43 protein-coding genes (1 of these 43 running past the window's edge) are annotated in these 57,671 nt (G+C 29.4%); 28 read left to right on the top strand and 15 right to left on the bottom strand.

Annotated elements, in window-relative coordinates:
• The 5 genes from EGM88_RS01070 to EGM88_RS01050 form a co-directional block, all read left to right on the top strand.
• Positions 1–334: the end of a Cof-type HAD-IIB family hydrolase gene (locus EGM88_RS01070; protein ID WP_123896032.1), read on the top strand. The gene continues 470 nt to the left of window position 1, outside the view; 334 of the gene's 804 nt are visible here — the last part of the coding sequence; its start codon lies beyond the left edge, outside the window; its stop codon occupies positions 332–334.
• Positions 335–444: 110 nt separating this feature from the next.
• A complete protein-coding gene (locus tag EGM88_RS01065) occupies positions 445–1,743 on the top strand; it encodes a DEAD/DEAH box helicase (RefSeq protein ID WP_123896031.1) in 1,299 nt (432 codons plus the stop codon).
• Between the two features lie 17 nt (positions 1,744–1,760).
• Positions 1,761–2,243: a CIA30 family protein gene (locus tag EGM88_RS01060; RefSeq protein WP_123896030.1), complete on the top strand. Its 483-nt coding sequence runs from the start codon at positions 1,761–1,763 to the stop codon at positions 2,241–2,243.
• Between the two features lie 44 nt (positions 2,244–2,287).
• Positions 2,288–2,971, top strand: coding sequence for an SGNH/GDSL hydrolase family protein (locus tag EGM88_RS01055; RefSeq protein WP_123896029.1), 684 nt, complete (start codon positions 2,288–2,290; stop codon positions 2,969–2,971).
• 225 nt (positions 2,972–3,196) lie between these two features.
• Complete coding sequence (locus EGM88_RS01050; protein WP_123896028.1) at positions 3,197–4,795, top strand: beta-N-acetylhexosaminidase; 1,599 nt, start codon at positions 3,197–3,199, stop codon at positions 4,793–4,795.
• Positions 4,796–4,905: 110 nt separating this feature from the next.
• Here the strand turns inward: EGM88_RS01050 and EGM88_RS01045 are convergent, their stop codons facing one another.
• A complete protein-coding gene (locus tag EGM88_RS01045; protein ID WP_123896027.1) occupies positions 4,906–5,694 on the bottom strand; it encodes an XRE family transcriptional regulator in 789 nt (262 codons plus the stop codon).
• 268 nt (positions 5,695–5,962) lie between these two features.
• Here EGM88_RS01045 and EGM88_RS01040 point away from each other — a divergent pair, with 268 nt between their 5' ends.
• From EGM88_RS01040 to EGM88_RS01020, 5 genes are all read left to right on the top strand, one after another.
• The gene (locus tag EGM88_RS01040; protein ID WP_123896026.1) at positions 5,963–8,935 is read left to right on the top strand and encodes a DNA polymerase III subunit alpha; all 2,973 of its coding nucleotides are present in this window, start codon (positions 5,963–5,965) and stop codon (positions 8,933–8,935) included.
• Positions 8,935–10,152, top strand: a complete 1,218-nt coding sequence (gene dinB / locus EGM88_RS01035) for a DNA polymerase IV (RefSeq protein ID WP_123896025.1) — start codon at positions 8,935–8,937, stop codon at positions 10,150–10,152. The genes EGM88_RS01040 and dinB overlap by 1 nt, the downstream gene beginning before the upstream one ends.
• Positions 10,153–10,228: 76 nt before the next feature.
• Positions 10,229–12,034 (top strand): TonB-dependent receptor, encoded by a 1,806-nt coding sequence (locus EGM88_RS01030; protein WP_123896024.1) that lies wholly within the window; start codon positions 10,229–10,231, stop codon positions 12,032–12,034.
• 104 nt (positions 12,035–12,138) lie between these two features.
• Positions 12,139–13,251 carry a serine hydrolase gene (locus EGM88_RS01025; RefSeq protein WP_123896023.1) on the top strand — a complete coding sequence of 371 codons (1,113 nt, stop codon included), beginning with the start codon at positions 12,139–12,141 and terminating at the stop codon, positions 13,249–13,251.
• A gap of 60 nt (positions 13,252–13,311) precedes the next feature.
• Positions 13,312–13,890 (top strand): peroxiredoxin-like family protein, encoded by a 579-nt coding sequence (locus tag EGM88_RS01020; protein WP_123896022.1) that lies wholly within the window; start codon positions 13,312–13,314, stop codon positions 13,888–13,890.
• A gap of 73 nt (positions 13,891–13,963) precedes the next feature.
• On the opposite strand, the gene rlmD is transcribed toward EGM88_RS01020, so the two are convergent.
• Both rlmD and EGM88_RS01010 read right to left on the bottom strand, forming a co-directional pair.
• Entirely contained in the window at positions 13,964–15,376 is a 1,413-nt protein-coding gene (gene rlmD / locus EGM88_RS01015) for a 23S rRNA (uracil(1939)-C(5))-methyltransferase RlmD (protein ID WP_123896021.1), read from the bottom strand.
• Between the two features lie 82 nt (positions 15,377–15,458).
• Positions 15,459–15,902, bottom strand: a complete 444-nt coding sequence (locus EGM88_RS01010) for a c-type cytochrome (protein ID WP_123896020.1) — start codon at positions 15,900–15,902, stop codon at positions 15,459–15,461.
• 184 nt (positions 15,903–16,086) lie between these two features.
• Between EGM88_RS01010 and prfA the strand changes: the two genes are divergently transcribed.
• The 16 genes from prfA to EGM88_RS00930 all read left to right on the top strand — a co-directional run bounded on the left by prfA (position 16,087) and on the right by EGM88_RS00930 (position 34,138).
• Positions 16,087–17,163: a peptide chain release factor 1 gene (prfA, locus tag EGM88_RS01005; protein ID WP_123896019.1), complete on the top strand. Its 1,077-nt coding sequence runs from the start codon at positions 16,087–16,089 to the stop codon at positions 17,161–17,163.
• Positions 17,164–17,404: 241 nt separating this feature from the next.
• Positions 17,405–17,935 (top strand): DUF6913 domain-containing protein, encoded by a 531-nt coding sequence (locus tag EGM88_RS01000; RefSeq protein ID WP_123896018.1) that lies wholly within the window; start codon positions 17,405–17,407, stop codon positions 17,933–17,935.
• The gene (dapA, locus tag EGM88_RS00995; RefSeq protein WP_123896017.1) at positions 17,932–18,807 is read left to right on the top strand and encodes a 4-hydroxy-tetrahydrodipicolinate synthase; all 876 of its coding nucleotides are present in this window, start codon (positions 17,932–17,934) and stop codon (positions 18,805–18,807) included. Before EGM88_RS01000 ends, dapA begins: the two co-directional genes overlap by 4 nt.
• 18 nt (positions 18,808–18,825) lie before the next feature.
• On the top strand, positions 18,826–19,344 hold the full coding sequence (locus tag EGM88_RS00990; RefSeq protein WP_123896481.1) for a ferritin: 519 nt from the start codon (positions 18,826–18,828) through the stop codon (positions 19,342–19,344).
• A gap of 153 nt (positions 19,345–19,497) precedes the next feature.
• The gene (locus tag EGM88_RS00985; RefSeq protein WP_123896016.1) at positions 19,498–20,331 is read left to right on the top strand and encodes an outer membrane protein assembly factor BamD; all 834 of its coding nucleotides are present in this window, start codon (positions 19,498–19,500) and stop codon (positions 20,329–20,331) included.
• Positions 20,321–20,653, top strand: a complete 333-nt coding sequence (locus EGM88_RS00980; RefSeq protein ID WP_123896015.1) for a DNA-directed RNA polymerase subunit omega — start codon at positions 20,321–20,323, stop codon at positions 20,651–20,653. The genes EGM88_RS00985 and EGM88_RS00980 overlap by 11 nt, the downstream gene beginning before the upstream one ends.
• Positions 20,653–21,870, top strand: coding sequence for a bifunctional phosphopantothenoylcysteine decarboxylase/phosphopantothenate--cysteine ligase CoaBC (gene coaBC / locus EGM88_RS00975; RefSeq protein WP_123896014.1), 1,218 nt, complete (start codon positions 20,653–20,655; stop codon positions 21,868–21,870). The genes EGM88_RS00980 and coaBC overlap by 1 nt, the downstream gene beginning before the upstream one ends.
• Positions 21,842–22,753: a type IX secretion system protein PorD gene (porD, locus tag EGM88_RS00970; protein WP_123896013.1), complete on the top strand. Its 912-nt coding sequence runs from the start codon at positions 21,842–21,844 to the stop codon at positions 22,751–22,753. The genes coaBC and porD overlap by 29 nt, the downstream gene beginning before the upstream one ends.
• A gap of 213 nt (positions 22,754–22,966) precedes the next feature.
• The gene (locus tag EGM88_RS00965) at positions 22,967–24,202 is read left to right on the top strand and encodes an ATP-binding cassette domain-containing protein (protein WP_238988334.1); all 1,236 of its coding nucleotides are present in this window, start codon (positions 22,967–22,969) and stop codon (positions 24,200–24,202) included.
• A 166-nt stretch (positions 24,203–24,368) separates the two neighbouring features.
• Positions 24,369–26,024, top strand: coding sequence for a DNA repair protein RecN (recN, locus tag EGM88_RS00960; RefSeq protein WP_123896012.1), 1,656 nt, complete (start codon positions 24,369–24,371; stop codon positions 26,022–26,024).
• Positions 26,025–26,094: 70 nt separating this feature from the next.
• Positions 26,095–26,910 carry an enoyl-ACP reductase FabI gene (locus tag EGM88_RS00955; protein WP_203229415.1) on the top strand — a complete coding sequence of 272 codons (816 nt, stop codon included), beginning with the start codon at positions 26,095–26,097 and terminating at the stop codon, positions 26,908–26,910.
• A gap of 118 nt (positions 26,911–27,028) precedes the next feature.
• Positions 27,029–28,222, top strand: coding sequence for a T9SS type A sorting domain-containing protein (locus EGM88_RS00950; protein WP_123896010.1), 1,194 nt, complete (start codon positions 27,029–27,031; stop codon positions 28,220–28,222).
• Between the two features lie 104 nt (positions 28,223–28,326).
• The gene (locus EGM88_RS00945) at positions 28,327–29,322 is read left to right on the top strand and encodes a glycosyltransferase (RefSeq protein ID WP_123896009.1); all 996 of its coding nucleotides are present in this window, start codon (positions 28,327–28,329) and stop codon (positions 29,320–29,322) included.
• Between the two features lie 173 nt (positions 29,323–29,495).
• Entirely contained in the window at positions 29,496–30,857 is a 1,362-nt protein-coding gene (locus EGM88_RS00940; protein WP_123896008.1) for a pyridoxal-phosphate dependent enzyme, read from the top strand.
• Between the two features lie 195 nt (positions 30,858–31,052).
• Positions 31,053–32,345 carry a DUF2851 family protein gene (locus EGM88_RS00935; RefSeq protein ID WP_317126529.1) on the top strand — a complete coding sequence of 431 codons (1,293 nt, stop codon included), beginning with the start codon at positions 31,053–31,055 and terminating at the stop codon, positions 32,343–32,345.
• A 92-nt stretch (positions 32,346–32,437) separates the two neighbouring features.
• On the top strand, positions 32,438–34,138 hold the full coding sequence (locus EGM88_RS00930) for a L,D-transpeptidase family protein (protein WP_123896007.1): 1,701 nt from the start codon (positions 32,438–32,440) through the stop codon (positions 34,136–34,138).
• A gap of 58 nt (positions 34,139–34,196) precedes the next feature.
• Here the strand turns inward: EGM88_RS00930 and EGM88_RS00925 are convergent, their stop codons facing one another.
• The 12 genes from EGM88_RS00925 to uvrA form a co-directional block, all read right to left on the bottom strand.
• The gene (locus EGM88_RS00925) at positions 34,197–34,934 is read right to left on the bottom strand and encodes a murein L,D-transpeptidase catalytic domain family protein (protein WP_123896006.1); all 738 of its coding nucleotides are present in this window, start codon (positions 34,932–34,934) and stop codon (positions 34,197–34,199) included.
• A 217-nt stretch (positions 34,935–35,151) separates the two neighbouring features.
• Positions 35,152–35,772, bottom strand: a complete 621-nt coding sequence (locus tag EGM88_RS00920; protein ID WP_123896005.1) for a tRNA (guanine-N1)-methyltransferase — start codon at positions 35,770–35,772, stop codon at positions 35,152–35,154.
• 90 nt (positions 35,773–35,862) lie between these two features.
• On the bottom strand, positions 35,863–38,277 hold the full coding sequence (locus EGM88_RS00915) for an alpha-ketoacid dehydrogenase subunit alpha/beta (protein WP_123896004.1): 2,415 nt from the start codon (positions 38,275–38,277) through the stop codon (positions 35,863–35,865).
• 168 nt (positions 38,278–38,445) lie between these two features.
• Complete coding sequence (locus EGM88_RS00910; RefSeq protein WP_123896003.1) at positions 38,446–41,025, bottom strand: zinc-dependent metalloprotease; 2,580 nt, start codon at positions 41,023–41,025, stop codon at positions 38,446–38,448.
• 13 nt (positions 41,026–41,038) lie between these two features.
• On the bottom strand, positions 41,039–42,376 hold the full coding sequence (locus EGM88_RS00905; RefSeq protein WP_123896002.1) for a RagB/SusD family nutrient uptake outer membrane protein: 1,338 nt from the start codon (positions 42,374–42,376) through the stop codon (positions 41,039–41,041).
• Between the two features lie 32 nt (positions 42,377–42,408).
• Positions 42,409–45,987 carry a SusC/RagA family TonB-linked outer membrane protein gene (locus EGM88_RS00900; RefSeq protein ID WP_123896001.1) on the bottom strand — a complete coding sequence of 1,193 codons (3,579 nt, stop codon included), beginning with the start codon at positions 45,985–45,987 and terminating at the stop codon, positions 42,409–42,411.
• Positions 45,988–46,075: 88 nt separating this feature from the next.
• Positions 46,076–47,227 carry a FecR family protein gene (locus EGM88_RS00895; RefSeq protein ID WP_123896000.1) on the bottom strand — a complete coding sequence of 384 codons (1,152 nt, stop codon included), beginning with the start codon at positions 47,225–47,227 and terminating at the stop codon, positions 46,076–46,078.
• Between the two features lie 74 nt (positions 47,228–47,301).
• Positions 47,302–47,847 carry an RNA polymerase sigma-70 factor gene (locus EGM88_RS00890; protein ID WP_123895999.1) on the bottom strand — a complete coding sequence of 182 codons (546 nt, stop codon included), beginning with the start codon at positions 47,845–47,847 and terminating at the stop codon, positions 47,302–47,304.
• Between the two features lie 241 nt (positions 47,848–48,088).
• The gene (locus tag EGM88_RS00885; RefSeq protein ID WP_123895998.1) at positions 48,089–50,893 is read right to left on the bottom strand and encodes a gluzincin family metallopeptidase; all 2,805 of its coding nucleotides are present in this window, start codon (positions 50,891–50,893) and stop codon (positions 48,089–48,091) included.
• 1 nt (position 50,894) lies between these two features.
• Positions 50,895–52,133 carry a hypothetical protein gene (locus EGM88_RS00880; RefSeq protein ID WP_123895997.1) on the bottom strand — a complete coding sequence of 413 codons (1,239 nt, stop codon included), beginning with the start codon at positions 52,131–52,133 and terminating at the stop codon, positions 50,895–50,897.
• 38 nt (positions 52,134–52,171) lie between these two features.
• Positions 52,172–52,897: an LOG family protein gene (locus tag EGM88_RS00875; RefSeq protein WP_123895996.1), complete on the bottom strand. Its 726-nt coding sequence runs from the start codon at positions 52,895–52,897 to the stop codon at positions 52,172–52,174.
• Positions 52,898–53,010: 113 nt separating this feature from the next.
• On the bottom strand, positions 53,011–55,830 hold the full coding sequence (uvrA, locus tag EGM88_RS00870; RefSeq protein ID WP_123895995.1) for an excinuclease ABC subunit UvrA: 2,820 nt from the start codon (positions 55,828–55,830) through the stop codon (positions 53,011–53,013).
• A gap of 254 nt (positions 55,831–56,084) precedes the next feature.
• Between uvrA and EGM88_RS15965 the strand changes: the two genes are divergently transcribed.
• Both EGM88_RS15965 and rfbD read left to right on the top strand, forming a co-directional pair.
• A complete protein-coding gene (locus EGM88_RS15965) occupies positions 56,085–56,312 on the top strand; it encodes a PspC domain-containing protein (RefSeq protein WP_238988333.1) in 228 nt (75 codons plus the stop codon).
• Between the two features lie 98 nt (positions 56,313–56,410).
• A complete protein-coding gene (gene rfbD, locus EGM88_RS00860) occupies positions 56,411–57,319 on the top strand; it encodes a dTDP-4-dehydrorhamnose reductase (protein WP_123895994.1) in 909 nt (302 codons plus the stop codon).
• The last annotated feature ends 352 nt before the right edge of the window (positions 57,320–57,671 follow it).

The raw sequence follows: 57,671 nt of genomic DNA, 5'->3' as shown, positions 1-57,671 counted from the left end.
AGAAGAGCTAGATTCTGTTGTTGAGTTTATACATAGGTATTTTGACTCAGACATAATAGGATACAGATCTAAAGATACCTATTTAGAAATTGCTCCAAAATCTGTTTCTAAAAAAACAGCTCTTGAATTTTTATTAAATAGTCATTACACTGAGTTAACCTTAAAAAATGTAGTGGCTTTTGGTGATAATTATAATGATGTAGAAATGCTTAATGCAGTTGGTGTAAGTGTTGCTGTCTCTAACGCCATAGAAGAGGTTTTAGTTGTAAGTAATACAATAACAGATACTAATAAAAATGATGGTGTGGCTAAATTTCTTCGAGATTTTTTGTAGTTAGTTTTAACAAACTTCATATAAAGCTATTTGTAAATTGTTAATTAACAATAATAGCTTCATATTTCATCTATTTTAGAAACCTTACCTTTGTGCACTTATAAAAATATATGACATTTAAAGACTTAGGCATTGTTGAGCCAATTTTAAAAGCCTTAAACAAGAAAGGCTATTTACATCCAACACCTATACAAGAACAAGCAATTCCAATTTTACTAAAGGGAAAAGACCTCATGGGCTGTGCTCAAACAGGCACAGGGAAAACCGCAGCATTTGCTATTCCTATTATACAACATATTTATAATAGTAAGCAAAACGATAGACGCTCTAATAAAATTAAAGCACTTATTGTGACACCAACACGTGAACTGGCTATTCAAATTTTTGATAATTTTAAAATTTATGGAGAAAACACAAATATAAAATGCAATGTGATTTTTGGTGGTGTAAAGCAACATGCTCAAACAGCTTCACTTAAACAAGGTGTAGATGTTTTGGTTGCTACTCCAGGCAGATTGTTAGATTTGATGAATCAAGGTTTTATCAGTTTAAGAGACATTGAATATTTTGTGTTAGATGAGGCCGATCAAATGTTAGATATGGGGTTTATACATGATATAAAAAAGATACTAGCCAAATTGCCTCAAAAAAGACAATCACTTTTCTTTTCAGCTACTATGCCAAAAAGTATTGTAGAATTATCAAGAAAAATTTTAGGAGATTTTGATACGGTTACCATAAAACCAGAACAAGCAACAGCTGAAAAAGTAGAACAAGCAATTTATTTTATTCACAAAAAAGCTAAAATTAAATTACTGATACATTTATTAGAAACACAATCAGTAGATTCTACTTTAGTGTTTTCTAGAACGAAACATGGTGCTAATAAAATTGTAAAATTACTAGTTAAAGCAGGAATTTCTTCGGCAGCTATTCATGGTAATAAATCGCAAACAGCAAGAGTAAAAGCGTTGGAAGGTTTTAAAGAAGGTAAAATAAAAGTATTAGTAGCAACTGATATTGCTGCTAGAGGTATAGATATTGATGAGTTAGCATTAGTTGTTAACTACGATTTGCCTAATGTTTCAGAAACATACGTGCATAGAATTGGAAGAACAGGTCGTGCAAAAGCTAGTGGAGTTGCAGTTTCTTTTTGTGATCAAGAAGAAAGAGCATACCTTCGAGATATTGAAAAACTTATTAAACAGAAAATTCAAGTAATTGCAGACCATCCTTTTGTAGATTTTAAAGATGATAGTCTGCAAAGTAATGAAAAGTTAGGTCAATATTCTAAACCAAAAAAATCTTTTAATAAAAATAGAAACAGTAGGAATAGAAATAATAATAACAAAAGCAATAGTAACAATAATCATAAAAAACGTAGTCATTCCAATTCTCGGAATAGATAAGGCTATTTTAATTAGATATGTTAATTTTTGATTTTAACAAGAATAGTAACTTATCTCATTGGTTAATAACCAACGATGTAGTTATGGGAGGGCAATCTAACGGTCAATTTACTTTAGATAATCAAGGAAATGGTGTTTTTAAAGGAGAAGTATCTTTAGAAAATAATGGAGGATTTTCTTCCGTAAAGTATACATTTAAACAAAAATGTATTGAAGGATACACTGCTGTTGTTTTAAAAGTAAAAGGAGATGGAAAAGAATATCAAGTTCGAGTAAAATCTAATTCAAATCAAAGACATTCATACACTTATAAATTTGAAACTACTGGTAGTTGGCAAACTTTAAAAATTCCTTTGTTAGAATTTTATCCTGTTTTTAGAGGTAAAAAATTGTCGTTGCCTAACTTTTACGATACCAAGTTGGCTGAAATCACTTTTCTTATTGCAAATAAAAAAAAGGAATCTTTTGGGTTAAAAATCTCAAGTTTTAGTTTAGAATAGGTATTTATTTTCTAATTTAGATAAATTATTATTTTTAATAAATTATGAAAAAATCTATACTTTTATTGCTCATGTTTTCTATTTTTTCAAACACAAATATAAAGGCTCAAGATTGGCCAAATTTAAATAAATTTAAAAAAGCTAATGCTCTTTTGACGGCTCCCAATCAAGATGAAGATAGGGTTGTGTTTATGGGAAATTCAATAACAGAAGGTTGGCTATTACATGATAGTACTTTCTTCGATAATAAAAACTATATCAATAGAGGAATTAGTGGTCAAACAACCCCCCAAATGCTTCTTAGATTTAGAGCTGATGTTATTAATTTAAAACCTAAAGTGGTTGTTATTCTTGCTGGTACTAATGACATTGCTGGTAATACCGGACCTATGAGTTTTGAAATGATTATGGACAATATCATTTCTATGTGTGAGTTGGCAAAATCTAATGCAATTAAAGTTGTATTGTCATCAGTGCTACCCGCTTATGATTATCCATGGAGAAAAGGTTTAAAACCTAATGAAAAAATTCCTGAATTAAATAAACTTATTAAAAAATATGCTGATAAAAATAATATCGTGTATTTAGATTATTTTTCAGTTATGGTTGATCATAAAAACGGATTGCAATCAAAATTTACCTATGATGGTGTACACCCTAATAAGAAAGGGTATCAATTTATGGCTCCATTGGCAGAAGCTGCTATAAAAAAAGCTTTAAAAAATTAATTTGGAGCTGTAAAACTCTTTTTTTATTAGCTTCACAAAACACTAAATTATTTTTAGGATAAATGTGAGTTTTTTCTAATGTGATGATAATTAGAGGTAAAGAGATGCTAATTTAATCTCTATTTACTTTAAGTAATGTTATTCATTTTTTATAAATAGTTATTGAGTTAATAAGTGTTGTAATTTACATTTTTTAATTATTTTTAAGGCTTAAATCAATCCATTATGAAAACAAAAAATATATTCTTTCGTCTTTTTATTACTTGCATTGGGCTTATCTGTTTAACTTCTTGTGAGTTTAAAAAAAATGCTATTCCTAAAGATTTAGCAAAACAGCAAATTATACCCAAACCTGTTTCAGTGACGGCAACAGGGAGTTCGTTTGAAATTAACAGTAATACAACCATTCATTATCAAGATGAAGAACTGCAACCCATAGCTAATTATTTGGCAGAAATTTTACGTCCTGCCACGGGTTTTAAAATTCCAGTAAAAGTACTAAGTTCAAAACCATCATCAGATCACATTTTCTTATCATTATCGGATAGTATTGCTACTGACGAAGGTTACAAATTAGAAACAAAAGAAGATGGTGTTTTAATTAAAGCAAAGAAACCTGCAGGTGTGTTTTATGGAGTACAAACCTTACGCCAATTACTACCGGCAGCTATTGAAAAAGGAACAAAAATGACAGATACATTATTGGTTGCCACAGGAACTGTAATTGATAACCCTTCATACGGATATAGAGGAGCTATGTTAGATGTTTCTCGTCATTTTTTTGGTGTTGATGATGTAAAAAGAGTAATAGATTTACTTTCAATATATAAAATGAATAGATTGCATTTGCATCTTTCTGATGATCAAGGATGGCGAATAGAAATAAAATCATGGCCAAAACTTACAGAGATAGGTGGTAGTAGTGAAGTAGGTGGGGGTGAAGGTGGTTTTTATACACAAGAACAGTATAAAGATATTGTTAAATATGCTCAAGATCGTTTTATTACTATTGTTCCGGAAATTGATATGCCTGGTCATACCAATGCAGCTTTAGCTTCTTATCCTGAACTAAATTGTGATGGAAAAGCTCCAGAATTATACCATGGAACCAAAGTTGGTTTTAGTACCTTATGTATAGAAAAAGAGATTACTTATAAGTTTGTAGATGACGTTATTAGAGAGTTGGCAGCAATTACACCTGGTGAGTATATACATATTGGTGGTGACGAATCTCATGTAACTCCAATAAAAGATTACATTTATTTTATTAATAAAGCTCAGAAAATTGTAGAGAAACATGGGAAAAAAGTTCTTGGGTGGGATGAAATTGCTCATTCAGAGTTGTTACCAAATACCGTTGTACAATATTGGGCTAAAGGCGAAAATGCCTTGAAAGGTATTGAGAAAGGAGCCAAAGTATTAATGTCTCCATCAAAAAAGGCTTATTTAGATATGAAATATGATTCTATTACTAGAATAGGTCTTCATTGGGCTGCATATATTGAGGTTGACGATGCTTATGATTGGAATTTGGAGACTTACGAAGAAGGGATATCAAAAGAAAATATAATTGGTGTAGAAGGACCATTATGGACAGAAACTGTAGAAAATATGGATGACATAGAATATTTGATTTTTCCAAGAGTATTAGGTCTAGCAGAAATTGGATGGACACCAACTAATCAAAGAAATTGGGAAGAGTATAAAGTTAGACTTGGAAACCATAAGGATAGATTAGAAGCTTTAGATATAAATTATTACCCTTCTAAACTTGTGCCTTGGAAATCTATGGCTAATCAAAAAATAGATAGTATTTCTAAATAAAATAAATAATATATTACGAAGTATTGAAAACCAAGATAGTGATTACTATCTTGGTTTTTTAGTTAAAAAAACATGTACAATACTTTTTTAGAAAAACTATTTGTAGCTTGTTAAGGAGCTAAATCATTAAAATTTGAAATAGATTTTAATTCTACTTTTAACTCTTGAAACATGTTTATAATACTGCTTAACTTTAGCTCTTCTTTGCTGTATTCTTGAGTATTAATACAACAAGTAAATTGCCATAATTCTAATACATCTTCTATTTTAACTTCATAGGGTGCATATTTTTTATTATCAGAATATAAAAGTAAACTTTTACGGTCTTTAATTCTATTATATACCCTTTTATAAACCAGTCCGTCTTCTTTTGTTAATACAACATAAGTGCGACCATCTTTTACATCGTTAATATCTTCAATAAATTTAGCAACAATAAAAGAACCGTCTTTTACAGGTAGCATAGAGTCTCCTTTTATAGGAAAAGCCCTGTGTGTGCCTGTAGGTAGAAAAGGCAATTTAATTTTTTGTAACTGTTCTATATATTCAGGGTCTGCATAACCGTTTAAATATCCTGCTGTTGTTTCGGTAGGAATAATTTCTATTAAATCTTCATTTTTCTCATTAACGGTAATAGGAAATAATACACGTTTATTACCAACCTCAATAAATGAAGTTTCTTTAGCTAAACTTAAATTGTTTTTAATTAAAATATCTATAGGTATTTCAAAATAGGCAGAGAGTTCAATTAACTTATCAATAGGAGGTTCAGATCTGCCTTCTTCATAAGAGCCCACCATAGATCTTGTCCATTTTAACTCTTCTGCAAAATGCTCTTGAGAAAATCCTTTTAATTTTCTTAAATGCCGAATGTTAGTTTGGATGTATTTGTTAGACATAGAATTTTAAAAATGTAAATGTTATTGTTTTATAATCAGTTGTTTAAGTTGTGAAAATATTTTTTTAAACATGAGTAATTTGTCCAGTTTTTGTCACTTATTCGCTTGTTTTTATAGTAAAAACAGTAAAATACTGCGTGTATCGGTATTGTTCTTTTTTGCCCTCTAATCTCTTATCGTATTTATAGTGTTAATTTAACTTTTGCTACAAATATAAGCAATAAAAACTTCTAATTGTAGTTAAATTTGTCAAAAATAATTTCTGATTGTGTATATTAATTGTCATACATATTATAGCCTTAGATATGGTACTATTAGTCCTAAAGATTTACTTGCTTTAGCTAATGCAAATAATTTACAGACAATTGCTTTAACGGATATTAATACTACCTCTGCTTGCTTAAGTTTTGTTCGTTTGTCATCAGAATATAATATTAAACCTGTACTTGGAGTAGATTTTAGAAATGGAGCACAGCAAGAATTTATAATGTTAGCAAAAAATAATAAAGGCTATCAACAGATTAATACTTACCTCTCTACTTTTTTACATGATAAAGCTCTTAAAATTCCCAAATACGCTAAGTTTATTAAAGATAGCTTTGTTATTTATCCTTTTGAAAAAGCTAAAAATTATAAGTTGAAAAAGAATGAATATTTAGGTGTTAAGCCTAAAGATTTAAATTCTTTAAAATTTTTAGAGAGGACACATAAACGTGAAAAATTAGTAATATTACATACAGTTTCTTTTCAAAATAAAAAGGCATTTAATACTCATCGTTTATTAAGGGCTATAGATAATAATACTTTGTTAAGTAAGCTCCCTTTAAGTGAGCAAGGTTGTGAAACAGATCAAATTTTATCTGCAGATACATTAAAAACAATCTATGCTGATTATCCAGAATTAATTGAAAATACCCAGAAACTCTTAGGTAATTGTACTATTGATTTTGATTTTTCTCACAAAGTTCCTAATAATCAAAGAACGTATACTAATAATGAAAATTTAGATTATCGTTTGTTAGAAAAACTCACTTATCAAGGATTAGAGTATCGTTATAAAAATCCAAATAAAGCGGTTTATAAAAGAATTGAAAAGGAATTGAATATAATTAAACAAAAAGGATTTGTTTCTTATTTTTTAATCAATTGGAAAATTTTAAAATATGCTCGAAGTAAAGGTTATTTTTATGTAGGTCGTGGCAGTGGAGCCAATAGTATTGTAGCTTATCTTTTAAGAATTACGGATGTTGATCCTGTAGAATTGGATTTGTATTTTGAACGATTTATTAATCTTTATCGTAAAAATCCACCTGATTTTGATATTGATTTTTCTTGGACAGACCGAGATGATATTACGGAGTTTATTTTTAAACGATTTAAAAATACAGCTCTTATTGCTGTTTATAATACTTTTAAATTCAAGGCTTCTGTCCGAGAGCTGGGAAAAGTTTTTGGTCTGCCAAAATCGGAAATAGATGTGTTAACTATAGGTGAATTTAATTTCAATAGGTTAGATAGGCTTTCGCAATTGGTAATTACCTACAGTAAATACATTCAAGGATTTCCTAATTATTTAGGTATACATGCAGGTGGTATTTTAATTTCTGAAAAACCAATTCATTATTATGGGGCTACTTTTTTTCCTCCTAAAGGATTTGCCACTACACAGTTTGATATGGTAGTTGCCGAAGATATCGGCTTGTATAAATTTGATATTTTAAGCCAGCGAGGATTAGGTAAAATTAAGGATGCCGTCGAAATTGTAAAGCACAATCATCCCGAAAAAGAAGCTATTGATATTCACGATATAAAACGCTTTAAAGAAGATCAACGTATAAAATACTTACTTAAAAATGCAAAAGCTATTGGTTGTTTTTATGTAGAGTCTCCTGCAATGAGGATGTTATTGAAAAAGTTACAGGTAGATAATTATTTAGGATTGGTTGCTGCAAGTTCTGTAATACGACCAGGAGTGGCAAAATCAGGGATGATGCGAGAATATATTTTGCGATATAGAAATCCAGAACGAAGAAAAGATGCACACCCTGTTTTATTAGATATTATGCCAGAAACCTATGGAGTTATGGTTTATCAGGAAGATGTCATTAAAGTAGCTCATTATTTTGGGAAGTTAAGTTTAGGTGAATCAGATATGTTAAGAAGAGGAATGTCAGGTAAATTCCGTTCTAGAGACGAATTTTTAAAAGTAAAGCAACAATTTTTTAACAATTGTAAAGCTAGTGGTAAACCAGCCACTTTGGTAGCTGAAATCTGGCGACAAATAGAAAGTTTTGCGGGGTATGCTTTTGCTAAAGGACATTCTGCTTCATATGCTGTAGAAAGCTATCAAAGCTTGTTTTTAAAAGCCTATTATCCTATTGAATATATGGTAGCTACCTTAAATAATGGTGGTGGTTTTTATAGTGTAGAATTGTATATCCATGAAGCCAGAATGCACGGTGCCATTGTTGAAGCTCCGTGTATTAATACCAGTAAAAATAAAACAATTGTAATAGGTAAAACAATTTATTTAGGTTTTGGGTTTTTACGAGATTTGGAATCTAATACAATAAAAAAAATTCTTGTAGAGCGAGAAAAAAATGGGATATTTAAAAGTTTAGACAATTTTATAGACCGTGTGTTTATCTCCATAGATCAAATTTCTATTTTAATAAAAATTAATGCTTTTCGATTTACAAAAATTAATAAACGTGAATTACTATGGCAGGCTCATTTAAAAATAAAGAAAGAGTCATTGCAAGAAAAGATTATTACTTTATTTAAAACGGAGTATATTTCTTATAAAACTCCAGAATTAAAAAGTACAGAGTTAGAAAATGCTTTTGATCAACTTGAATTATTAGGATTTCCACTATGTAATCCTTTTAAATTATTGATAAAACCTCAATATAATAATTCAAGAGCTAAACATTTACCATTTTATAAAAATAAAATAGTAGCTATTGAAGGGTATTTAATTACAGTAAAAAAGACAAGAACTTCTAATGGAAAAGCTATGTATTTTGGTACATTTTTAGATAGGGATGGAGATTTTATTGATACGGTTCATTTTCCTCCTATAGCAGCAAAATATCCTTTCAGAGGAAAGGGTATTTATGCTATAACAGGAAAAGTATTAGAAGAATTTGACTGTATTAATATTGAAGTTATTTCTATGCATAGATTGGCTATTATTGAAGATCCTAGATACTCAGATAAACCAAAATTAATTAAAATGTGATGCAAAAAAATAGAGCTATTGTGCATATGGATTTAGATACTTTTTTTGTGTCTTGTGAACGTTTATTAGATAGTAGACTAGAGGGAAAACCTGTATTAATAGGAGGTACTTCAGATAGAGGTGTTGTAGCGTCTTGTAGTTATGAAGCAAGAAAATTTGGTGTCCACTCAGCAATGCCTATGCGTATGGCAAAAAAAATATGTCCCGAAGCAATAATACTAAGAGGGAATTCAGGAATTTACACTAAGTTTTCCCAAAATGTAACAGAGGTTATTAAAGAAACTGTACCACTTTATGAAAAAAGTTCTATTGACGAATTTTATATTGACCTTACCGGAATGGATAAATTTTTTGGATGCCATCAATTGGCTAGTGAATTAAGGCAACGTATTATTAAAGAAACCGGTTTGCCTATTTCCTTTGGAATGTCAATAAATAAAACAGTATCAAAAGTAGCTACTGGAGAAGCAAAACCTAATAATCAAATTCAGGTTTCAAAAGGAAATGAAAAGTCTTTTTTAGCCCCATTATCCGTTCGAAAAATACCAATGGTGGGAGAAGTAACTTACAAATCTTTATGTGATTTAGGAATTAAGCGTATTGTAAATGTTCAAGAAATGCCCATGCAACTTATGTATAAGGTTTTGGGTAAGAATGGATTAAGTATTTGGAAAAAAGCGAATGGAATTGATAACAGTCCAGTAGTGCAATACCAAGAGCGAAAATCTATATCTACAGAACGTACCTTTGATAGAGATACAACAGATATTCAAAAACTAAGAAGTATTATTGTTGCCATGACCGAAAATTTAGCATATCAATTGAGACGCGGTCATAAATTAACGGCTTGTGTAACCTTTAAAATTCGGTATTCAGATTTTCAAACGTATACACAACAGAAAAGGATTCCATATAGTTCTTTAGATAGTTCTATTTTACCTGTAGTTTTAGATTTGTTTAAAAAGTTGTACAACAGAAGGTTGTTAGTACGATTAATAGGGGTTAAATTTAGCCATTTGGTTGAAGGAGGACATCAAATTAATTTGTTTGAAGATGATGAGAAATTGATAAATTTAAGTGTTGCTATAGATAAAATGCGAGAACGTTATGGAGAGCGTGCTGTTATTAGTGCAAGTGGTATGGAAGCTAAAAGTATTAGTAGGTGGAATCCTTTTACAGGAGAGCCACCTCCTTTATTACCTAATAGAAGAATGTAGTACTCTAATTAGAAGGTAAAGGTTTAATGTTGGTAATCATAATTGTCTATATTTGCCGCAACAAAAAAAAGAAAGAATGTTTTTAAAAAAAACAGTCCCCTTACTAGTGTTTTTGTACTTTATAAGTGCTTTAAGTACAGCACAAAACGATACTGTACAACTAAAAGAGGTAATCGTTTCTACAAATAGAATATCAATACCATATTTTAAAACTTCAAGAACTTTAAATCTTATTACAGCAAAAGAAATTAAAAATTCAACAGCAACTACTATTGTTGATGTTTTACAACAAATTGCGGGAATTGATATAAGACAACGAGGTGTAGATGGTACACAATCTGATTTGTACATTAGAGGTGGTAGTTTTGATCAAACACTTATTTTAATTGATGGTATAAAAATGGACGATGCTCAAACAGGGCATCATACCATGAATGCAATGGTGTCTTTAGATAATATAGAACGTATTGAAGTTATTAAAGGGCCTGCAGCTAGAGTTTTTGGGCAAAATGCATTTGCTGGAGCAATAAATATTGTAACAAAAAAAATAAAGTCAGATGCTTTAATAGCATCAGCAAGCTATGGCTCTTACGAAAATTTGAAAATATCAGCAGGCTATGCAAAAGTATTTGAAAATGGAGGTGTACAAATCCATGCTCAAAAACAAAAGTCTGACGGATATAGAGTCAATTCTGATTTTGATAACACTTCCGTATTTTTAAAGTCTAATATAAAAAATTACAACTTCTTAGTTTCTTTAAGTGAACGAAAATTTGGTGCAGAAAATTTTTACACATCAAATCCTGATTGGAAAGAATATGAAGAAACACAGACAAGTTTATTTGCTATATCAACAAAATACTACACTAAAAATTTAATTATAAAACCAAGAATTTATTGGCGTAGAAATCAAGATATGTTTTTGTTAAAACGTTTTGATCCTAGTTTTTTTAGAAATTTGCATATTTCAAATAAAATTGCAGCTGAAACAAATTTTGAACTGACCTCAAAACTAGGAAAAACAGGTTTTGGATTAGATTTAAATAAAGTATTTTTATCGAGTAATAATTTAGGTAACCACAACAGGTTAATGCTTACATCTTTTTTAGAACATCGCATTCAAATAGGTAATAAATTGGATGTAACACCTGGTCTTGCATTTACGTATTTTTCTGATTTTGATGCTCAGTTATTTCCAGGATTAGATGTTGGTTTTTCACTATCAGATTACATTAAAGTTTATGGAAATATAGGGTATACTTATAGAATACCTACCTTTACAGATTTGTACTATTCTGATCCAGGAACGGAAGGTAATGCAAATTTAGAACCAGAGTCTGCTTTGTCAGAAGAAATAGGATTTAAGTATACAACTACAAAACTCCAATTTAATCTTGCCTTTTTTAATAGATCTTCTGATAATTTAATTGATTATACCAAAGAAAATGAAGCTGATAAATGGAAAGCTCAAAATTTTAGCAAGGTCAATACCAAAGGTTTTGAAACTTCAATAAATTATAAATTCAAAATAGGTAGTTATAATCAATATGCAAAACTTGGTTATAATTTTATTGATGATGATATAAAACAAGTTGATGTTGCTTTTACTAGGTATGGTCTTAATAGTTTAAAACATCAACTTACATCAAGTATACATACTCAGTTTTTACCTTATTTAGATCAAAGTTTAAGTTTTAGATTTGTAGAAAGAACAAATGGAGAAACTTATAATTTAGTTGATGCAAAAGTTAGAGTAAAATTCAATAAATTAGAAATTACTGCAAATGCCAATAATATTTTTAACACAGAATATATAGAACAAGGGTTGGTTCCAATGCCAAAAGGTAATTTTATGTTTGGCGTGTTGTATAATTTTCTTTAAATTTTAAACTATTCCAATAGTATTGTGAATTTTACCATTATAATAGATAATCTGTTATTTACATCTTTTTTTAATTTGTATATTTACAGAAAGCCTTACTCCCTATGAGATTTTTGCTATTGTTAGTATTTGTGTTTAGCGTATCCTGTTCGCAGGCTCCATTAAATCCACTTGACAAAGCTCTAAGTTCTAAAAATGACAAAATAAGAAGGGTCATGGATAGCTTAGAACAACATGAAGTCCAAATTTTATTTACAGAAGTAAGCAAAGGTATTTCAAAAGAGCCTACATTTAAAGATTATCAATTTCAGGTTAATGATAGTAATTATTTTTATCCTGCAAGTACAGTAAAATTTCCCATTGCAATTTTAGCTTTAGAAAAACTTAATGAGGATAATCGTTTTGATAGAACTACTAATTTTTTTGTAGAAGGTGACTCTTTAACTACAACTTTTGCATCAGAGATTAAAAAAATATTTGCGGTAAGTGATAATCAGTCCAGTAATCGATTATTTGAATATTTAGGGCAAAATGAAATTAATAATCGCCTTAAAAGTAAAGGGATAAAAGCTCGTATTTCTCATAGATTATCAACACCAAATTCTGATGAATTGACTACAAAATCATTAATATTTTATATAAATGATAGTACTACAACGCCTACACAGCCTATAGTAAATAACTCTTTGCAAAAATTAACAATTAATAAGTTAAAAAAAGGGAAAGGCTATATGGATGAAGGTGAGTTAATTAATGAGCCAATGGACTTTTCTTTAAAAAACTATTTGCCGCTAACTTCATTACATAATATAATGAAGCAGTTGATTTTTCCTGACATATATCCTAAACATAAGCAGTTTCATTTAACAGAAAGTGATAGGACATTTTTGATGGAAATGATGAATATTTCTCCTAGAAAAGCAGGTTATAATAGTGATGAATATTATGATAGTTATGTGAAGTTTTTAGTGTTTGGAGACGATAAAGAACCTATACCTGATTATATTAAAATTTATAATAAAATAGGATATGCATACGGTTACTTAACCGATTGTGCTTATATAAAAAATAATAAAACTAATAAAGAGTATATAATTACTGCAACCGTTCATACCAATAAAAATAGTATTTATAATGATGGTGTTTATGAAACGGAAACAATTGGCATTCCTTTTTTAGCAGAATTAGGAAGGCAATTGGTAGATATGGATGAATAAATTATTTTTTTTGTAAGTCTTATTTTCTTTTACGTCTATTATAGAAATATAAACTTACATATGAAAAAAATTACAATAGTACTTACATTATTAGTTTCAATGAACACCTTTGCTCAAATTAATTCTGAGCATTTAGAAATAGGTGATGACGCTCCGATAATTACTGGAGTTGATCAATTTGACAACAAAATTAATTCTACCGATCTTTTAAAGGACAACAAAATTATCCTTATTTTTTATAGAGGAAATTGGTGTCCTCATTGTAGAAAACATTTAAAAACATTAGAAGAAAACTTAGATGCTTTAACAGAGAAAGGATATGCTATAGTTGTGGTAACTCCAGAAAAAGTTGAAAAAACAAAGGAAACCACTAAAAAATTAGGCAGCACTTTTTCTATTTTACATGATGTGGATAATTCAATAATGAATAATTATAAAGTTGCATTTGAAGTTAATGAAAAAAGTGTTCCAAATTATTTCAGTGCTACCCAAAAAAAATTAGCTGAGTATAATATCGAAAATAATAATGTATTACCTGTACCAGCAACATATATTATAGACAAAACAGGTAAAATAGAATTTGTACATTACGATCCAGACTATTCTAAGCGATTTGATGTTACTGAGTTGTTAGACTAATTGAGGTAAATTACTCAAAGGAAGTTTTAAAAAAGTATAAAAAAAGATGCTCGTGAAAGCGAGCATCTTTTTTTTATCGTTTTAATTCTAAAAGAACTACATTTTCCACGTGATGTGTTTGCGGAAACATATCTACAGCTTGTGTTTTAATTAGTTTGTATTTTTCATCCAATAGGGCTAAATCTCTAGCTTGAGTAGCAGAATTACAACTTACATATACAATTTTATCCGCTTCAATTTTTAAAAGTTGAGCCACTACATTTTTGTGCATACCATCTCTAGGCGGATCTGTAATAATAACATCTGGTTTTCCATTTTCCGTAATAAAATTGTCAGTAAAAACCTTAGCCATATCTCCTACAAAAAAATCGGTATTTGAAATGTTATTATTTTTTGCATTTTCTTTGGCATCGGCAATAGCTTCAGGGACACTCTCTATACCTACAACCTTTTTAGCTTGTTTAGAAATAAATTGAGCTATAGTTCCTGTACCTGTATAAAGGTCATAAACAATTTCGTTTCCAGAAAGATTGGCAAAATTTCGTGCTATTTTATAGAGTTCATAAGCTTGTACAGAATTGGTCTGATAAAATGATTTAGCATTAATCTTAAATTTTAGACCTTCCATTTCTTCGAAAATATGGTCACTACCTTTATAGCAAACTATTTCTTGATCGTAAATTGTATCATTTGCTTTCTGATTTACAATGTATTGCAATGAAGTAATTTCAGGAAATTTAGTTGAAATAAAATCTAATAACAGTTCACGTTTTTCTTTATTATCATCAAAAAACTGAATAACTAACATAATTTCTCCATTAGAAGAAATGCGAATCATCATGGTACGTAATAACCCATTTTGTTCTCTTGGGTTAAAAAATGTCAAATTATTGTCAATAGCAAATTGCTTAATAGAATTTCTAATTGCATTTGAAGGATCTTCTTGTAAATAACATTTTTCTATATCTAATATTTTATCCCACATGCCTGCTATATGGAATCCTAAGGCATTTTTATTCTCAATTTCTAAGTCAGAATTAATTTCCTCTAAAGTCAACCATCGGCTATTAGAAAAAGAGAATTCCATTTTGTTTCTATAAAAATATTGATTTTTTGCACCTAAAATAGGAATGATTTCAGGCACCTCAAGATGTCCTATTCGTTTCAGATTATTTAGAACTTCTTTTTCTTTAAAAAAGAGCTGATTGTCATATTTCATATGTTGCCACTTACAGCCACCGCAATGTTCAAAATGCTGGCACACAGGTGTTGCTCTTTTGTCAGAATAGTTTTTGAAGTTGATAGCTTTGCCTTCGTAATAGGCCTTTCGTTTTTTAAAAGTTTGTACATCAACAATATCGCCTGGAATAGCATTAGAAAGGAAAATTACCCGGCCATCTGGTGCTTTGGCAACAGATTTGCCTTTTGCTCCCGCATCGATAACTTCAATATCTTCAAAAATTTTATTTTTATTTTTTCTTGCCATTCGGCAAAGGTAATTGATTAAAATAAAAAAAGGCTACCTTTTTTTAGGTAGCCTTTCATTTTTTTAAGCATTTAAATAAACTCTATTTAGCTGCATCATGCATATAAGCTTCAAGAGCTTTTAATTCTTCAGGTTTTAAATCTTTTACAAATCCATCTATGTTAGCTTTCATTATCGCAACTTGACCAGGGTCAGTATCAACAATAGGATCACTTTTTCCAGTTAAAAAATCGACAATGCTAGCATCATTTTCATCGTAAATTTTAATCATATCTTGAATTGACGGACCAATAACTTTAGTATCTATAGCGTGGCACGTAGTACAAGTTTTATCTGTAAATAGTTTTTTACCCATTGCTATTAAATCGCCACTATCAGAAGTTGTCTCTGGAGCACTGTCAGAAGTTTCTTCTACCACTTCTTTAGTTACGGTTTCAACATCCTTTTTAACATCTTCTTTCTTTTTATCACCACAACTTGTAAAAACTAGAGCTAGAGCGATAAATAGAATCGATAATTTTTTCATAATTTTTATTTTTAAATTCCAGTTGTAAAATTAATTAATTTATTATTTTCAAACTGTAATATTTATTACTTATTGTATTAAAAATAATAATTTAGAGGTGTTCTAAATAAACAATGTTAGATTTTTTAGCTAATTAAAATAAATCGTAAAAATTGATTAGATTTGACCTCATAAAATTAAGTAGATGTTAGAAAGATTAAATATTGTAAAACAACGATTTGATGAAGTTTCTGATTTAATTATCCAACCAGATATTATAACAGATCAGAAGCGGTATGTAAAACTCAATAAAGAATATAAAGACCTTAAAACTATTGTTGATAAAGGTGAGGAATATAAAATTGTACTGAGTAGAATAGAGGAAGCTAAAGAAATGATAGACGATGGCTCAGATGCTGAAATGGTAGAGTTAGCAGAAATTCAATTAGAAGAAGCTTCAGAAAAGCTAGAAAAATTAGAATCAGAAATAAAATATATGCTAATTCCTAAAGATCCTGAGGATGCTAAGGATGTAATGGTTGAAATTAGAGCCGGTACAGGAGGAGATGAAGCTAGTATTTTTGCAGGAGACCTTTATAGAATGTATACAAAATATTGTTCAGATAAAGGATGGAAAACGGAATTGGTAGATGTTAGTGAAGGAACGTCAGGAGGATTTAAAGAGGTTATTTTTAGTGTTTCAGGTGATGATGTTTATGGTGATTTAAAATTTGAGGCAGGTGTGCATCGTGTACAACGTGTGCCTCAGACTGAAACTCAAGGCAGGGTGCATACTTCTGCAGCAACAGTTATGGTACTTCCAGAAGCTGAAGAGTTTGATGTGGAATTAGATATGAAAGATGTAAAGATAATTAGAACTACATCTACAGGACCAGGTGGGCAAAGTGTGAATACAACATATTCAGCAATACAGTTAAAACACATTCCTACAGGTATAGAAGCGAAATGTCAAGATCAAAAATCGCAACATAAAAACCTGGAAAAGGCAATAAAAGTATTACGCTCAAGATTGTATGAAGCAGAATTGGCAAAAAAACAAGCGGAAGATTCTGCTAAACGTAAAAGTATGGTTTCTAGTGGTGATAGATCAGCAAAAATTAGAACTTACAATTATCCTCAAGGACGTGTTACTGAACATAGAATTGGCTTAACCTTGTATGACCTTAATAATATTATTAATGGAGACATTCATAAAATAATTGAAGAATTAAAACTTGCTGAAAATGCTGAAAAGTTAAAAGAATCAGGTGAAATACTTTAAGCGAATTCTGTACACTTGATTTTGAACCTTATTTATAAAAGTATTTAATCTAGTAATTGGATTAAAATAAAGGTGTATTAATGTCATTGTTATTTTATGCTTATCTATTATTAAAATAAATAATAGACTGTTTTTTTAATGTTTAAATACTAACGTATATAAACTTTTCGTTTAATTTAAATACATTACCATTAGATTACAAGCCGAATTATTAATTTTACCTTACAATTGTTAAAAACTAATGAACTTTACAGGTTTAAAAAAGAAAACAGCCAATCATTATTATCAAAAAACATTAAAAAAATTAAAAAGTACAAACGATAATATTCCTGAGAAAATTGAAACTATTGGAATTTTAGCTGATTCTCGTTTATTTGGTGGCTATGATATTTCTAGAAACTTGAGTCAAAAGTTAAATATGCCTCATAAAAGTTTAGAAATTATCATTTTCGAAAACCTGAAAGATGATTTTGTGACACAGCATTATAATACCTTTTCAGAAAAAGATTTAGGTATGTATGGTAAACCCAAGGCATCTAATGTTATAGATTTTGTTAATACTGAATATGATTTATTAATTAATTATTGTAGTCATAATAGTATTTATACAAACATATTAACGATGCGATCTAATGCAAAATTTAAAGTAAGTTTTGCTAATGAGGAATTGCAAAATTTGTATGACTTTACCATAGCTGTAGAAGGAAATAAAATTGATGTTTTTAACGATGAATTGGCAAAGTATTTACAGATTTTTAATTTAATAGGATGACGCAATTTTATGGTACAGGTGTTGCTTTAGTAACTCCCTTTAAGGCAGATAAATCGGTAGATTTTGAAGCATTAGAAAGACTCGTTAATTTTCAAATAGATAACGGTATTGATTATTTAGTGGTTATGGGTACAACTGGTGAAGCCGCTACTTTATCTAAACAAGAAAAACAACAAGTAATAACTACTGTTGTAGATGTAAATAAAGGCAGGTTGCCTCTTGTAATTGGTATTGGAGGTAATGATACTCATTCGGTAATTGAAGAAATAAAACAAGCAGACTTGTCGGCTTTCGATGCTATTTTATCTGTTTCGCCTTATTATAATAAACCCTCTCAAGAAGGTATATATCAGCATTTTAAAGCAATAGCGGAGGTGAGTCCTAAACCGTTAATAATATACAATGTACCTAGCAGAACAGGTGCAAATATGTTGCCAGAAACGGTAATTAGATTGGCTTCGGACTGTTCCAATATAATAGGGGTTAAAGAAGCAACAGGCTGTATGACTCAGGCATTAAAGTTGTTACAAAATAAACCTGAAAATTTTCTAGTACTTTCTGGAGATGATATGGTAGCTTTACCTATGGTATTAACTGGTGGGGCAGGGGTTATTTCTGTTATAGGTCAAGGAATTCCAAGTGATTTTTCTAAAATGATAAAATTAGCATTAGATGGTAAAACAAAAGAGGCTTCAGCCATTCATTTTAAATTGATGGACAGCATTGAGTATATTTTTGAAGAAGGGAATCCAACTGGTATAAAAGCTTTTTTAAATAAACGTGGTATTTGTGAGCAATATGTTAGATTACCTTTAGTGGAAGCGAGTTTTGAGTTGCAAGAAAAAATAAGTAACTTTATAGATTCTTATTAATTGAAAAAAATAAATAGAATGTTGATTAAAGAAGTAGAAAATGCCTTAAATGGTCAAATCACAATTGAAGCAGAATCGTCTCAAATATATTTAGCAATGGCATCTTGGGCCGAAGTAAAAGGATTAGAAGGTGTTGCGGAATTTATGTATTCACAGTCTGATGAAGAAAGAACTCATATGCTAAAACTAGTAAAATATATTAATGAAAGAGGAGGTCATGCAAAAGTATCTAAATTGCCAGCACCTCCAACTGAATTTGGTTCTATTAAAGAAATGTTTGAAACATTGTTTAAACATGAAGTTCATGTTTCAGAAAGTATCAATGAGTTAGTTCATATTAGTTTGCAAGTTAAAGATTATGCGACTCATAACTTTTTACAATGGTATGTCGCAGAGCAAATAGAAGAAGAAGCTATGGCAAGAACTATTCTCGATAAAATTAATCTTATTGGAGATGATAAAGGTGGTTTATATTTATTTGATAATGATATAAAACAACTAACCGTTCAATCCTCTGTTCAAATACAGCCTGAATAGCACTTATTTAGACTATTAACAAAGTTTTAGTAAACATATCGCTAACATTAATAGAACAAATTTTACATTTGCTTTCTGTATAATATAGTGTTCAATATTGAGCGATTAAAAAATAGTTTTTATTAATTAGTTTTAAATAAGTACTTTTGCAAAATGTTTAGAATAAAGCAACTTGGTTTATTAGTGATAATTGGTTTAGCATTTTCTGCTTGTAGTGAATACCAAAAGGTATTAAATAAAGGGACTACTGAAGAGCAGTATAAAATGGCGACCCAACTTTTTGATGAAGGTAAGTATAATAAATCTATTAACTTATTTGAAAAAGTAATTCCTAAATATGGTTCTAAACCACAAATGGAACGGATTCAATATATGGTAGGTGAAGCTAATTTTAATACAAAAAATTATGATTTAGCAGCTTATTATTTTGAACGATTTATTGGAAATTACCCAGAAAGTTCAAAAATTGAAGATGCTACTTTTTTGGCGGCACAAAGCTATTATATGAATTCACCAAAATCTAGTAGAGATCAAACCAATACTCATAAAGCATTAACAGCTCTTCAAAATTTTATAGATAAATTTCCAGAATCTGATAAGGTGGAAGTAGCTAATAAATATTACGATGAGTTGGCTACAAGATTAGAAAAAAAATCATTTGATATAGCAAAGCAATATTATATCACAGAAAAATATCAAGCGGCAATTATGGCATTTGATATCTTTATTGAAGATAATTTTGGTACCGTTTTTAAAGAAGATGCCTTAGCTTATAAATTTTTATCGGCTTATGAGTTAGGTATGAAAAGTACAATAACAAAAAAACAAGCCCGTCTTGAAAATGCAATTGCTGCTTATGATAGATTAAAGAAAAACTTTCCTGAATCAGAAAAGTTGAAAGATTTTGATTCTAAATTAGAAGAATTAAATAAAGAGTTAAAAGAAACTAAAGAAATTTACGCTAAATATATAGATAATGGATTATAAAAATTCTGAAGCACCTATCACTACAATTACTTATGATAGAACAAAAATTGAAGAACCTACTCATAATATTTATGAGTCTATTTCAATTATGGCGAAAAGAGCAAATCAAATTAATGAAGACCTTAAAAAAGAACTTATTGATAAGTTAGAAGAATTTGCTACACATAATGATAGCTTAGAAGAAGTTTTTGAAAATAAAGAACAAATTGAAGTTTCTCGTTTTTATGAAAAATTACCTAAACCTACTGCAATAGCTGTAGAAGAATGGTTAAATGGAGAAATTTATTATAGAAATCCTGACGTAACTGATTCTAAGAAATAATGTCGGTTTTAAGCGGTAAAAATATTCTTTTGGGGGTAACCGCAGGAATTGCTGCTTATAAAACCACCTACTTAGTTAGACTTTTTATAAAAGCAGGAGCTCATGTTAAAGTTGTAATGACTCCTGCTTCTAAAGATTTTGTTACTCCACTTACACTTTCCACACTTTCCAAAAATCCTGTTTATTCAACTTTCTACGACAAAGAAGATGAGAATGAAAATGAGTTGTGGAATAATCATGTTGATTTAGGCCTCTGGGCAGATTTTATGGTAATTGCACCAGCAACCGCAAATACCTTATCAAAAATGGCTAATGGTATTTGTGATAATTTGCTACTAGCCGTTTATTTATCGTCAAAATGTAAAGTCTATTTTGCTCCAGCAATGGATTTAGACATGTACAAACACACTTCCACAAAAGAAAATATACAAAAACTAGAAAGTTTTAATAATGTTATGATTCCTGCTGAAAGTGGTGAATTGGCAAGTGGGCTAGAAGGTGAAGGTAGAATGGCAGAACCAGAAAATATTGTCAACTTTATTGAGAATGATATTATTTCTGGATTGCCATTACGGAATAAAAAAGTACTAATAACTGCAGGACCAACGTATGAGGCCATAGACCCAGTTCGGTTTATAGGTAATCATTCTTCTGGTAAAATGGGATTTGAGTTGGCAAAAGAGGCTGCAATTTTAGGAGCAAATGTTATTTTAATTTCAGGGCCATCCAATGAAAATGTAAAAAATTCGTTAATAAAAAGAATAGATGTTGTTTCGGCAGAAGAAATGTACAATGCCGTACATGAACATTATACAACATGCGATATAGCCATATCTTCTGCTGCAGTAGCTGATTTTAAGCCGAGCGAAGTTTTTACTGATAAACTAAAGAAAAAAGATGTTGAATTATCTATAAAATTAATGCCAACTAAAGATATTTTAGCTTCATTAGGAAAAGTTAAAAAAAATCAGTTTTTAGTTGGGTTTGCCTTAGAAACATCTAATGAGTTGGAAAATGCGAAAGGTAAATTGAAACGTAAAAATTTAGACTTAATAGTGTTAAATTCATTACAAGATAAAGGAGCAGGTTTTAAGAAAGAAACCAATAAAGTTACCCTAATTGATACCAGCTTAAATTGTTTAGAGTTTCAAACAAAGTCAAAAACAGCGGTAGCTAAAGATATTTTTAATGAAATCCTTAAGAAGTATAATGCATAAATTAGTTTTAGTTTTATTGGTGTTTGCTACTTTTCAAATAAGAGGGCAAGAGTTAAATGCTCTCGTTATTGTTAATTCAGAACAGGTACAAAGTAGTAATAAACAAGTTTATAGTACGCTCCAATCTTCCATCTCAGATTATATAAATAATACCAAATGGACTAATAAAAGTTATAAACCTCACGAACGTATAAATTGTGCTATTACCCTAACTATTTTAGAACAACCTTCAGCAAATGAGTTTAAAGGAAATATTTCTATAGTAGCCTCAAGACCAGTATATAACTCAACATATCAAAGTCCTATTTTTAATTATATAGATAATAATTTTTCATTCAATTATACAGAGTTTCAAAACTTAATTTATAATGAAAATAGTTTTGAATCTAATTTGGTATCCGTTCTCACGTTTTACGTATACACAATACTGGGTATTGACGCTGATACATTTGAACTTAATGGAGGTGAAGAGTATCATAAAAAAGCTGAGAAAGTAGTTAATTTAGCTCAACAAGGTGGCTTTTCTGGTTGGAATAGAATAGATGGTAATAATACAAGATATCAATTAAATGAGAATTTACTATCACCGACATATAAGGATTTTAGATCAACTATGTATACCTATCATTTAAAGGGGTTAGACTTAATGAGTGAAAATAAGACTGAAGCTAAAACCATTATTAGTAAAGCGATACTTAATTTAAATGCTATTTATAATACGCGTCCAAATGCTTTTTTATTAAGAGTTTTTATGGACACTAAATCGGACGAAATTATAGATATATTCTCTGCTGGTCCAAGAATTAATGCAGTTGAATTAAAAGAAACTTTATTAAAAATATACCCTACTTATAGCGATAAGTGGGATAAAATAAAGGTCTAACTTCCAACCTTGTAAAACTAAAATCGATTAACTATTTTCGAGGAGAAAAGTCTATATATGTTCTTTCTACTTTAGCATTTATTTTTAACTCATTTCAATACACTTTCCGTAGGAATGGATATTTTTAAAGCATCTATGTGAATTTTAGAAATGAACTGGTAAACTTTTTAATCTATTTATCTAATTCGCAACTAATATTAGAAAATTTAAACATTGAAACCAATATCGCACTTCGCAATACTATTAAGTAATAAAGTAGATAAAGAGGAATTAATACATAGGCTTTTCTCAGGAAAAATAACTGGGAAACTCAATGTTTTTAATAATGTTAAAGGAGTATTGTTTTCTGATTTAGCTATAGCAGATTTTTTAGAAGAAGAACATAAACATCATACAATTGAGATAACTAAGGCAGAAAAAAGACAATTAAATACATTCTCATCTGGAGAACGGCGTAAAGCTTATTTAGAATATTGTTTAGCTCAAAATCCTGATTACATTATTTTTGATAATCCTCTTGACCATCTAGATTATCAGTCACGAAAAGATTTGTTAAAGAGATTGACAGAGCTATCTAAAACAATTTCTATTATAGAACTAGTTAACCGTAAAGAAAGTTTTTTACCATTTATAAAAAACAGGTGGTTTATTAAAGATAATAACTTTAAACTTACTGAGGTTCCAAAAATAATTGAAACTTCTCAAAAAATATTTAAAGCAGATATTCCTAACTCTTTGTTAGCTTTTAATAATGATTATAAAAGTGTTGTTGAGCTAAATAATGTCTCTGTAAGTTATAATGATACTGTAATAGTAAAAGATGTTAATTGGAGCGTGTCAAAGGGTGAATTTTGGCAATTGATAGGTCCAAATGGTTCTGGTAAAAGTACCATTTTATCATTAATTACCGGAGATAACCCTAAAGCTTATGGGCAAAACATATATATATTTGGTCATAAAAAAGGGAGTGGAGAAAGCATTTGGGATTTAAAGAAAAGAATAGGTTATTTTTCTACCAATTTAACCGAGCTCTTCAAAAGAAATCATACCGTAGAGCAAATGATTTTATCTGGTTTTTACGACTCTATAGGTTTATATCAAGAAGCTTCAGACTTGCAAAAACAAAAAGTTAATGAATGGCTTCGAATAATTAAAATGAGTGAGTTTAAAAACTTTTACTTTAATAGATTAAACTTAGGACAACAAAGGTTAATTTTAATAATTAGAGCGTTGGTAAAGCAACCTCCACTGTTAATACTTGACGAACCCATTGAGGGGCTTGATCAAGAAAATTCAGATTTAGTTATCCAATTAATAAATACCTTAATAAATAAAACTGATATTACAATAATTTATGTTTCTCATACCATAGAAAAAGGATTGTCACCATCAAATATTTATGAATTAATACCTACACAAAATGGTTCTATTGGAAAATTAAAGTCTTAATTTAAGTATATTAGTTAATGTTTTTTCGCTATTATTTCAATAAAAAAGGTTTAATTTTGGGCAGCGTTTTACACGGTTAAAAAAAGAAGATATAAGATAAATTGTCAATGTGTTATACCTTTGAACAAGAAAAAATAGATTTAGTTAAAAACTCAAATAGAATAAGATGTTAGCATCATTATCCATAAAAAATTATGCATTAATTGATTATTTGGAAGTAAATTTTCAAGATAAATTTTCTATAATTACTGGTGAAACTGGTGCCGGAAAATCTATTCTTTTAGGAGCCTTAGGGCTTGTTTTAGGTAAACGTGCAGATTTGTCAAGTTTAAAAGATAAAAATGAAAAATGCATTATAGAAGGTGAGTTTTTAATTGACAAATTTAACTTACAATCTTTTTTTGATTTACACGATTTAGATTTTGAACCTCGAACAATAATTAGACGTGAAATTTTACCCAGTGGAAAATCACGTGCTTTTATTAATGATACGCCAACAACACTTTCCATATTAACCAATTTAAGTGATAAATTAATTGATGTACATTCTCAGCATCAAACGTTGCAATTGGCAGATAATGATTTTCAATTTCTAATTATTGATGCATTGGCAGATAATTCAAAAACTTTATTGTCCTATAAAAAAGGATTGAAAATTTATAAAAAGTTAAATAAAGAGTTAGACGAAATTATAAAACGACAAGCTGAAGCACAAAATCAATATGATTATAATTCTTTTTTGTTGAATGAATTGGTCGAAGCTGATTTTAAAGAAGGAGAACAAGAGTTTTTAGAAGAAACTTTAGAAAAACTTAGTCATGTTGAAGAAATAAAACTATTATTAATAGAAGTTCAGCAGTTAGTCGATTTAGAAGAAGTTGGGTTAAATGATGCTTTGGTAAAGTATGTTAACATAATAAACAAGTTGAGTAAATATGGTAAAACTTATGAAAATCTGTCTGATAGAATTACCAGTTTAAAGATTGATTTTGATGATATTACGAAAGAGCTTCACAATAGTAATGACGAAATAGAATATAGTCCGCTAGAAATAGAGAAATATAATGATAGACTTCAATTGCTATATGATTTACAAAAAAAGCATCAAGTATTTACTATACCAGAGTTATTAGAGAAAAAACAAATTCTAGAAGTAAAAGTTAGTGCTGTTGAAAATGCTGATGAAATTATAAAACAAAAAAAAGCTGAAATATTAGAGGTTGAAAAGCAGTTAAATACAAGTTCAACTATTTTACATACTAGTAGAAAGAAAGCAATTCCATTATTGATACAGCAGTTGGAAAGTTTACTAAAGGACTTAGAAATGTCTAATACTAGCTTTAAAATTAATCTTTCAAAAAAACAAGAGTTTTTTAGTAATGGAAAAGATGAACTTGAGTTCTTAATTTCTACTAATAAAGGCAGTAGTTACGAAACGTTAAAGAAAATTGCTTCAGGTGGTGAAATGTCTAGAATAATGTTAGCAGTAAAATCTGTTTTGTGTAATTATTCTAGTTTGCCAACAATAATTTTTGATGAAATTGATACAGGTGTTTCAGGTGAAGTTTCAAACAGAATTGCTAAAGTTATGGCTTCTATGAGCAATCATATGCAAGTTATTGCTATTACACATTTACCTCAAATAGCCGCAAAAGGTAATTATCATTTTAAAGTATTTAAAACTGATAATAATAAACAAACAGTTACTAATATAAAACAGTTGTCAAAAGAAGAAAGAATACAAGAATTAGCAGAAATGTTAAGTGGTAAAGATATTGCGGAAACTGCAATTGTACACGCAAAACAACTCTTAGATCAATAATTTCAGCAATACATTCTTAAATGTTGAAATAAACCCTTAATTTTGCAGTTTAATTGAAAAACTAAATAAAATTATGTATAACTTATTGAAAGGAAAGAGAGGAATTATTTTTGGTGCCTTAGATGAAAATTCTATTGCATGGAAAACAGCAGAAAGAGCGTATGAAGAAGGTGCTAAATTTGTCTTAACCAATGCACCTATTGCAATGCGAATGGGACAGATTAATAAGTTAGCCGAAAAGACAGGGGCTGAAATAATACCTGCCGACGCTACCTCCATAGAAGATTTAGAAAATTTAGTAAAAAAATCAATTGAAATTTTGGGAGGTAAGCTTGATTTTGTTTTACATTCTATTGGTATGTCAGTAAATGTTAGAAAAAAGATCCATTATACAGAATCTAATTATGATTTTACCACAAAAGGATGGGATGTTTCTGCGGTATCCTTTCATAAAGTAATGAGTGTTTTGTACAAACAAGATGCAATGAATGAGTGGGGCTCTATTGTTGCGTTAACCTATATGGCTGCACAACGTGTTTTTCCAGACTACAACGATATGGCAGATAATAAAGCTTATTTGGAATCAATAGCTAGAAGTTTTGGTTACTTTTTTGGAACAGATAAAAAAGTAAGGGTAAATACAATATCACAATCACCAACTCCAACCACTGCAGGAAAAGGCGTAAAAGGTTTTGATGGTTTTATCGCATATGCCGATAAGATGTCGCCTTTAGGTAATGCCACAGCACAAGATTGTGCAGACTATACTATTTCTTTGTTTTCAGACTTAACAAGGAAAGTAACACTACAAAATTTATTTCATGATGGTGGTTTTTCTAACATGGGTGTTAGTCAGTCAGTTATGGAATATTTTGAGAAAGAATAACAATATAATATTTTTTATAAGATTTTATACTTTTTAAAGTAACATTAATTGTTTGTTTTATACTTTTTTATCGAATTTATCGTTAAGAATAAATATCAATCTAATATAAAATTAAGTTATGAACAGAAAAACTACTCATAGATTATTAATCGTGTTTTTCTTCGTATTTTCAGGGTTAATACAGGTGTATGCGGAAGAAATTAATAATAGCATAGCACCGCCAACTAATGACGATTGTGTTAATGCAATAACGTTAACAGTAAATCCTGATTATTTATGCGGAACAATAACCTCAGGAACTTTGCTAGACGCAACTCCTTCTGGAGTAGGAACAGATGGATACCTTGGTAGTTGTAATGATGCTGATACGAAAGCTAATGATGATGTATGGTTTAAGTTTGTAGCTACCCAAACATCACATAAAATTGAAATATCAAATATTTTAGGTACACCTAATGACTTGTATGTGAATGTTTTTGACGGTGGTGCTTCTGGTAGTTGTCCAAGTGACTCAGATTTTCCTATGTATTGTAGCGATCCAGAAAATTTCGATTTAGCATCACTTACCGTAGGTAATACTTATTTTGTTCGAGTGTATGGCAATTCAGCATCAACTGGTGCAACTACTACTTTTGATATTTGTGTTGGTTCAATGCCTTCAGCTCCAGCGAATGACGAATGTGCCAATGCAACAGAAATTAGTAGTTTACCACATAATGTAAGTTTAGATGCTTCTGCAGCTACAAATAATTCTGGCTTTATTACAACTTCTGGTTGTATGGATATAAATGATGGTGTATGGTTTAAAGTAGAAGGTGACGGAGGTCTTATTTCTATTACTGCAGCTCCAACTTCTTGGGATGTTGGTATCGCCGTTTATACTGGGTCTTGTGGATCATTTACATGTGTTGAAGATAGTAATAGTGGAACAATAGGTATTACAGAAGGTCTTTCTTTTGCTTCAACTACAGGCGTAACTTATTATATTAACGTAGGCTATCCTAGTGGAACTTTAAATGAGAGTGAAGGAGTTTTTGATTTGGTAATAACTTCTTCAACATTATCAATTGACGAAGTGTTGGATAAAGGATTTGTGTACTATCCAAACCCTGTAGATAAGGTTTTAAAAATGAGAGCTAAAGAGAATATTCAACAAATTAGTTTATATTCTGTCTTAGGAAAAGAAATAAAACGAGTTTACCAAGATGATATTAAAGCCGATTTGAATCTAGACAATCTTCCTTCAGGAACTTATTTTGTAAAGGTTTTTGTAAGTGGCAGTAGTGGTACTTTTAAAATTCTAAAGAAATAAAAAAATCTAATACATAAAAAAAGGCTCTCAACATTGAGAGCCTTTTTTTATGTATTAGAAATACAAAAGCAATCCTTACCTTTGGGTTTTAAAAATTACTTTTTTTGAAACTGAATTTTTCTATAATAATACCAATTTATAATCGTCCTGCAGAACTTGACGAACTTTTATCAAGTATTACTCTACAGCAATTTAAAGCTAATTTTGAGGTAATTGTAATTGAAGATGGCTCTAGTTTACCTTCTGAAGAGGTTATTGAAAAATTTAAAAATAAACTAAATCTTAAGTATTATAAAAAAAAGAACTCTGGACCTGGATTGAGTCGAAATTTTGGAATGGAACGTGCAAGTGGAAACTATTTCATTATTTTAGATTCAGATTGTATTTTACCAGAAAGTTATTTAAACTCAGTTTCGGAAAAATTGTCAATTAACTATACAGATGCTTTCGGAGGCCCTGATGCAGCACATAATTCTTTTACAGTTATTCAGAAAGCCATAAATTATGCCATGACCTCACTTCTTACTACAGGAGGATTACGTGGTAATAAAAATCTAAAAAAATTTCAACCGAGAAGTTTTAATATGGGCATCTCAAAAAAAGCATTTGAAAAAACAGGTGGTTTTAGTTCTTTACGTTATGGAGAGGATATAAATTTAACTTTTAGACTATGGGATAACAATTTGGAAACACAGTTTATAGAAAATGCATACGTTTATCATAAAAGAAGAATCAATTGGGTAAGTTTTTTTAAACAGACATTTAATTTTGGTGCTGCAAGACCTATTCTTAATAAATTACATCCTAAAACAGCTAAAATAACATATTGGTTTCCAGCTGTTTTTGTAGTTGGCTTTATAACATCTTTAATGGCAGTTTTGTTTCATTTCAATTGGTTTGTATATGCTTTTGTATGCTATTTTCTAATTATGTTTATTGACACTTTTGTTAAAAATAAGAATATAATTGTAGCATTTTTAAGCATATGGGCTAGTTTGGTAATGTTTTTTGGCTATGGATTGGGATTCTTAAGATCTACAATTAGGATATCAATTTTGTTAAAACCGATAGAACTAGCCTTTCCTTCAATGTTCAAATAATATAAGGATTGCTAATTATTGAAATCATAATTATTTTGCCATTTCATGTCTGTTTTTCGTATTTTTAAACAATCATAATTTTCTCTATACTTGTAGATTAGGGGTAAAACAATAAATTTTAGTATTAAATGGGACATTAAAAATCATAAGAATTAATAGAACACAAGAAAACTATGCAGTACGCAAAAAACATACTTGAAACAATTGGTAATACACCGTTGGTAAAACTAAATAGGATAACCAAAGAGATTGAAGCTTTGGTATTGGCTAAAGTAGAAACTTTTAATCCTGGTAATTCTTTAAAAGATAGAATGGCTGTAAAAATGATTGAAGATGCTGAAGCTGATGGAAGGTTAAAACCAGGAGGAACTATAATAGAAGGTACATCAGGTAACACAGGTATGGGATTGGCACTTGTAGCAATAGTTAGAGGGTATAAACTAATATGTGTTATAAGTGATAAACAGTCTAAAGAAAAAATGGATGTTTTGCGTGCTTTAGGGGCAGAGGTAGTTGTATGTCCTACAAATGTAGAACCTGATGACCCTCGTTCCTATTATTCCGTTTCAAAACGATTGGCTACAGAAACACCAAATTCTTGGTATGTAAACCAGTATGATAACCCTTCTAATGCCTTAGCACATTATGAACAAACTGGTCCAGAAATTTGGGAACAAACAAATGGAAAAATAACACATTTTATTGTTGGGGTAGGTACTGGTGGTACTATTTCAGGTGTTGGTAAGTTTTTGAAAGAGAAGAATCCAAATATTAAAATATGGGGAATAGATACTTATGGATCCGTATTTAAAAAATATCATGAGACTGGGATTTTTGATGAAAATGAAATTTATCCATACATTACAGAAGGTATTGGTGAAGATATTTTACCCAAAAATGTAAACTTTGATATTATTGATGGTTTTACTAAGGTGACAGATAAAGATGCTGCTGTTTTTACAAGGAAATTGGCATTAGAGGAAGGTATTTTTTGTGGTAATTCTGCCGGTGCAGCAATAAAAGGGCTGTTACAACTGAAAGAGCATTTTAAACCAGAAGATGTTGTGGTAGTTTTGTTTCATGATCATGGAAGTCGGTATGTAGGTAAAATATTTAATGATGATTGGATGCGTGAACGAGGTTTTTTAGAAGAAAACATTACTAAAGCAGCTGATTTAATAAAAAATAGAATTGGGGAAAAACTTGTTATTGCAAAAACAGAAGAACTTGTTTCGCATGCTATTGAACGCATGCGTAAATATGATATCTCTCAAATTCCAGTTAAAGACCAAAATGGTTTTGTAGGCTCAATAGATGAAAGTGATTTGTTTAAATTATATTTTGAAGATAAAAATATAGCAGATAAGCCAATAAAAGAAGTTATGAGAAAGGGATTTCCCATTGTTAATAAAGATGTGTCAATAGATAAAATTTCTAATTTAATTAATAAAGACAATAAAGCAGTTTTAGTTGATTTAGAAAATGGAAACTATCAAATTATTACTAAATATGATGTTATTTCTGCAATACATTAATTTAGTTATTACTTGATAATATAGTTAGAAGTATTAGCTAAAATTAGAATATCAACTTACTATTTCTATTAGAAAATCTTAAAAAAGTTCATTAAACTTCTAAAGAATAATAGTAGTATATAATTCTGATACTATTGCTAAATAAAAGAAGTAATACATTGGAATTATTATGTAATTATAAAGTCACTACTTAAAATGATAAAAGAAGATTTTCTACATTATATCTGGAAGTTTAAGTTATTTTCTGTAAGTAATTTACAAACCGTTACAAAGGAATCTGTTATAATAAAAAATAGTGGAGAGCATAATTTTAATTCTGGATCTGATTTTTTTAATGCACAGTTGAAAATTGGAAACCAACTTTGGGCAGGTAATGTAGAAATACACATAAAATCATCTGACTGGTTTGTGCATGGCCACGAAAAAGATAGCAATTACGACAATACTATTTTACATGTAGTTTGGCAGCACGATATGGATGTTCACAGAAAAAACAATAGTATAATTCCTACATTAGAGTTAAAAAATTATATAGAACCAAAAGTTTTATATCGCTATCAACAACTTTTTTCATCACAAAATAAATGGATAAACTGTGAAAAACATATTAGAGATATTGATAAATTTCAACTGTCTAGTTGGTTAGAGCGGTTATATATTGAACGATTAGAAGAAAAATCTAAACTTATAGAACAATTACTTTTTAATTCTAAAAATGACTGGGAAACTGTACTATTTAAAATGTTAGCTAAAAATGTAGGTCTGAAAGTAAATGGAGAAGCCTTTTTTAATCTAGCAAATTATTTAGATTATTCAATTGTAAGAAAACAATTACATAATTTAAAATCATTAGAAGCTTTGTTATTTGGCCAAGCTAATTTTTTGAATGAAGATGTTCAAGATTATTACTATAGTACATTGCAGAACGAATATGAGTTTTTAAAGTCGAAATATGCCTTATCAAATAGTCCTTCAATAAATTTTCAATTTTTTAGATTGAGACCTAATAATTTTCCTACCATCCGCATTGCTCAATTAGCTGCTTTACTAAATCAAAAGCAAAATTTATTTTCTAAAATTATGGCAGTAACTAGTGTTAAGGAGTACTATGAACTTTTTGATATTTCAGTTTCTGAATTTTGGAAAACGAACTATTCTTTTACTTCTAAATCTAAAAAGAGCAACAAAAAATTCTCAAAACCTTTTATTGATTTATTGTTAGTAAATACTATTATTCCATTAAAATTTATGTATTTTAAATCTATTGATAAATTAAATGAAAACAATATTATAAATGTAATTAATCAGTTAAAACCTGAAAAAAATAGTATTATAGATAAATTTACTGAATTAGAAGTTGTTTCAACATCAGCTCTTGAAACCCAGGCATTATTACAATTAAAAAACAACTATTGTAACAAACAAAAATGTTTAAAATGTGTAATTGGTACAAATTTGCTTGTTAAAAATCTTCATAAAAAAAGATAGCACCCCTATATTCAGGTATATTAATTTCACGGTAAAGTACGCTCTTTTGTCTTTTATGTTGGTATAGATTTGTAGTCTAAATTTCTAAACTCATGAAAATTAGAGTATACACCCAATATGTGAAATTTAATTCATTAACTTTGGACCTTAGTTTTGATATGAAAAAGATATATAATATTCTTGTACTCTTTATTATCGTTTTATTCATTTCCTGTGCGGAAAAGAGTCAGAAAAATACGGTTTCAAAACCAAAAATTGATTATAGAACTAATTTTAATCAATTTTTCGCTTCGAATGGAAATTCTTTAATTACTAATAAAATTAAAGTTGATAGTATACATTGGATAGAAACTCTATATAAAAATATTAATTACTCAACTTTATGGGTGTCTGACTCTATCACATTAAATAATGATGGTGTTAAGTTGTTAAATCATTTATCTCGAGCTGCTGATTATGGGCTAGAAACTAGATTATATCCCATAAATGAATTAAGAACAATCCATAAAGAAGTTGAACAAATTGAAGATAAAGAAGATAGGTTTGCTTTGTTAAGTCAGTTAGAAGTTCTTTTGTCTTATCAATATATGAGGTTTGGAAGACATTTAAATTATGGTGTTTTAGATTCTATTAGTGAAGTGTCTATTCTGCCTCGAAAAAAGTTTGATATTAATTTACCAGAATATGTTCAAGTTGCTTATGAAAAGGATAGTTTAATAGAAAAATTAATAGATCTTCAACCTAAACAACCAGAATACAGGTACTTACAAAAAGGGTTGGTTAAATTTTTAAAAGCGTCTAATCTGTCAACAGAAAGTGTTCAAGTACCTAATTTTAGACAGGATTCAATTAAAGCTGTTGCTCAAGCTAAAAAAGCTTTAGTTTTACATAATTATTTAACTGAAGAAGTTAAAGACTCCCTTTTTACTGAAGCTTTAAAAAGGTTTCAAACTGACCATGGTTTAACATCAGATGGTTTGATAGGAACTAATACGGCCAATGCATTGTCAATTAGTCCTTATGAGTATTATCAACAAATAAAAGCTAGTTTAGAAAGGTGGAAATGGAAAAATAATTGGCCTTCGGATTATTTATTTGTAAATATACCTGCTTATAGATTAAGAGTGGTTTATAAGAACAAACTATCTAAACAATTTAATGTTGTGGTAGGTAATGTTAGAAATCAAACTCCTGAACTTATTGATTCTTTGCAGTACATTATTGCTTATCCATATTGGAATGTACCCAAACGAATTTCAATGGAAGAGATTTTGGTAAAAGCCAAAAAAGATTCTACTTATCTAACACGAAATAGATATGAAGTTATTGATAAAGACAAAGGTAAAATAGACCCAACTTCTGTAGATTGGAATGATGTAAATAGGTCAAACTTTAATTATGCTTTTAGACAAAAGGGTGGAGGAATAAATGCATTGGGGTTTGTAAAATTTATTTTCCCTAATAAAGATGCTATTTATTTACATGATACGCCTTCAAAATCACATTTTAATAAAGAAATTAGAGCGTTTAGCCATGGTTGTGTAAGAGTGCAAGATGCGTTAAGTTTAGCAGATTATCTGTTAGAGAAAGATGAAAATGTATATACCATAGATACAGTTAATACTTATATTAAAAAAAAGAAAGAAAAATGGATGCCGATGAAAAAGAATTTACCAATATTTTTATATTATGTTTCTGCTGAAGCAGATAGCACTGGAAAAATTACATTTTATAAGGATATATATGGTCTAGATAAAAAATTAATTAGTAATTTAACTACGAGTAAGTTATAGAAAAAACAGTTAAGTTTTAATTCTTAACTGCTTTTTAAGTTTTAAATTATAGTCTAGTTTATTTTGTTGCTAACAGATTTTCAGAAGAAACTAGTTTAGATTTTGATAAGTAATCCTCTTGTGGATAATAGATAAATAAACAACTGCCATTTTTTATTTTATCAATAATTGTTGAATAATCTTTATATGGTAAAGAAGGGCACCCCCAACTTCTCCCTAACCTTCCATTTGCTTTAATAAAATCAGGATTTGCATAGTCAGCAGCATGAATAACTACAGCTCGCTCTCTAGCTTTGTCATTCGAATATTCTAATCCATCTAATCGTAAAGAAAGTCCGTGTTTGCCATAATAAGTTTCTGCAGTTTTATAAAAACCTATACTTGTTTGATGGCTATTAACCTTATTTGAGAATTTTTTAGCATATTCTAAACCCGATTTTTTTCCATGAGCAACTACACTTTTATGTTCTATAGTTTGTGTTTCCATGTTTATGATATAGAATCGTTCTGAATTAGCAGAAACACTCATATCAATTAGGGTTAAATATTTAGAATTATTTAATTTTTCTTTATTTTTTAGTTGTATATACCCTTTTAAAGCATATTTAAAAGCATCAAAATCAAGGTTGTTATCACCAATTTTGTTGTATATATCTTCTGTGTACGAAATAAAAGTACTATTTCTGGTAGAAGGTGTTTTTTCAGAATTATTAATATTGGACGTTGGTATTTCCCAAGCATAAACTGGGAATATTAAGATGAAAATAATAGTTAAGGCGAGTATTTTTTTATACATACAAATTAGTTTCTTTGGTAATAAAACATGTTTAGTGGTATTTTTCCTACCATATATAATTATTTTTTAACCTTTTTTAATCGATAATAGGGTTGAAAAAAAATAATTAAAAAAACTTAATTCATAACAATAAAAGAATAACAACAAAAAATAAAATTTATTGTATAGTACATACAATAAATTTTATTTTAAAAAATCTTAAAAAAAATAAGATAATTTATTTTTTCTTAGTCGCTTTTTCGGCGTATTTCTGCTTGTTTAATTCATCCTGTAATTCTCTTCTTAATTTTTGTTCACGTTCTATAGAACGTTGTCTATGGCTTTCGTATTCTTCTTCAATTTCGGCTTTAGCTTTTTTAGCCTCTATTGTAATAGCATTACTTCTTTTAAATTTTCCTATAAAGATTAACAGTAGAGCAGTTAAAGCACCTATTATCGTCCAAAGTATGGTATTATATCCAGTTTTACTCATAGGAAAACCAAGAAGTTTTATACTATCTTTTTCTTCAGTTACAGCTTGTAAGCTATTTTTTGTAGCTTCTAATTTTATGTTTAAAGAATCTATTACCTTTTTTTGAGCTCTAACAACATTTTGACTTTCTGCATAAATTTTTCTTCCAAGTTTTAATGAATCGATAACATTATTTTTAAACTTAAAAAGATTATTAGTTTTGACACTTCGATAATCTTCCCATCTTGGAGATTTTTTATACAAGTAATCAAATTGACTTTCAATAGTACCACTATTTAAAGAGCCTTTTTCTTCTTCTTGGGCAAAAACAATGCTTGTTGTAAGTAAACAAAGTAGAAATGTGGTTAGAATTTTAGCTAATTTCATTCGTTTTAATTTAGAGTGTATTATTAAGCGTTCAAAAGTAAATAATTACTTCTAAACATGAAAGTTAAAGCATTAAAAAAGTAAAATGTATTAGTATAATTTTTTGTATTTTAATGGATTAGCCTCATTCATAATACCATAAATACCTTCAAAGATGTCTTCGATTGAAGGTTTAGAAAAATAATCTCCGTCTGTGCTATATGCAGGTCTATGATTTTTAGAAGTGATTGTTAAGGGTTTACTATCTAAATATTGATAAGCATTTTGTTTATTTACAATCTGATCTAAAAGATATGCAGAAGCTCCGCCAGGTACATCTTCATCAATAATAACTAATCTGTTGGTTTTTTCTATACTTTTTACAGTGTCGTGGTTAATATCAAAAGGTAATAATGTTTGTGCATCAATAATTTCAACATCAATTTCTACTTTTAATAATTCTTTTGAAGCCTCTTCTACCAATTTCAAAGTAGAACCATAAGAAACAACGGTTATATCAGAACCTTCTTTTACAGTTTCTACCACTCCAATTGGAGTAGTAAATTTACCTAAGTTAGATGGTAATTGTTCTTTAAGTCTATATCCATTTAAATTTTCTACTATTAAGGCAGGTTCATCACTTTTTAAAAGTGTATTATAAAAACCAGCTGCTTTGGTCATGTTTCTAGGTGTTAATATGTAAACTCCTCTTAATAAGTGGATTAATGCTCCCATGTGTGACCCAGAATGCCAAATACCTTCTAATCTATGTCCTCTAGTTCTTACTATCAATGGTGCCTTTTGTTTACCAAAGGTTCTATAGCGTAATGTTGCTAAATCATCACTTAATATTTGTATTGCGTAAAGTACATAATCTAAATATTGAATTTCAGCTATAGGTCTTAATCCTCTCATTGCCAAGCCTATACCTTGACCAATTATACTTGCTTCTCTAATACCAACATCAGCAACTCTTAATTTTCCAAACTTTTGTTGCAGTCCTTCTAAACCTTGATTTACATCACCTATTTTACCTGCATCTTCTCCAAAAATAAGTAAGTCTTTATGTTCAGATAGAAGAGCTTCAAAGTTGTCTCTTAAGACAATTCTAGCATCGACAATTTCAACATCTTTTTCATAAATGGGCTTGATTTCTTTAAAAGTAGTGGCCGCATTTTCATTTTCACTATATAAATGTGCACTATAGTTGTAATGTTGTTCTTTGCTAAAGTTTTTAACCCAATTAATTAGAAGATTTTTCTCATTACAGTTTTCGTCTCTTACATAGACTAAACACTTTCTTGCAGTTGATAAAACATCTTTTTTTAATGGATCTTTTATAGCCTCTAAATCATTTTTTAGTTTTAAAATAAATGGTTTGTTAGCACTTTTTTCAGCTAAATTAGTTAAGAGATATACAACTTCTTTTTGAGCTTTAATAATACTTTTTAAGTAAGCACTCCATGCAGCTCGCTTGGCAGTATTTACTTCACGTTTAGCATCTTTTTCTATTGCAATAAGTTCTTCTTCATTTTCAAAAACTTCAATAATCCATTCCTTCATTTTAGCAATACAATCATGAGCATTTTCCCATTCTAATCGTTCAGCTGATTTATATCTTTCATGAGATCCTGATGTAGAATGTCCTTGCGGCTGTGTTAATTCTTTTACATGAATTAGAACTGGAACATGATTTTTTCTTGCAATAGTAGAGGCTTCATTATAAACATCAATTAACTTTGAGTAATCCCATCCGTTTACCACAAAAATCTCATAACCATTGTCATCATTAGTACGTTGAAAACCTTTTAATATTTCTGAAATACTTTCTTTCGTAGTTTGATGTTTGGCATGAACTGAGATTCCATATTCATCATCCCAAACACTAATAACCATTGGTACTTGTAGCACACCAGCGGCATTAATAGTTTCAAAAAAATGACCTTCAGAAGTACTGGCATTTCCTATTGTACCCCAAGCTATTTCATTACCATTATTAGAGAAAGTTTTTCTATCTTTTAGTTCAGGTATTTCTCTATATATTTTTGATGCTTGGGCTAACCCTAATAAGCGGGGCATTTGACCTGCTGTAGGAGAAATATCTGCACTAATATTTTTTTGTTGCATTTGATTTTTCCAAGAGCCATCTTCGTTTAAAGTATGTGTAGTAAAATGGCCACCCATTTGTCTCCCAGCAGAGTAGGGTTCTGCATTAATATCGGTATGGGCATATAAACCTGCAAAAAATTGTTCAGGTTTAAGCTCTCCTATAGCCATCATAAATGTTTGGTCACGGTAATATCCAGAACGCCAATCTCCATTTTTAAAAGCTTTAGCCATTGCCAATTGTGGCACTTCTTTACCATCTCCAAAAATTCCAAATTTGGCTTTTCCGGTTAAAACTTCCCTTCTTCCTAAAAGACTACATTCTCTGCTAATAACTGCAATTTTATAATCTTCTAGAATTTCTTTTTTAAATTCTTCAAAAGATAATTTATGCTCCGATTCTAATGTTTTTTCTGACATGTATTATTTTTAGTGAGGTCTTGCAAAAATACGATTTTTAAGAGAGAAAAGAAAATTTATAGTTTCGTAATTTTTTTAAGGTTCTAATTGCTTTAAAAAACAAAAAACTTTGGAAATAAATTTTCCAAAGTTTTTTGTTTTTATTAAATTATAGTAGTAAATAATAATTTATTCCAATTTCATTTCTTCTTTAAGAGCATCTTCTATTTGTTTAGTCATATATTGTAAATGAGCTTTTGTCATGCGATTAGAAGCTTTTGGTAGAGCTTTTCTGATATCTTTTTGAAGATTCAGTAGATAACTTAAAGCTAAAGATCTAGTATCTGTATTTACAGTTAGACTCTGAGAAAGAATTGCCATAAGCCCAGAAAGTCCCTTTTTTGCTTTTTCGGGTCTGTATAAAGCTATTAAGTTTTTTAAGTATGCTTTTTGGACATGTCTTTGATAAATTGAAGGGGCAAATTCTTTTCCTAGTTTTAAATCATCCCAGATTAATTTATAGAGATCATCTAAATATTCTTCAGTTTGGTAAACTTCTGATTGCTGCCCTATTACTCCTTTTTTGGTTGTGTTTTCTAAATCATCTAAATCAGATTGATATCTAGCAGCAATAAATCCCATTCTACTTAGCTGTATTCCACTTAAAAGACTAGACATAACACTTTCCATTATTTTTACAATTTCTTCTTTAGATTGAGGAGATTTAATTTTATTTAATATTTGATTGTCCAATAACCATTTAGGCTCTTTTAAGATGTTATCATTTAAAAAATAAAGAGCTTCTTTTTGTTTTTCTTTATGTACCATTTCATAAACATCGCCTTCTTCATCAATAGTTTTTGGGGTAATGTATATACCTCCTATATTTTTTTGGACATGATTTATATACCTCGAATATTGCCCTAAAAGAGCACTGTAAGCATTTTTTAAATTAGTATAATCGTCACTTCCTCGTTCTTTAGTCCAATATGGTAAATTGGGTAAAATTCGTTTTAAATTTTTTATACCATACATGCTTGCTAAAACTGCATTGTCTCCTAAGTCTTCGGTTTGAGACCTAGGATCATAATCTCTACCTTCACCACCAAACCATAACCTAGGGTTGTTAGTGACTCTATTTATAATTAGCTTACTCAAGACTTCCTTTTCTTCTTCTTCGGTCATTTCTTCAGTAAATTTTGTATATCCCCACAGAATAGCCCATTTGTCATAATCTCCAATTCTAGGCATAAGATTATCAACACTTATAGAATCTTCAGGTTGAGCAACATAATTAAAACGAGCATAATCCATTATGGATGAAGTATGGCCATTTTTACTTAACCATTTATTACTTCTTAAGCTGTCAACAGGTGAAGCAAAACTAGCCCCCATATTGTGTCGTAATCCAAGTGTATGTCCTATTTCATGAGAAGAGACAAAGCGAATTAAATTACCCATTAAATCATCATCTAATTTCATTTTACGAGCTCTAGGATCTACAGCTCCAGTTTGTATCATGTACCAACTGTTTAATAGACTCATTAAATTATGATACCAGCCCACATGTGATTCTAAAATTTCACCACTTCTAGGGTCAACTATGTTAGGGCCATAAGCATTTTTCATAGGAGAAGCAAAATATCTTATTACAGAAAATCTAGCATCTTCTAAACTCATTGTACTGTCTTTAACAGGCCATTCTTTTCCAATTATAGCATTTTTAAAACCGGCAGCTTCAAAAGCAATATTCCAATCATTAATACCATCTATTAAATACGGTACCCATTTTTTTGGTGTAGCAGGGTCTATATAATATACAATTTGCTTTTTAGGTTCTACCAATTGACCATTTTTCCATTTGTCTAAATCTTCTTCTTTTGGTTCTAATCGCCATCTATGTATAAAAGCCTTTTGTTCAACTTTTTGTTGATTATCGGTATACTTAAGATTTACGCTTGCAAAATACCCTACTCTTGGATCATAAAGTCTTTTTTGCATCGGTTTTTCAGGTAAAAGCACAAATGAATTATTAATTTCTAAAGTGACCATTCCTGATAAAACAGCAGCAGGTAAATCTTTATAAATGCTTTCAGAGGTAGTTTTGGCTTTATAAGTTTTTACCGTTTTTATTTCTGTGTTAATAGGAAATGTTTTTATTTCAGAAATAAAAGATTTTCCTTTATCCAGTGAAACTAATTTGTATTTTGATTTTTGTGCCTTGTTTAATGCCAATAAATAGTTATCACTATTTAAAAAGTCTGTCACTTCAAAAACAAATGCTCCAGTAACATCATTGGTAGCATTAATTTCAAATGCCTCAATGATAGGAGCAATGTTAGAATTTTCTACAGCTTGAGCTATGGCATCTTCTTCGGAAGCCGTACTAATTGAAGTTTTAACTCTTAAAAGTATTTTATCGTTAGGTGCTTTTTCAAAAAATATAACTCTTTTTCCAATCTCTTCACCTCCATAAAATCCTCCTAATTCAGGAGTTCTAATAAAACGAGATACAACCAAAATATCTTTATTTAAGAGTGATTTTGATAATTCAAAGTAATACTTGTTTTCAACCTTATGTACCTTTATCAATCCATCATTGGTTATGGCTTCTTTGGTAATTATCTTTTTATAAGGTTCTATTTTAACAACTGTATCAAGTTTTACTAAATTACTATTGTCTAATTTTATTGAAGGTCTAAAAAGACCACAAGAGTTTAATAGCAACGATAAAAGTAATGTTACTAAAAAAGCTTTATTTAAGTTCATATATAAAATCTAATTAATGATTTAATTTTATGCTAGGATTCAGCACTCTAACCTTTAATGGAATTTCAAACGTGTATTGTGCACTTTTTTTTGTTAATGTTATAATTGGAGTACTAGCAGGATTATTATCAAGATATCGACTTACGTCTGGCATTTCGTTTAAAAGATCTAGGCGTTTCATATCCATCCATCTAGTTAATGTATATGCTAGTTCTCTACGTCTTTCTTGCATTACATGTGTTAAAGCTTCTTCTTTGTTAGAGGCTATTAATTCCAAGTCTGAAGCATTTGCAGGAAGTCTTTTTTTACGAATTTCATTAATTAATTCCATTGCTTTAGTATAATCTCCTAAACGAGCTTCATACTCAGCTTGAATTAATATCATTTCTGGATATCCAATACCTGAATTTTCTCGATTGTCATTTCTTGTTTTTAATCCACTTGCTTGAGTATTTGTGAATAAAGGTACCCTTAAATCATTTTCTCCATAAAGATCTAATAAATCTTGAGAATATGCAGGAGTACTACTTAAACCATAGGTGTTTAACCATATTTTCTCATTGTTTTGCTCTTCCATCGGAAAATCTTCTCCTTCTATAAATTGATTATAGTCTAAAATTTTATCTACTTGAGAACTCTGTAATGCTTCTGACGCATAAGCATTTGCTTCTTCAAAATTTCCTATATATAGATAAACACGAGCTAATAAACCTTGAGCTCCATATTTTGTAACCCTATATCTTGTTGATTGTATTTCAGGTAATAGTTGGATTGCTTTTTTTAAGTTTGCTATAATATGATCAAAAGATTCTTTTAAAGTAGCTCTCGGAGGAATTTCTTCGGTTACACTGGTTGAGTTCATTAAAGGAATTCCTAAATCTTGTGGGTTTATTTCTGGGTCGTATGCATTTGCAAATACAGTAAGTAGGTAAAACTCAGCCATAGATTTTACTGTTAGAGCCTCTCCTAAAATTTCATCTTTCTTTTGTTGTGTACCTTCTGTAGCTTCTTGAATGTTATTTATTATAGAATTAGCATAATAAATACTTGTATACATGCCTAACCAAACTTGAGGTGTGTCTGAAATGTCAGTGTCTAAATCAGTTTTCCAAAAATAGGCATTTACAATTGGTGTTTCATCTTCAATACCAAGATTCAAATACACATTGTCAGTCATATATAATAAATTATTATCTCCTATACTATGCATTTGACCTCCATTTAAAAGCAATTCAAAATCATTAACTGTTTGAGGAATAACTTCACCTTTTGGTGTAACATCTAGATAATCATCACAAGCTGTGAATAAGCACATGACAGCTATTACTATTAAAATTATATATTTTTTCATTTTTTTTAGTTTTATTAATTTTATTGGATAGGTTAAAATTGAGTAGATAAAGAAATGCTATAGATGGGTTGAGTACTTAAACCTCTAACTCCTGTAATGGGATTTATAGCATCAGAATCAATACTGCTATCTGCTAAATTAAATTTGAAAGCATTTTGTACTTGAAATCTCAATTGAGTGTCCAACATTTTTATGCGTTCTAATAAACGGTTGGGTATTCTATATGTAAGATTAATGTCTGTAATATTAATCTGATCAGCTTTAATTACAAAGCGATCTGCTTTAGTATAAATAGTATTACCAAAACTGGAAGCACTGTAATTAGGATCTCCAAAACGTGGTTTTATTCTAGGTATGTCAGTAATTAATTCATCTCCAGGTTGTTTCCAATAATTCTCAGTCCCTACCAATGGGTAAGAAGCTCTTGTGTTTGGAGCTTCTACACGAGTGTAATGTCCTCCATAAAACATAACTTGAGCAAAGAAGTCAAAATTGCCAAAGCTAATTTGATTACTTAATCCTAATACATGTTTTGGGGTAGTTGTACCACTATTTACCAAATCTTCAAACTGTATTTGATCAGAACTAGTCATAGTACTAACAGAGCCGTCATTTCTTGTTCTCATAGGGTCGCCAAATTCACTTAATCCAGCATATCTATAGCTAAGAAGTGAATTTAAAGCATAACCTTCATAAGGGGAGCTACTGTTTATATAATATTGAGACCTGTAAGCATTTGCGTTAGCTTCATAAACTTTTAAAATTTTATTGGTATTGAATGAAGCTGTAAGTGAACTTGTCCAATTAAATTTATCAGTCTCTAAAATCTTAGCATTTAACCATAGTTCTAATCCTTTGTTCTCAATTTTAGCTGTATTAGCAATATAATTAGAAAATCCAGTTGTAGGGTCAGCTAGAGTACTTCCTAAAACGTCTTCTGTTTTTTTTGTGTACCAATCTAATGTTCCAGAGATTCTGTTATTGAATAAACCAAAATCTATTCCAAGGTTTAAATTTGTAGTGTTTTCCCAACGTATTGCTTCATTTACAGGAGAAGTGATATAATTGTAAGGAACACTTGGCGATACAAATCTATTTGTTGTAGTTCTTAAAATTAAAAAACGGCCACTATTACTTTGTGGAACATTCCCAGTTAAACCATAAGCCGCTCTTAATTTGAATTCGTTTAACCAATTTGATGCTCTTTCCATAAATCTTTCTTTATGTAATTGCCAATTTGCTCCTACAGACCATTGAGGTTTGTTTTTATAACGAGGATCTGTACCAAATAAGTTAGATTGATCTAATCTTACACTTCCTGTAAGAATATATTTTGTATCAAAAGAATAAGTCATTTGCGAATAATAGGATCTAAATCTTCTATCAGAAAATGACTCATTAAAATAATCTGATGTATTAACATATGGATTTCCAAATCCGAAAGTAGAAAAGCCAGATTTTACATCTCTACTTTCTAATAAGCCCAAATCAACAGAACCAACAAGTAAACTTTGCCCGTCATAACCAAAAATAGAACTCAAGTGACTTTCTGTTTCGGTTTTACGAACTTCAGTACCTAAAATTCCTGAAAGTTGATGTTTATTTTTATTATCTAGATAAGTATTTAGGTTAAGCTGAGCTCTTAAAGTAATGGCATTTGTAATGTAATTTGTTTTTTTCAATATATCACCTTGAGGAATATGAATAAATAAAGGGTTACCAGTAGATTCGTCTTGTTGAGCTGAACGATTTAATAAATCACGAACCAAATAATTATCTTCTTCATAAAGTTGATTGCTGAGTTCGTTGTCATGTTCAAAAGCACCTCCTAAATCTAAATTTAACCATTCTGTGAATTTGGTGTTTAATTTTAGTTGACCACGTATTGCATTTCTGTTATTGTTGTTTCTTTCTGTTAAAAAATCTGAATAAGGTTTTGTTCTTCTGTCATAAAGACCTAACGCTATAGCTTCATTATTTAAATCATCAGTAGCCCTTAAACTTTTGTAATTTGGCAATGAATTACCTTGATCGTCTACAATTCTTGTGTAGGGGAGTAGTGAAGAATAACTTGGTACATTTCCTCGTTGATTATTTATTTCATTAGTATAAATGGCTCCAACATCTAAAGTAAACCTGTCTGAAATGTTGTAGGTTGAATTAAGATTAGCAATTAGTCGTTTGTTTTCATCAAATTGTTCATTGCCATTATAATCTATATAATTTACTCCAACTCTATATAAGTTATTTTCTCCGCCTCCACTCATACTTAAATCAAAATTATTTACCATTGAAGTTCTATAAAATAAATCTTTATATTCATTTAGATTGTAATAATTCCCTAAAGTAGCTAAAGAAGCATTAGCTTGTTCTTCGGTAATAAGACCTTCTTTTAAATCAAATGCTATAGCTCTAGCTGGTGTTGGTTGAGTAAATCTAGCCGAAGGACGCGAGCTCGTACTGTTCATTTCATTTGCAAATTCAATATCAATATATTCTGCAGATTTTGCATAGTTTAAATCTGAAAATTTTGGTGATGATTGAAACGATGTAGTGTTTCTAAAAGTCACCACAGGTTTTCCTTTTTTACCACTTTTGGTTTCTATAACAATAACTCCATTTGCCGCACGAGCACCATAAATAGTACTTGCAGCTGCATCTCGCAGTACTGAAACGGAAGCAATCGTGTTTGGATTGATAGAATTTAGGTTTACTTCAGTAGGAAAACCATCAATAACTATTAAAGGCAATTTAACTCCGTCAAAGGTAGAAATTCCTCTAATGGTTAATTGTTCATCTTCTGGGATATTTGGGTTTCTCGCATTGTAAACCAATCCTGGTAAGCGTCCTTCTAAATTTTCTAAAAAATTACCACTTACAGAAGTTTTTTGATTAATTTCTTTGGCTGTTACTACAGAAGCTGCTCCAGTTAACTGTTCGCGTTCTATATTTTGATACCCTGTAGAAACTAAGATTACATCATCTAATTGATTTAAGGCTTCTATTAATGTAACGTTAATAGTATTTTGATTTCCAACCTCAATTTCTTGAGTTTGGTATCCTAAACTAGAAAAAACTAATATGGATTTATCGTTAGAAATGGGTATGGTATAGTTTCCATTAAAATCACTAACCACTCCTTTTGATGTGCCCTTTACTATAATAGTAACTCCAACCAAAGGACTGCCTGATTCATCGGTTATAGTCCCTGTTACCAGTTGTTGTATTTTTTTTATGTTAGATTTATGTTTGTTTATAAGAATGTTATTCTCAGGAGATAATTTAAATTGAAAACCATGCCCTGATAAACATATTTGAAGAAGTTTACCAGTTTTAATTGTGCCCTTTTTTAAACTTACTTTAGGAATGTCTTTGAACATGTCTTCCTGAAAAATAAAGGTGTAATCCGTTTGCTTTTGGATTAGTTCAAAAACTTGATCAATTGAAATAGTCTTGTCTTTATCTATAATAACTTTTGAGTTCTGAGGAAAAACATCGTTATTTGTTAGTCCAAAAAAAGTAGTACAAAATAAAAACATAAAAGTTCTCATAATAAAATTGGTAATCTTTTTTCTTTCATAGAAAAAAGTGCGTTTCGAATTAATTTCCATAAATTTATTGTCTGTTAGTTAATATTAATTAATAGATTAATGTTGGGGATAAAGTGATGTACTGTCCAAGGTTATACTTTATCCCCTTTTATTTTATTTCAATATTATTTTCTTCTATTTTATAGTCGTTTATAAAACCAGTATCTTTTATACTAGATAAAATGCTTTCTAATTGTTGGTTTCTACTTAAAGTACCTGTAAACTTTATGTTTTTAATTTTTTCGTTGTTAAAGCTAATGTCTACATTATACCATCTAGAAAGTACTATAACAATTTCTTTAAGTGGTTTTCCTTTGAAACGAAACAAACCCTTTCGCCAAGAAGTTTCAAATTCAGCATCAATAGGCTTAACAACAATTTGCTTTGATTTTTTGTTATATAAACTTTGCTGGTTAGGTTGTAAACTATTGTTTAGGCCATTAACAATTACTTTACCCTCAACTAAGGTGGTATAAACTATGTCTTCGTTGTTATAGGCTTTAATATTAAATTCAGTACCTAATACAGTTACTTCATTTGAATCAGAAATGACTTTAAATTGATCTCCATTGTTTTTACTTGCTGGAGAGACGTCAAAATATGCTTCACCATAAATTAAGGTTACGGTTCTGGTTTCTCCTTCTATAAATTGAGTAGGGTATTTTAATTGCGATTCAGAATTTAGCCATACTTTAGTACTGTCAGGTAATAGAACGGCAAATTGACCTCCTCTAGGTATGGTTAAGTAATTGTATTTAATTTCACTTTTAGGTTTTACTTCTCTTTTTTTATAAATTATTTCTTTACCATTACTCTTTATGTTATTATCATTATAGCCAGAGGTATTAGTTAAAGCTATTTTAGTACCATCCTCTAAAGTTAATGTAGCTTTATCTGATCCAATTAAAATGTTACTTTTAACAAGTGTAGAGTTGGAAGTTTGCTCTTTTTTTAAAAAGATTATTGAAATAGATATAAGTAAAGCAATTGAAGCTGCAACTGCGTATTTCCAATATGATTTTTTTCTTTTGGATCTAAAAATACTTTTTTCTATATGTTTCCATGCAGCATTTTTGTCTATGCTTTCCTTTAATTTTTTACGCTCATTAACTTTAGAGCTATTAAAAAGATTACTAAAAATATACTCAGTATCTTTTTCATTAAAAGTTTTTGGAATTTCTATATCAGAAATTTTTTTTCCAAACAATATGGAATTGGCTATTTTTTTTGAATATGTAAGTATTTTTGTTAACCTTGACATCAATAAAAAAGTATGATTATACTTATATGACGACAAAAAGTGTAAATAGGGTTAAAAAAAATAAATTTTATTTATTAGAATATTGAAATTATAAGTAAAAAGTGTTCTTTTAATAGAGGTCTCAGTTTTTTATACGCTATTCTTTTTTGTGCTTTTACGGTATTAATAGAGATTGATAGTGTAGACGCTATTTCAGCATTAGAATAATCATTTATACTTAGTTTAATGATTTCGGCACATTTTTTTGGTAAAGTATTAATAGCATTTTCAATGATTATAGAAGTTTCAGTAATAACTACTTCGCGTAAAAAGACAGATTCTGTTTCTAACTTTTCAATTTCACTCAAGTTTTTTGTTGCTGTTTTTTTATACACGCTACTTTTCAAATAGTCTAATGCTTTATTTCTCACAGAAGTATATAAAAATGACTTTATAGTATGTTTATTTAAAAATGTTATCTTTTTTTCCCATACTTTTATAAAAATATCTTGGACTATATCTTTTGAAACTTCAGTGTCATTTATAAAAGTATTTGAAAAAACACATAGAGAAGCATAATGTGAGTCGAATAACTTTTTGTATTCGTTTAAGGTTAATTTATACTTCTTCTTTCTGTTCATTTTAATATTCTTCAAAGATAGTGGCTAAATGAAGAGTGAATTTCAATAATTTTTATATTTAATTGTTTGTAATTCAAACAAAGCTAAATAAAACTAATCAATTACTTGTGTAAAGTAAAATTTATAGTAAATTTTAAAAAATAGTGTTAAATTTTTAAAGAATAATATTTTTAAGTAAGTGTTTATTGTTGTTGAACAAAAATCACATATGCATTGTAACAACAATTATTAATAATAAGTATCAAAAAAATCCTCTTCTTATTAATCCAATTAATTTGTCAGGGTTTAAGGTAACTACAAATCTAATTTTAGAGGCATAATCTTGTTGAGTAGGTTCAAAACCTAAACTGGATTGTAAAGGAAAATACAGTTCTAAAAAGTTGTGAACAAAATTGAATCTGATGCCACTATCATATTTAAAATTAGTTTTTAAGCCATTATTTTTATAAAATCCAGCGTCGGCATAAAGTTCTATCCATCTCCATAAACTAAAACTTGCATTTGTAGAAGCCATCCATCTATTTGCATACGGATTTTCAAATATAGATTTAAAGCCTCCTTCGGCAATTATAATTTGTTGACTCATAAATCCTGAAGTTTCTGATCGTCCTAAGTAATCATAATCAAATAAATAATCAGAAGGTCTGTCTAAAGAAAAACTAAAAAAATCTGATGTAGTATTATTATATAGAAATGTTCCTAAAAATACTCTAAAATCTAATTGATGATTAGAATCTGTTAACTTTCTAAATCGAAAATCGGCAGCAATTTTACCAAATCTATTTGCCAATTGTAAGTCTAAATTATAACGTAAATCTTGAATAATATCAGGTTTTGAAAAGCCATAACGAAGATTTAAAATGTTGTATTTATCTTGCTCCAAACGTGCTGTATTTTCAGGTATTTTTTTATCTACCATAATATATCTTGCAGATAAAGCACTCCCTCCGACATCTCGAAGCGTTTTTCGTTTAAATTCTACAGAAGCAAATGGTGAAAATCTAAAATAACTTAAGTCTTTATCATAGTGAAAGTTACTTGCACTAATTCCAATTCTATATCTGTAAACAGAAGTTTCTTCAGGTATATGTTGGTATACAAAAGAAGCTGCTCCGGCAATTTTACCACTGTTTGTACCGTAGGTGGGTGTAATTTTATACAACCATTTTTTCTTAAAAATGGCTTCGTTATATAAACTAGGACCTAATATTAAACCATCATATAGGTTATAACCAGCATAAAAATTATAAAAAACTTGATTGTAATAGGGATTCTCTATATCCTTAAAAAAACGAAATTGAACAGGTTTGTTCAGTAGCCCTTTTAGGTTTTTCCAATTGTCTCTTAAATTTAGTTCTGGATATAAATATTCGTAATTTAAAGATAATCGATCGTAATTGCCTTTAGGTATCGTTATAGTAGCAGTAGAATCAATGTTTGTTATCCATTTTTTGAATGTAATATCCTTTTTATTAACTCCATAAAGTGCAATGGGTACAGTAATATTTCTTCTATTTTTTATGGTTACTTTTACAGAGTCTTCTGTTTGTTTTACTTTTTTGATGGTATAATCAATTTTTTTCTTAGAGTTTAAATAATCTCCAAAAAACCAATTTAAATCTTTGTTTGTTTTTTGAGTTATTATTTTTTGAAATAAATAACTGCTCGTTTTTCTGTGTAAACTTTCATTATAAAATTGCTTAATACTTGAAGAAACTATGCTGTCATTTAAATATTGGTCTAAATATTGTAATCCCAATCCCGCTTTATATTTATTGACAATTTTTCTATTGAAATTTGATAACGAATCAGCTCTCATTGTAAGCGGTTGATCATAATTTTTTCGGGCAGCAAACTGATATACAAAAGGATACTTTTCATTAAAGCTTAATTTAGCAATGTTAAAATCACGAACTCCCCATATTTTTGAAATATTACCCATTGCTTTTATTTCTGGATAATATTTTTCTACATATTTTATCATTAAAAAGTTTTGAATTCCATCTAGAATCCAAGCGTCAGTTCTACGGTTTATTAGTAGTGTTTTTTCTAAATAAACTCGTGTTAAAGCTTTAAACATTTTTATATCCCATTCAAAAGCACCACTAAATGGATTAAACATTTTTGGTAATTGATTTAGTCCATATATTGGATTGTTTTGGTATGTAATGTTATTTACCAATAGTTTATCGTGAGGATAAGAACCTAAATGTTTTTTTATAAAATCTAACTCTCTATTGATTATTTCAGATTTTAATGGGTAACTAAGAATGGTGCCATCGACATTAGTTATAATTCTAGGTTGTGTTTTAAATTCTACAAAATCATTAACAACGTTAAAGTTAAGCTCAATATCAATTCTATTTTTTCCAGTTAAATGATAGGTAGTTAAAGGAGGTTTAACGGATTTACTATAATGTAAATCTGTATTAATATGAACTCCTTGTGGTACTGAAAATTTAATATCGTAATCAGAAGCTTCCATGTATAAATCGTCCATATTTAGGTTGCTCATGAGTTGCCATTTGCCATTGTAAACAGCTGGACTGATATACCAATACCTTAAATTATAATTATTATTTTCTTGACCATATCTAGTAAATTTAGAAGATGGAATTTTTGTCAAATAAGTTAATGATAATACAACTGAATCTTTTGCCTTTAGCGGTTTGTTTAAAATTACTTTAATAATATCAGGAGTTTTTTTATCTATATACCATTTGTCAGATATATAGTTACTTGAAATGTTTTTTATTACTGTACCACCTCTTAACTCTGCTTTAGCAAAATATAAACTTTTGTCATAATCTTCAATAAGGCGTTTTGCTAATGGTGTGTGCCTGTCTTTATAAGCAGCAGCCCAATTGTGAAAGTATAATGTGTCTAAATTATCATTTGAAGTGTTATAATATATTATCTTTTGTTGTATTTGGAGTTCTTTATTTTTAAAATCCAAAACAGCGTCAATACTTGTCTTGTTACGTTGAGCATGACTGACAAGAGACATAAAAAAGAATATTGCGATAATGTATTTTGTAATGCTCAATTTATAGTTTTATAAATTTTAGCGGTGAGTTTGAATTTTGTAGCTTTATATAATAGATACCATTTGCAAAATTAGTTGCGTTAATGGTAGTAATTTTTTTTTCTAATGTGATAGTTTCAATTTGTTGTCCTGTACTATCATAGATAATAATTTTAAAATTTAAAAGACTGTCATCTGCTTTTAAATGGATGTTATCTGTTATTAGATTACCATTTATAAAATTTATATTATTTGCGTTTAGTTTAGGGTTTTTAGTGCTTAATGTTTGGTCAGTTTCCAATTGCATTACTACGGGCAAATGGTCACTCATATTATACAAAGCATCTCTTATCGCTTGGCTATAGGTGCCAGTGCAATTAATGTCATTTACTGCTTTATCATAACAATTGCCATTATTTCCATACGCCTTGTAAGAATTTGGAGTATATTTTAACATGGAACTGTTTTTTAAATTTTCTGATATTAAAATAAAATCAAATCGATCATCCATTCCACCACCAGCACCTCTTTTTCCAAAATCTACATTAGTTGTTCTACTAGATTGTGTGTGTATATCCTGATATGACGAATTGTTGCTCCAATTTCCATCCTTATCAATAGGATCAATTAAAACAATAGCATTTGTAGGGTCTAACAATTCCTGATAAGCTCCTTCTTGACCAGTATAAAGATTAAAATCACCAGAAATAAGTACAAAGTGATCGGATGGAATATTAGCTAAAGTACTAGTAAAATCTAATACCATATCCAAACGTAAATCTTCATTCTCAAAGCCTTGACTCGATTTTAAATGAGCTACAAAAACATCTAAATATATTGGATTGATAGCTTTATCAGGAGTATTTAATTTAAATAAATAGTGATTGATATCTCTAACACCAGTGTTGATTTCATCTTGACTTTCTAATAGTAATTTTTCTGTATTAAAAAATACCAATTGCTGTAAATCAGTTGTCGGATTTGATTGATTCGATACAAAATTAGCTCTATCATAATTGTTGCTAGTGGTTTGTAACGAAGTATTTAAAATAGTATTAGCTCCTTCTTCTGACTGTAACTCACATACCATAAACAAATCTGGTTGATAATCATCTAAAATTGTTTTTAAAATGGTTGGTCTATTTGAAGGAGGAGCTTCTGGAAATTCTAACAAATTATAAAACATTGTTTTAATAACGCTCTGGGCTTCCATTATGGAAGTCCAGAACAAAAGCATTATTAAAATTAACTTTAGTTTCATATTTTGTTTTTGAAAAGTTTTTATTGCATTCTTGTAAGTTAAAAGTTTGGACTCAAACTATATTTTTTGTAAAAACTATTAAGTATATCAACAACTTCTTTTTCGGTGTCAACTATCTGTATTAAATTCATATCTTCTGGGCTAGCATTCCCAAATTTTTCTATTAGTACTTTTTTTACCCAATCAAAAATACCAGACCAAAACTCAGAACCTACTAATATAATTGGAAATTTACCAATTTTTTTTGTTTGAATAAGGGTAACAGCTTCAAACAATTCATCTAACGTTCCAAATCCTCCTGGCATAGCTACAAAACCTTGAGCATATTTCACGAACATTACTTTTCTAACAAAAAAGTAATCAAACATTAAATTTTTATCAGGGTCAATATACGGATTATCATGTTGTTCAAAGGGTAAATCAATATTTAATCCTACAGAAACTCCTTTGCCTCTATGTGCACCTTTGTTTCCTGCTTCCATAATTCCAGGTCCACCACCCGTAATAACCCCATATCCATTTTGAGTTAATTCATATGATATACTTTCTGCTAATTTATAATATTTATGATCTGGTTTTGTTCTTGCAGAGCCAAATACACTAACGCAAGGCCCAATTTTACTCATTTTTTCGTAACCATTCACAAACTCAGACATAATTTTAAAAATTGCCCAAGTGTCATTAGTTTTAATTTCATTCCATGTTTTGTGTTGAAATTTTTCAATTATTTTTCTTTCCTCATTTGAATTTAATTCTGGCGACATATTTTTATTATTTATTTTGTTTAACAATTATTGTTATTTGACTTTTAGATAAAGCCTGATTTTTTTAATTTCTTTTTCTGTTTATTAAAAATAAAAGAATTGAGAAGAGCCTACTAATGTAATTCTTTTTTTAGAAACTGAGCAGTATAACTGTTTTTCTCTTTAATGATTTCTTCTGGAGTTCCTGTGCAAAGCACTTTTCCTCCATTTTTCCCTCCTTCAGGTCCAATGTCAATAATATAATCTGCAAGTTTTATTACATCTAAATTGTGTTCAATAATTAAAACAGTATTTCCTTTATCAGTTAATTTATTTAAAACTTTCATTAATACATTAATGTCTTCAAAATGTAATCCAGTTGTAGGTTCATCTAAAATATAAAATGTATTTCCTGTGTCTTTTTTAGATAGTTCTGTTGCTAGTTTAATTCGCTGAGCTTCGCCACCAGATAGGGTAGTGGATTGTTGTCCTAAAGTTATATAGCCTAAACCTACATCTTGAATTGTTTTTAATTTTCGATGAATTTTAGGAATGTTCTCAAAAAATTGAACACTTTCATCAATAGTCATGTTTAAAACATCTGAAATTGACTTTCCTTTATATCTAATTTCTAAAGTTTCCCTATCAAAACGTTTGCCCATGCAAGTTTCGCATTCAACATATACATCAGGTAAAAAATTCATTTCTATAACACGTACACCACCACCTTGACAAGTTTCACATCTTCCATCTTTTACATTAAAAGAAAATCTTCCTGGCTTATATCCTCTAATTAGAGCTTCTGGTGTTTTAGCAAATAAATTTCTTATTTCGCTAAAAACACCTGTATATGTAACAGGATTTGATCTTGGGGTTCTGCCAATAGGAGACTGATTAATGTCAATAATTTTATCTATATGCTCTAAGCCTTCTATATTTTTATAAGGCATTGGTTCTTTAACACCTCTATATATATGACGATTTAATATAGGGTATAAGGTCTCATTTATTAAAGTTGATTTTCCACTACCAGAAACACCAGTAACACAAATCATTTTTCCTAAAGGAAATGTTACCGTTATATTTTTAAGATTATTACCAGTAGCACCAATTAAAGTTAGAGATTTTCCATTTCCTTTTCTTCTCTTTTTAGGAACAGAAATTTGTTTTGTACCATTAATATATTTTGCAGTTAGAGTAGTGCTCTTTAACAAATCTTTTGGAGTGGAACTGCTAATAATTTCTCCACCATATTTTCCAGCCTTAGGTCCAATATCTATAACATAATCAGCTTGTTCAATCATGTCTTTATCGTGTTCAACTACTAAAACAGAGTTTCCAATATCCCTTAGTTTTTGTAATGATTCAATCAATCTATGATTGTCTCGTTGATGTAGTCCTATACTTGGTTCATCCAAAATATACAAAACTCCAACAAGTTGAGAGCCAATTTGGGTTGCTAAACGTATTCGCTGGGCTTCACCTCCAGAAAGCGTTTTTGAACTTCTGTTTAATGCAAGATAGTTTAAGCCAACATCTAATAAAAACTGAATTCTAGTTTCAATTTCCTTTAAAATTTCTTCAGCAATAGCCATTTGTGTTTTTCCTAACTGGCTTTTTATTTTTTTAAACCAATCAGCCAATTGAACAATGTCCATATTAGCCAAATCGGCAATATTTTTTCCTTGAATTTTAAAATGTAGAGATTCAACTTTTAAACGAGAACCATCACAAACAGAACAGATATTCTCGTCCATATAATTAGAAGCCCAACGTTTTATAGAAACAGAACTGGTTTCTTCAAATTGATATTTAATAAAATTAGCAATCCCTTCAAAATCTATTGTGTAAGTTCTAGTGATACCCATTTCTTTAGAAAGAACATCAAATTTTTCTTTACCTCCATAAAGAATTACCTCTAAAGCTTCTTTGGGTATTTTATTAATAGGTGTAGTTAACTTAAACTTATACCTTTCAGCAATAAGTTCAATTTGCTTTAAAATCCATTTGCTTTTTTGTTCATTAATTGGTGCAATACCTCCGTTAGCTATAGATACTGTTGGATCAGGAATTATTTTATCAATATTTATTTCGTTAACAACTCCCAAACCATTACAATTGTCACAAGCTCCTTTAGGAGAATTAAATGAAAATGAGTTAGGTTCGGGTTTCGGATATGAAATTCCAGTTGAAGGACACATTAAACTTCTGCTAAAATATCTTGTTGTGTTTGTCTCAACATCTAATACTAAAATTGTGTCATCTCCATGATACATTGCAGTTTTAATAGTTTCTTCTAAACGTTTTTGCTGTTTTTTTTCAATCAATAACCGATCAATAACTATTTCAATATCATGTGTTTTATATCGATCTAAACGCATGCCTTTTTCTATGTCAATTACCTGACCGTCCACTCTTACTTTTACAAAACCTTGTTTAGATATTTGTTCAAAAAGTTCACGATAATGCCCTTTTCTAGATTTAATTACCGGAGCTAGTATGTTTACTTTTTTTGATTTAAAATCAGTTAATATTAAATCAATAATTTGCTCATCAGAATAACTAATCATTTTTTCGCCACTATTATAAGAGTAAGCGTCTGAAGCTCGAGCATAGAGCAATCTTAAAAAATCATAAATTTCAGTAATAGTACCAACGGTAGATCGAGGACTTTTACTTGTTGTTTTCTGCTCAATAGCAATAACAGGAGATAAGCCGTCAATTTTGTCAACATCAGGTCGTTCTAAACCACCCAAAAACTGTCTTGCGTAAGCTGAAAAAGTTTCAATATATCTACGTTGCCCTTCTGCATAAATGGTGTCAAAAGCCAATGACGATTTGCCACTACCACTCAAACCTGTAATTACCACAAGCTTCTCTCTCGGTATTTTAATGTCAATATTCTTTAAATTATGGACCCTAGCTCCTTGAACATCTATATAATTATCTGGCATCTTTTATAAAAAATTGGAAGATGCAAAGGTAATTAATTGTGAATAGAATTTATGATTAGAAGTAATTTAAACTTTAAGAAGCTAAAAGCAGTAAAACAGTTATTAAATTTTATCCATTGAAGTGTTTACAGAATAGTTAGTTCAAAGAGTGTTTCTGTTTAAATAAGACTTTACGCAGAATTCTTATATTCTATATGATTATATAATCTTAATTCAATAATAAAATTATTAAATTGCATCAAAATTTTTGTAATATGAAAATGATTCATTCTCTACGTTATTTTTTTGAAAAAAGAGGGTTCGAAGTATCTTCAAGATTAGCTGATAAGTTGGGCATGAGTGTGACCAACGTGAGGCTGTTTTTTATTTATATTTCTTTTATAACTTTAGGCTTTTGGTTTGGAATTTATCTAACCATAGCGTTTTTGTTAAAATTGAAAGATATGATTTATACTAAACGTAGTTCAGTTTTCGATTTATAATCAATAAACAAGTTAGACTAAATTATAGTTTTACTGTTTTTAAGGAAACACATTTGTTTAGTATTCAGTGAAACAAATCTTAAATGTATATATTTTTAATGAAGGAAAAAATTGTAATAACGGGAAGTAACGGTTTGTTAGGTCAAAAATTGGTGAATCTATTTTCGAACAAAGATAATTTTGAAGTAATTGCAATTTCGCGAGGTCAAAATAGAAATGAAACAGCAAAAAAATATACCTATTATAATATTGATATAACTAATTATAAAAAGCTAAGCAATTTACTTAATGAAGTAAATCCTACATATATTATCAATTGTGCGGCTATGACCAATGTTGATCAATGTGAAACTGAACGAGAAAAATGTGATGCTGTAAATGTAGAAGCTCTTAAAACCATTGTTGAGGTTGTTAAAAACAATAAATCCCATCTAATACATATTTCTACCGATTTTATTTTTGATGGAGAAAATGGACCTTATTCTGAGGAAGATAAGCCAAATCCAATTAATTATTATGGACTTTCTAAACTTAAAGGGGAGCAATTGATTAAACAAGCGTCGATTAACTATACCATATTAAGGACTATACTGGTATATGGTATAGTAGATAATATGAGTAAGAATAATATTGTTTCATGGATTAAAAATTCAGTCGAAAACAAGCAAACCATCACAATGGTAAATGATCAATTTAGAATGCCTACTTTGGTTGACGATTTGGCTGAAGCTTGTTATTTGGCTATTCAAAATATGGCTTATGGCGTTTTTAATGTTTCTAGCAGTAAATTAATAAGTATCTATGAGTTGTCCCTGTTAGTTGCCGATGCATTCAATTTAGATAAATCTTACATTAAATCAATACCAACCTCACAATTAAGTCAGCCAGCAAAGCGTCCATCTAAGACTGGATTTGATTTGGAAAAATCAAGACAAATATTAAAATTGCCAATAGTATCTTTCGAGGATAGGTTGCAAGTGTTTAAAAATCAACTAATAAACTTGTAGATAAGATAATTGAAGTTAATATCGTTATGTATTGTTAATAACTTTAAGTCTTGCAATTAATCAATTAATAAGGATTATACTTATATTTGTTGTCTATTTTTTAAGTTTTAACATTGGTTTTTAAGTAGTTAGAAAATAATCGTAAAAAACACGAAAAATAAACTTAAAAAAGTGTTGCGTAATTAAAAAACCATTGTATATTTGCACCCGCTTTGGGGGAGATGATGAGTGGTAGTTTTTTTGAAAAGTTGTTTTGAGAGAAAAAATAAAAAAAAAGTTTATTTTTTTCTTGCGGGGAAGAAAAAAGGTTTTATATTTGCACCCGCTTAGCGAAACAGCTAATAAATGAAAT

It is taken from the genome of Aureibaculum marinum (assembly GCF_003813905.1).
Taxonomy (GTDB): domain Bacteria; phylum Bacteroidota; class Bacteroidia; order Flavobacteriales; family Flavobacteriaceae; genus Aureibaculum; species Aureibaculum marinum.
The sequence above is the reverse complement of the archived record's forward strand: the minus strand, read 5'-3'. Positions and strand labels throughout refer to the sequence as shown.

Coding starts and splice junctions, on each gene's coding strand:
- porD (WP_123896013.1), top strand. CDS start 21,842: ATGAAATCCTTAAGAAGTATAATGCATAAATTAGTTTTAGTTTTATTG.
- EGM88_RS00915 (WP_123896004.1), bottom strand. CDS start 38,277: ATGTCAGAAAAAACATTAGAATCGGAGCATAAATTATCTTTTGAAGAA.
- EGM88_RS00920 (WP_123896005.1), bottom strand. CDS start 35,772: ATGAAATTAGCTAAAATTCTAACCACATTTCTACTTTGTTTACTTACA.
- EGM88_RS01030 (WP_123896024.1), top strand. CDS start 10,229: ATGTTTTTAAAAAAAACAGTCCCCTTACTAGTGTTTTTGTACTTTATA.
- EGM88_RS01000 (WP_123896018.1), top strand. CDS start 17,405: ATGAACTTTACAGGTTTAAAAAAGAAAACAGCCAATCATTATTATCAA.
- coaBC (WP_123896014.1), top strand. CDS start 20,653: ATGTCGGTTTTAAGCGGTAAAAATATTCTTTTGGGGGTAACCGCAGGA.
- uvrA (WP_123895995.1), bottom strand. CDS start 55,830: ATGCCAGATAATTATATAGATGTTCAAGGAGCTAGGGTCCATAATTTA.
- EGM88_RS00950 (WP_123896010.1), top strand. CDS start 27,029: ATGAACAGAAAAACTACTCATAGATTATTAATCGTGTTTTTCTTCGTA.
- EGM88_RS00905 (WP_123896002.1), bottom strand. CDS start 42,376: ATGAAAAAATATATAATTTTAATAGTAATAGCTGTCATGTGCTTATTC.
- EGM88_RS00890 (WP_123895999.1), bottom strand. CDS start 47,847: ATGAACAGAAAGAAGAAGTATAAATTAACCTTAAACGAATACAAAAAG.
- EGM88_RS00925 (WP_123896006.1), bottom strand. CDS start 34,934: ATGTATAAAAAAATACTCGCCTTAACTATTATTTTCATCTTAATATTC.
- EGM88_RS00900 (WP_123896001.1), bottom strand. CDS start 45,987: ATGGAAATTAATTCGAAACGCACTTTTTTCTATGAAAGAAAAAAGATT.
- EGM88_RS00935 (WP_317126529.1), top strand. CDS start 31,053: ATGATAAAAGAAGATTTTCTACATTATATCTGGAAGTTTAAGTTATTT.
- EGM88_RS00990 (WP_123896481.1), top strand. CDS start 18,826: ATGTTGATTAAAGAAGTAGAAAATGCCTTAAATGGTCAAATCACAATT.
- rlmD (WP_123896021.1), bottom strand. CDS start 15,376: ATGGCAAGAAAAAATAAAAATAAAATTTTTGAAGATATTGAAGTTATC.
- EGM88_RS01065 (WP_123896031.1), top strand. CDS start 445: ATGACATTTAAAGACTTAGGCATTGTTGAGCCAATTTTAAAAGCCTTA.
- EGM88_RS01010 (WP_123896020.1), bottom strand. CDS start 15,902: ATGAAAAAATTATCGATTCTATTTATCGCTCTAGCTCTAGTTTTTACA.
- EGM88_RS01025 (WP_123896023.1), top strand. CDS start 12,139: ATGAGATTTTTGCTATTGTTAGTATTTGTGTTTAGCGTATCCTGTTCG.
- dinB (WP_123896025.1), top strand. CDS start 8,935: ATGCAAAAAAATAGAGCTATTGTGCATATGGATTTAGATACTTTTTTT.
- EGM88_RS01050 (WP_123896028.1), top strand. CDS start 3,197: ATGAAAACAAAAAATATATTCTTTCGTCTTTTTATTACTTGCATTGGG.
- EGM88_RS00910 (WP_123896003.1), bottom strand. CDS start 41,025: ATGAACTTAAATAAAGCTTTTTTAGTAACATTACTTTTATCGTTGCTA.
- EGM88_RS00985 (WP_123896016.1), top strand. CDS start 19,498: ATGTTTAGAATAAAGCAACTTGGTTTATTAGTGATAATTGGTTTAGCA.
- EGM88_RS01045 (WP_123896027.1), bottom strand. CDS start 5,694: ATGTCTAACAAATACATCCAAACTAACATTCGGCATTTAAGAAAATTA.
- EGM88_RS00940 (WP_123896008.1), top strand. CDS start 29,496: ATGCAGTACGCAAAAAACATACTTGAAACAATTGGTAATACACCGTTG.
- EGM88_RS00930 (WP_123896007.1), top strand. CDS start 32,438: ATGAAAATTAGAGTATACACCCAATATGTGAAATTTAATTCATTAACT.
- EGM88_RS00875 (WP_123895996.1), bottom strand. CDS start 52,897: ATGTCGCCAGAATTAAATTCAAATGAGGAAAGAAAAATAATTGAAAAA.
- EGM88_RS01020 (WP_123896022.1), top strand. CDS start 13,312: ATGAAAAAAATTACAATAGTACTTACATTATTAGTTTCAATGAACACC.
- dapA (WP_123896017.1), top strand. CDS start 17,932: ATGACGCAATTTTATGGTACAGGTGTTGCTTTAGTAACTCCCTTTAAG.
- EGM88_RS00980 (WP_123896015.1), top strand. CDS start 20,321: ATGGATTATAAAAATTCTGAAGCACCTATCACTACAATTACTTATGAT.
- recN (WP_123896012.1), top strand. CDS start 24,369: ATGTTAGCATCATTATCCATAAAAAATTATGCATTAATTGATTATTTG.
- prfA (WP_123896019.1), top strand. CDS start 16,087: ATGTTAGAAAGATTAAATATTGTAAAACAACGATTTGATGAAGTTTCT.
- EGM88_RS01060 (WP_123896030.1), top strand. CDS start 1,761: ATGTTAATTTTTGATTTTAACAAGAATAGTAACTTATCTCATTGGTTA.
- EGM88_RS01055 (WP_123896029.1), top strand. CDS start 2,288: ATGAAAAAATCTATACTTTTATTGCTCATGTTTTCTATTTTTTCAAAC.
- rfbD (WP_123895994.1), top strand. CDS start 56,411: ATGAAGGAAAAAATTGTAATAACGGGAAGTAACGGTTTGTTAGGTCAA.
- EGM88_RS00880 (WP_123895997.1), bottom strand. CDS start 52,133: ATGAAACTAAAGTTAATTTTAATAATGCTTTTGTTCTGGACTTCCATA.
- EGM88_RS00895 (WP_123896000.1), bottom strand. CDS start 47,227: ATGTCAAGGTTAACAAAAATACTTACATATTCAAAAAAAATAGCCAAT.
- EGM88_RS15965 (WP_238988333.1), top strand. CDS start 56,085: ATGAAAATGATTCATTCTCTACGTTATTTTTTTGAAAAAAGAGGGTTC.